Raw genomic sequence first — 54,069 nt, 5'->3', positions numbered from 1 at the left:
TTGCCATCTCGCGGCAGGTCCGACACCGGAAAGGCGGCTTTCAGCATATCGTGCAGCCGCCGGGTGCGGGCAGCGCCCGGATCAAGCGCGCGACAGCAGACGTATTCCTCGACAATCGCGCCCTGCTGTTCATAGGCGTAGCTCAGGAAATCGGGCTTCGCGTCCAGTTCGAACAGGTAGGGATCGTCACTCGCGCCGTGCTCGGCGGCGGCGCGCAGCGGGCTGTACCCGGTCTTGGAACGGTTCTGCCATTGCCAGACATGGGTCAACTCGTGCGCCAGCAACATCGCCGCACTCAGGCTGATGCGTTCGGGGTAGGTGTTCATGTAGTTGTCGGCATACCATGCCTTGTCGAAGAACACCGTGTTGAACAGCGTCACGGCGGCGGGTTTCGCCGTGACAATCGCCTCTGTCGCAGGGGGCAGGATGCGTTCGCGGCAGGTGACGCGCGGACGGGCCTTGCGTCGGAAGGTTACGGCGGCCACGGGTGCGCCATCGACCAGCCGCACCCGTTGCGCCGCCAGTTCGTCACCCAGCATTGACCGGGCAAAGGCCTGTTCGGATTCGGTCAGGGGGCGCCCGCAGGCAAGCAGCAGAACGGGCAGCAATATGACAAGCAAGCGTAAGATCATGGCGCGACGTTATCCCGGGGTCAGCGCGGTGAACAGCGCAGAAATGGCGGCAAATCGGGGGCGCTGCCCCCGCCGCCCGTGCCGGGCGACTCCCCCGGGATATTTACCCCCCAAAGAGGAATAGTGTGTCTTGTTTTCTTTGGGGGACAAATATCCCCGCCGGAGGCACCGCGCGGCACGCGCGGTCAGGTGGCGTAAAAGCTGGCCATCGCGGTGGCGACAGGTTTGCCGTCTTCGCCGTCTGTCATATCGGCCCGCACAAAGACCAGCGCCTTGCCCGCACGGATGATGCGCGCATTGCAGCGGATCACCGGGGCTACGCCGGGGCGCAGGAATTGGGTGTGCAGATCGGTGGTGGCGAACAGGCGCATTTCACCCGCGTTGGCGATCGCGGCAAGGACCATGGCGGTGTCTGCCAGCGCGGCCAGGGCTTGGCCCGAGACAATGCCGCCGACCCGGCGCAGTGCGGGGCCGTTCTGCATGTCGACGACTGTTAGGTCTGGGTTGGCCGAGATGACGCGCATGTCAAGCGCGCGCACCCATTCGGCAAAGTTCTGATCCAGTATGTCTTGCAGCTGCGCAGGTGTCATGTGGCGACCCTAGCGGCAGGTCCGCGCGCTGTCAGCCGCCAATTATGCTGTGTGCGTCAGTCGGTCCCGGCGGAAACAGAGGTGCTGACGGTTTCGGCGTTGGCGGGCAGGCCGCTGGACGGCGCGGCAATCGTCTCGGCATGGGCGGTTTGGCAGGCGACGACCTGCTGAAACGCCTGTCGCGATCCTTGCAGGGTGAATTCGCCCAACGTGGTGTCCGCATAGCTCCATCGCATCTTCATTTCGCTTTGAAATTCTTCGATGAACGTGGCGGACCTGTCCATGGTCGCGTCGATCAGGATGTGCAGACCCGGCGCACCATCCATGTGGACACCGGTCATCTCCAGCACCCAGGGCGCATTGTTGCCGAAGGTCAGCGAGACCGGGTAACTGCTGCCGCTTTCGATAGACTGCCAGCGGCTGTCGAGCAGGGTAATATCAAGCGCAGGGACGTCCTCAAGCGTATCGAAACCGATGAAGATTCCCGTTCCGTCGAAGGTTGCGTAGGCGAGGCAACCCTGTGTTGCCGGGTAGAAGCTGATGTTCCAGGGATCGGACAACGCCCAGCGCTGCGGCTCGGCATGAACAGGTGTGGCCACAAGAGACAGAACGCAGAGGGCTGTGAACACGGACCGTGACATAGAAGAACCTGAACAAACTTTCAAACACGCCATGAAGTATAGGGCGGGGCGATGAATACTTTAGTAATTTCTGCCACTTCTTGGTCGTTTCGCCGGGCTGCTTAACAAGTCTCGTCACTAAATTGCCATGATTTCAACACATTGTTGGCCGTGTTGAACTTGGAGGCGGCGCCCCGGCACAAATTCCGGATTGGCGCTGTGGGCGGCCGCTACAGCGGATTGTTGCCTGTATGGAAACCCGAGCCGATGTGCGCATCAGGAACTCGGGCGGCATTGGCGCGTTGATTGGCTGACGCAACATGAATGGAGTGGACCAATGAACTGGGACCAGATCGAAGGCAAATGGGAACAAGTCAAAGGCAGCGCCCGCGAGCAGTGGGGCAAGCTGACCGACGACGAACTTCAGCAAGCCAAGGGCAACCGCGAGCAGCTGGTCGGCCTAGTGCAGGAGCGTTACGGCAAGGCCCGCGACGTGGCTGAAAAGGAAGTGGCCGAGTGGGAACACCGGCTGTAACCTGACAGCACCTGAATAGAGAACGCGGGGTCTGGTGCCCCGCGTTTTTCGTTACACGTCCAGCTCTTCCACGAAGCGGGCGTTTTCCTGAATGTACTGGAACCGCAGTTCGGGTTTCTTGCCCATCAGCCGCTCCACCAGGTCGCCGGTTTCGCCGGGTTCATCCTCGTCGATCGTCACCCGGATCAGCTTGCGCGATTTGGGATCCATCGTGGTTTCCTTCAGGTCCTTCGCGTCCATCTCGCCCAGGCCCTTGAACCGGCTCACGTCGATCTTGCCCTTGCCGCCCAAGCCCTTTTCCATCCAGCGGTCACGCTCTGCCTCGTCCACGCAATAGACGCGGCGCGCGCCTTGGGTCAGGCGAAACAGGGGGGGGCAGGCGAGGTACAGGTGGCCCGCGTCGATCATCGGGCGCATCTGGGTAAAGAAGAACGTCATCAGCAGCGACGCGATATGCGCGCCATCCACATCTGCGTCGGTCATGATGATGATCTTGTCATAGCGGAGATCGTCGATATTGAACTTGCTGCCCAGCCCAACGCCCAGCGCCTGCGTCAGATCCGAAATCTCGGCGTTCGAGCCGAGTTTCGAACTGGCGGCGCCCAGCACGTTCAGGATTTTGCCGCGCAGGGGCAGCAGCGCCTGGGTCTTGCGGTCGCGCGCCATCTTGGCCGAGCCGCCGGCCGAGTCGCCCTCGACGATGAACAGCTCGGTCCCGTCGCGATTGGTGGCGGAACAATCCACCAGCTTGCCCGGCAGGCGCAGCTTTTTTGTCGCCGACTTGCGCGCGGTTTCTTTTTCCTGCCGGCGGCGCAGCCGTTCTTCGGCCCGCAGCACGAGGAAGTCGAGGATCGCGCCGGCCGATTTCGTATCCGCCGCCAGCCAGTTGTCGAAATGGTCGCGGACCGAGTTTTCGACCATGCGCTGCGCCTCGGTCGTGGCAAGGCGGTCCTTGGTCTGGCCCACGAATTCCGGTTCGCGGATGAAACACGACACCAGCGCGCCCGCGCCAGTGGTCAGATCCTCGCGCGTGATGGTGGCGGCCTTCTTGTTGCTGACCAATTCGCCATAGGCCTTGATGCCTTTCAGGATGGCGGCCCAGAACCCGGCCTCGTGCGTGCCGCCCTCGGGTGTGGGGACGGTGTTGCAGTAGGACTGGATGAACCCGTCGCGCGAAGGGGTCCAGTTGATTGCCCATTCCACCTTGCCTGGCGCATTGAATTTCTCGAACGACACGGTCCCGGCGAAAGGAGAGTCGGCATAGGTAGACGCCTGGCCCAGCGTTTCCGACAGGTAATCCGCCAACCCGCCGGGGAAGTGGAATTTCGCCTCCAACGGCGTGTCGCCATCGGGGATCGCGGATTTCCAGCGGATTTCCACCCCCGAGAACAGGTAGGCCTTGGACCGCGCCATCTTGAACAGGCGGTGCGGTTTCAGTTGCAGCGATCCGAAAATTTCGGGGTCGGGGTGGAAGGTGACGGAAGTGCCGCGCCGGTTGGGGGCCGCGCCGATCTTTTCCAGCTTGGTCTGGGGGACACCGCGCGAAAACTCCATCGCATAGAGTTCGCGGTTCTGGGCCACCTCGACGCGCAGGTGGTCAGACAGGGCGTTCACCACCGAAGAGCCGACACCGTGCAACCCGCCCGAGGTTTCATAACTGTCGCCCGAGAATTTGCCGCCCGCGTTCAGGGTGCAGAAGATGATTTCCAGCGCCGATTTCGTCGGGTCCTTGGGGTGCATCCCGATCGGAATGCCGCGCCCGTTGTCGCGCACCGAGACATGGCCGTTTTCGTGCAGTTCAACCTCGATCCACGTTGCGTGTCCGGCGACGGCTTCGTCCATCGAGTTGTCGATGATCTCGGCCACCATATGGTGCAGGGCGCGATCGTCCTTGCCACCGATATACATGCCGGGGCGCAGGCGGACGTGCTCCATATCCTCGAGCACCTGGATCGAGGACGCATCATATTCTTTCGAAGGCGCCGTGCTGAGGAGATCGTTCATGCCGCTGCTCTGTTTGTTGATTGGAGGCCAGTATGGCAGAGCCCGCCAGCGGGGGGAAGAGCGTGGCGGGCTGCAGGGTTACACAAAGGTCACCGGGGCAGGGGGCTGGTCAGCGATCGGGCAGCCAGTCCAGCACGGCGCGGGCCACCGCGTCGGGCTGCTGGTGGATCAGCCAGTGATCGGCGCCGGGAATGTCGACGCGGGTCAGGTCGGCGGCGAATTCCTCCAGCCCCTCGGTGGTTTCCGGCAACAACGCGGTATCGCCGTCGCCCCAGATCAGCAGGTGCGGACAGCGCACATGCAACTTGTCCAGCGGCAGGGGCGGCAGATCGTCCAGCACCACGCCCGGTTCGCCCACAATCAACGGCGAGGCACGATACCAGTGGATCATGGTCTTCAGCCGCCCGCCGCGCGCCCATTCGTCCTTGTAGGTGCGGGCCAGATCGCCTGCCAGCCATGACAGATCCATCTTGGCCGAAAACAGCGCCATCATCTTGTCAAAGTCGTTCTCGGCCAGGATGTCGTGCGAGTCGGGCCGCCGCAGGAAGCGGATGTATTGCGAGGCTTCGCATTGCGCGCCGCCCTTGGCCAAGGCCCGCTGGAACGGCACCGGATGCACGCCGTTGGCAATGATCAGTCGCTGCACCAGATCGGGGCGGAACATCGCCAGACCATAGGCCACCGCTGCGCCCCAGTCGTGGCCCATCACATGCACCGGGCCGCGGCCAAGGTGGTCGATCAGCGCCGCCATGTCGCCGGTCAGCTGTGCCGCGCCATAGTTTTCCACGTCCTCGGGCGCCCAGCTTTGGCCATAGCCGCGCTGATCCGGCGCGACACAGTGAAACCGGTGCGCCAGTCGCGTGGCCAGATCACCCCAGGCGCCGCCGTATTCGGGAAACCCGTGCAGCATCAGCAGCACGGGCAGGCTGTCATCCCCCCAGCGGCGCAGGTGAAATGGCTGGCCGTTCAGGCGCACCGTTTCCTCGCGCATGGGTTACTGGCCTTTGTCGAGTGTTTCGAACCGCAGACCCTTGGCGCTTCGCGCAGGGAAGCCCGACCATTGCGTATGCTCGGCGGTTTCCTTGCCCGCGTCATCCTGGGCGACGACGCCATCCTCGGCGTTTTCGATCAGGTCAAGATAGTCGGACATTGCGGTTTCGCCCTTCAGGTGCAGCCCCATGAAGGCGGTGGCGAAATGCTGTGCGATGTTGTTCATGCGGTTGGTGTCCCAGACCGCATCGGCGTAATGTTCGAAGGGCGTGAAATCCAGCGAGGGCGAGGGCGCCCAGCTTTCCTCGGGCGCGGGCATCGGCGCGGCGGCGTTGTGGTTCGCTCCGTTGAACGTCAGCAGGTGGCGGCGCGTGTTCTTGGTGCCCGCGAAAATGCCCCGGATCGCATCATATTTCGACACGTCATCCACGCTGCCTGCCATCAGCATCAGTGGCTTTTCAAAGCCAGCCAGCCCTTCGGCATCCCAGAAACCGGTGTTCATGCCCCAGGGCCCGATCGAGATGATCGCCTTGACCCGGTCGTCCACCAGCTCGGCCAGGGTGTCCGAACCGGCAAGGTGACGCTCCAGCAGCCCGTTGGGCGTGCCCCAGGCGTATCCGGTGCTGGCCAGCGTGACACCCGCGCCGCCAAAGATCAGCGCGCCGTAGCCGCCCATCGAATAGCCGATGACGCCGGTGGTGTCGGCGTCGACAATCGCGCCCAGCGGGCCGTCCAGCGCGGCCATCTGGTCGATCACGAAGCGCTGGTCCAGCGGGCGGTTCAGCAGGGTCGACCCAAACGCGCCCTGATCCGAATAGGTGCTGTCGCGGTGATCGACCGACACGGTGACATAGCCCTTCGAGGCGAGGTTCTCGCCCAGGTGCGACATCAGGAACCGGTTGCCCGGATAGCCGTGGCTGATCACGATCAGCGGGAAGGTTTCGCCCGTGGTCGGTTCCGCATCGCGTGCGGCGCGGCCGTGCAAGGTGACTTCTTGCACGCCGTCCCGCAAGAAAGCGGTATATGTGCCGCCTTGCTCGGTGCCCTCGGCCGCCGGATACCAGACCTCGACCGTCAGCTCGCGGTCATAGCGCGGTTCGCTGTCGGCGGTGGTGTTCAGAATGTCGATCTGGTCGGCATGGGTGAACTGCATCGTGCGCACGCCGATGGGCCATGCGCCGTAATGGGCCAACGCAGGCGCATCGGGGCGGATACGGTCGATCCGGTTTTCGGCAAGCGTGGGTTGGGCAGCGGCGGTCAGCCCAAGCCCCAGGGCAAGAGCGGTTGCGGTCGGACGCATGATGCGGGTCTCCTCCTGAATGATAGGGCCACCCTAACCCCGGGGGCGGCGGTTTTGCCAGTTTTGATTAACCGTTGTGCGTTGCGTTAACTTTGCCGCTACGAGCCTTGTATTTCCGCACAACCACCTGCGCGCGCCATTCAGCCCAGCGCCGGTCAAAGCCTCTTGCCCGGAGGCAGGCTTCCTCCTACTGCTCGGAAAATGAGCAGTTTGATGACGCATACGGGCCACGCAAGGGCGATCCTTGTGCTGGGGCTGCCGCTGATTGGCGGGCATCTGGCGCAGTTTGCGATTGGGCTGACGGACACCGTGATGCTGGGCTGGTACGGGGTGGACGCGCTGGCGGGGATCACGCTGGCGCACAGCTATTTCTTCGTGTTTTTCATGCTCGGCTCGGGCTTTGCCATGGCGGTGATGCCGCTGGTGGCGCATGGTCTGGCGCTGGGCGACGACCGCGCGGTGCGGCGCAGCACGCGCATGGGGCTGTGGCTGAGCGTGCTGTACGCGCTGATCATCATGCCGCTGATGTGGTGGTCTGCGCCGATCCTTGGCCTGCTGGGGCAGGTCGAAAGCGTGGCGGATGACGCGGCGCGCTACCTGCGTGTGGCCGGGCTGGGGCTGATCCCGGCGCTGCTGGTGATGGTGCTGAAATCCTACCTCGCCGCGCAGGAGCGCACGCAGGTGGTGCTGTGGATCACGGTGCTGGCCGCGATCACCAACGCGCTGGCAAACTACGCGCTGATCTTCGGCAATTGGGGCGCGCCCGAGCTTGGCTTGCAGGGTGCGGCCATTGCCTCGGTCTGCACCCAGACGGTCGCGCTGGTGGCGGTGGTGATTTATGTGCTGCGGGTGCTGCCCGAACACGACCTGTTCCGCCGCCTCTGGCGCCCCGAGCCCGAGATGATGGCGCGGGTGTTCCGCCTTGGCGTGCCAATCGGGCTGACCACCGTGGCCGAGATCAGCCTGTTCGCCATGTCTGCGATCATGATGGGCTGGCTGGGTACCGTGCCGCTGGCCGCGCATGGCATCGTCATCACCATCGCCAGCGGGACGTTCATGATTCACATGGGGCTGGGCAACGTGGCCACCATCCGCGCGGGCAATGCGTTGGGGCGGGGCGACCGGGCGCATCTGGCGCGCGGGGCGGCGATGGTGTCGCTGTTGTCGCTGGCCTTTGCCGCGCTGACCAGCGTCGCCTTCATCACCGTGCCCGAGCCGCTGATTTCCGTCTTTATGGATGGCGACGACCCGCAGCGCGGCGCGATCCTTGCCATCGGCACCACGCTTCTGGCGCTGGCCGCGTTGTTTCAACTGGTCGATGGCGCGCAGGCGGTGGCGCTGGGTTTGCTGCGCGGGGTGCAGGACACCACCGTGCCGATGTTCGTCGCCGTCGTCGCCTATTGGGCCATCGGGATTCCGGCCTGTTACGTGCTGGGTTTCGTGCTGGGATGGGGCGGAGTGGGCGTCTGGCTGGGGCTGGTCGCGGGGCTGGCCTGCGCGGGCGTCTTCTTGATGCTGCGCTTCTGGCGGCGCAACGTGGTCCGCCCGGTCGCGGTGGCGGCCTAGTCGCGCCCCGTCAGACGGTCCGCTTTCTTGCGCACCAGCACCGTGCGCAGATCGTGCATCGCCATCAGCAGCGTATCGGTCACCGCCTCAAGCTGGTCGTCGCTGGCGCGGGACTGCGCCCATTGCGTCGTCAGGTTCATGTGGTCGATGGCGCGAAAGATATCGTCGATATCGCGCGCGGCCAGCGTGGCGTGGCGCGCCTCCATCCAGGCCTCGATCTCGGCCGTGTCGGCGGCGGTAAGCGCCCGGTCGCCATGCGGCTTCACCTCGCCGTTGCGGATGTTGATCACGGCGATCTGGTCCATCTCGATCCGGCGCTGGCGGTTTTCCGTGTCGATGCGAAACACAACGGCGCCGTTTTCACGGACGCGAAAGTAATACTCGGGAAGGTCTGCTGACATGGAACCTCGCTTTTGCCCGGCGCAGTGGGTTTGGCGCACGGCCAAGACGTACCAGCCCTTTCCGCACGAGACCAGAGGCGCAGCAAGAGCCATCTGGCCGTACCGACACTGCTGAAGGCGCATCGCGGTTTCCTTGACAGGCGATGCATATCCCTTCACCTTTTGAACGATAATACCAAACATTTAAGGGGGAAGAATGAAACTTGGACTTTGTGTATTGGCTGCGGGGCTATTCGCGGCATCAACGGCGTCGGCGGCAACGGTCTATGAGCTCACGGCCACCTCGCAGGTCGCATCGATCGACAATTTTTCATTGACCTACCAGGACAATGACAACAATCAATTGTTCAGTCTCGATGAACTGCTGAGCTTTTCCGGGCCACAACGTACGTTGAGTGGTTACTCCTTGACGGTCTTGACGCGTGTGAAATCGATTGCTGGGCTGACCAGCAGTCCTGACAGCATCTGGATTTTTCAGGATTCGACCCTAGCTGCCGCACGGGCAATCTCCGACGATCAAGACTATACCTATGAGGTGCGCAATCTGTCGGCGCAGGTGCCCTTGCCGGCGTCTGGCCTTTTGCTTCTGGGCGGCGTTGGCGCCCTTGTGGCAGCCAGGCGGAATAAGCGCGGCTGATAAAGCTGGTCCGCTGGCAAAAAGGCCCGCAGCCGGGGTTCGGCGCGGGCCTTTTTCATGTGGTGTCGCTCGCGTTACGCCAGCGCCGCGCAGAATTCGGTGATGCGCTTGCAGGCTTCGGTCAGGTTTTCATCCGACGTGGCATAGCTGACGCGGAAGTTGGGAGAGAGCCCGAACGCCGCGCCGAACACCACGGCGACGCCGGTATCTTCCAGCAGCGCGGTGGCGAAGACCTCGTCATTCTCGATCTTCACGCCCTTGGCCGTCGTCTTGCCGATCAGCCCGGCAATCGAGGGGTAGACATAGAACGCGCCTTCGGGCACCGGGCAGGTGATGCCGTCGATCGCGTTCAGCGCTTTCACCACCAGATCGCGGCGGCGCTTGAAGGTGGCGTTATTGGGCGCCAGAAACTCCTGCGTGCCGTTCAGCGCCTCGACCGCGGCCCACTGGCTGATGGTGCAGGGGTTCGAGGTGGACTGCGATTGCACCTTGCGCATCGCCGCGATCACCTTTTCGGGCCCGGCGGCATAGCCGATGCGCCAGCCGGTCATGGCATAGGCCTTGGACACGCCGTTGCAGGTCAGCGTGCGGTCATACAGCCCCGGTTCCACCTGCGCGGGCGTGCAGAATTCGAACCCGTCGTAGGCCAGGTGTTCATACATATCGTCGGTCATCACCCAGACGTGCGGATGGCGCATCAACACATCGGTCAGCGCCTTCAGTTGATCGCGCGAGTACCCCGCGCCCGTCGGGTTCGACGGCGAGTTGAAAATGAACCACTTGGTTTTGGGCGTGATCGCGGCCTCAAGCTGTTCGGCGGTGATCTTGAAGCTGTTTTCAAGCGTCGCCTCGATCGCCACCGGCGTGCCGCCTGCCAGCAGCACCATGTCGGGATAGCTGACCCAATAGGGCGCGGGGATGATCACCTCGTCGCCCGGGTTCAACGTCGCGACCAGCGCGTTGTACAGGTTCTGCTTGCCACCCGACCCGACGCTGATCTGCTTCGGCGTATAGGTCAGCCCGTTCTCACGCGCGAATTTGTCGCAGATCGCCTGCTTCAGCTCGGGGATGCCATCGGGGGCGGTATATTTCGTCTTGCCCGCGTTGATCGCGGCGATGCCCGCCTGCTTGATGTTCTCGGGGGTGTCAAAATCGGGCTCGCCCGCGCCTAGGCCGATCACATCGCGGCCGGCGGCCTTCAGTTCGGCAGCCATGGTGGTGACGGCAATGGTGGGCGAGGGTTTGACACGTGCCAGCGTGTCGGAAAGGAAACTCATTTTGGCCTCGGTTTGAATGTCAGGCGCGTCTGTCATAGGGTGGCGGCCAACAGCGATCAAGTCGCAACGGATTATGGAGAACGACAGATGACGGACAACTCGACAGACTGGTACGGGCCCGACACAGCAACATTCGGCGACCGTCTGGCAGGGGCCCGCGAAGCTGCCGGTATGACACAGGCGCAAATGGCGCGTCGGCTGGGCGTGAAAACCACCACGTTGACCGGGTGGGAAGACGATCTTTCCGAGCCGCGTGCCAACAAGCTGTCGATGATGGCGGGGCTGCTGAATGTCTCGATCATCTGGCTGCTGACGGGCGAAGGCGAAGGCACGCCGGCCCCGGCCGAGGGCGACGACTCGGGCGATATCGCGGGGATTCTGGCCGAACTGCGCGAGATTCGCGCCGCCATGCGGGCCACCAGCGAACGGGCTGCCCGGCTGGAAAAGCGGCTTCGCACCCTGGTTCAGGCGCAAGAGGCTGCTGAATGACGCCCGAGCCGCGCGATATCCGGCTGAAGCGGTTGCACATGCGGTCGATGCGGCGTGGCATTCGCGAAATGGACCTGATTTTAAGCGCTTTTGCTCAGGAAAACCTTGCCGGGATGAGCGCCGATGACCTTGATGGTTACGAGGCGCTGCTGGATGAGAACGATCAGGATCTCTACCAATGGGTGACAGGGCGAAGTGCCGCACCCGATCACCATGCGGCGCTGATAAACGCCGTTTCCCGGACATTTCAGAAACAGACATAAATTGACTTAACCGATTTTTCGGCTTTTCCGGTCAAAGCTGCGTCCGAGCATTTCGTGACGGAGAAACGGATGAGTATGGAAATGCAGACAAGCCCGGCACCCCCCAAGGGGTTCATGTCGAGCTATCTTGAGGCGCTGGCCCTTGTCGAACGGTTGCACCGGCTGTTGCTGGACGTGATCAAGGACGAATTCGAACGGGTCGGCGTGTTGGAAATCAACGCGGTGCAGGCGCTGTTGCTGTTCAATATCGGCGACAACGAGGTGACGGCAGGCGAACTGAAAAGCCGTGGCTACTATCAGGGCAGCAACGTCAGCTATAACCTCAAGAAACTCGTCGAAATGGGCTACATGCACCACCAGCGCTGTGAAATCGACAGGCGTTCGGTGCGCGTCCGGCTGACCTCACGCGGGCGCGAGATTCGCGATATCGTGACGGGGCTGTTCCAGCGCCACGCAGAAGGGCTGGTGGATCGCGGTGTGATTGGCGTTGAAGGGATCGATGATATCACCCGCGCCCTGCGCCGGGTCGAACGCTATTGGACGGATCAGATACGCTATATCTACTGAACACGGGTCGAGGCTGGGCAGGGGCCTCTGCATTCAACGGCCATGCGCGAGCTTCAGCGTCATCGCCCTAACCCGGGTAACTACGTGCTGCGTTCAGCCAGGCTTGGCGAGGCGTATCGCCATGCGAGAGGGGCAGGGCACCAACGGCGCGCGGCTGCAATTCGCGTTCCAGCTTGCGCCGCATCGCGCGTTCGTAATCCTGAAATCCCTGCGCGATTTCCAGAAAAGCACCGGGCCCGTGCAGTACCTCGGAGCGGTAGAATTCGATCAGGGTAACTTCGGCCTCGAAATCGCCGGCATTCACCACAAGCCCATTCACGGTAACATCGGCGAAGGGAAATTCGGCATAGGCCTGCTCTGGGCGGAAACCTTCATTGTTTTCGCCGTCTCCGGCCATATCGAGCGTTTTGAACAGGCAGGGCGGGGCGCGCTCCAGCAGTCCGGCGCCAAATCCTAGCGCATATCCCATGGCAGTTGGGAATTCGGTGTGGCTGCGGCTGGAACGACCAAGGATCGCGGCGACATCGAGCAGATCGGCGCGTGTTTCGATCAGGCGCCAGTCCAGCAGCATTTCCTGATTGTAGCGTCCGCTCCATTCATAAGCCGCAAGCGCCACGGGCTGATCGCTGGCAAAGATTGCGGCCTCGACTTCGGGCGAGATCAGCGCGGCGGCAAGGCCGCGCCTTTGCAGCGCATCTTCGGTCGCATCGACCGAGGATGACACATCCAAGGCCAGTGCAAGGGCCAGCCGGCACTGCGCCGCCGCTGGTCCTGCCAGCAGCGCACACAGTAGCGCGGCCGCCAAACGCATCACCAGTGTCCGGTATTGCCCATCGAGGCCCAGGGCTCGGCTTTGGGCAGCGAGTCACCGTTCTGCAGCAACTCGACCGAAACATTGTCGGGCGAACGCACAAAGGCCATGCGCCCGTCGCGCGGGGGGCGGTTGATCGTCACGCCGTTGTCCATCAGGAACTGGCAGGTGTCGTAGATATTATCCACGCCATATGCGAGATGCCCGAAATGGCGGCTGTCATCCGGCAGCGCATCGTCACCATCCCAGTTATAGGTCAGCTCGACGGGGCATTCCGGCTGATCCTCGGGCGCCATGAACACCAGCGTGAACCGGCCTTCCTCGCTTTCGTGGCGTCGGGTTTCGCGCAGGCCCAGCAGCTCGTAAAAAGCCATGGATTTCTCAAGGTCCTTCACCCGGACCATAGTGTGCAGATATGTCAGCGGCATGTGTCGTTCTCCTGTGTTTGCGCTGACACTAGCGTGATGCGCGCCCGGGTCCAATCCGCGAGGCGCCGCTTTCAGAACTTCGAACGGATGCCAAGCGAGACGGAAAATTCGCTGGAGGAGAACATCGAGAAATTCGAACTCCTGCGCCCTGCGCTGATGCGTACCGTGGGGGCGAACCCTGCATAGTCGTAGTCTTCGAAAAACAGCGTGACATCGCCGGTCACGGAAGTGTCCGATCGCGCAGTGGCAGGAATGAACAGGCTGGCCCGGTAAGCGTCATATTCTGTCTGCCCGACCTGCAGCGCGGTGCTGATCCGCATCGGCCCGAAAGCACGTCCGAAATCATACCCCGCGCGCAGCGAGGCCGTTTGAAACGTGCCGTTCGGGGCGGTCGCCTCTGTGTCGCGAAGTTGCAGCGACAGGGACAGCGTATCCCCCGTACCCAGTTTGTGACGGTACGTCGCCCCCATTCCAAAGCTGGTCCCATCGTTCGTCAGGGTGCGCGCCGCAAAGCGGGTTTCGGCGAACCCGTTGACGATAAGCTGGCTGCTTTCGCCCACCCGCCAGAACCGGTCTCCGCCCAAGCGGGCCAGCCGGAAATTACGGTCACCGCCGTACCAGCTTTCGCCAAGGCTGAACTGCACGCCGGCCGCGCCGCCGCCGGCCTTGAAACGGTGTTCCAACGATGCCTCGGCATAGGTGGACCCGAAATCGGAATTCGTCAGTTGCGGTACGCGCGCCTGCGAGGCTGACGACAGGCTGACACGCTGGATATACAGCCGTCCCGACAGCGTGGTCTGGCTGGTGTCGGACTGGCGCAGGCGATACCCGGCCACAGCGTCCACGGTGCCAATTTTGCCTGAAAGCGCCTGTGCGGCAGCCGGGAGAAACCCGAAATCGGGTATTCCATCGATAATATTCCGCGCGGAGTCCGCGCCGTTGTTGACGTTGTTCGAGGGCCGTATTTCGCCGCGCAGCGAAAAGCTCCAGGGATTGCGCTGGCGCAGGATGCGATAATCGCGCGCCAGCAAATCCTGTTCGTGCTGCGTCGCCGTATGGATCGCGCTGCGCCGCAGCCAGATCTGGGCAAGCGATGGCCGATCTTCGGCATAGGCCAGTTGCGCGGCCAGTTGCGAACTGCGCAGCTTGTCCTCGCGGGTCTTGGCGTGTCTGTAGGCCCGCGCGGCAGACCGCCGCCCCTCGTGGGGGCGGTTCATGCGGGCATAGGCGGCGGCGCGCAGATAATGCGCGGTCATGTCGTCAGAATTGGCCTGCAAAAGCCCGCCCGTGAGGCGCAGCGCAAGTGGCGCATCGCCCGTATTCAGCGCATGAACGGCCAGCGCCCGCGCCTGTGGCAGGGTCAGCGCCAGATCGTCCTGGGCGCGCGCAGCAGGAGAGGCGGCCAGCGCCAGCGCAAGGGCCGCGCCGGCCAGCCGCTTACGGGTTCGGCTGGTTACACAAAGCATCTTGGCCCGGCGTGCCACAGCGGGGCAGCACGAATATGCCGAATTCTTCTTCGTTCTGGACGTTGTCGATGTGATCCGATGCGAACAGCCCACCAGCCACGGCATCGCTGTCTGCGCCACCGAAGATACCGCCATAGGTCCCCCGGTTCTGCAGGTTGATCGTGACCTCGCCGCTGAAGGTACCAAGCTCGGGGTCGATACTTGTAGGCTTCAGGGCCAGGTCGTTCATAACAAGCCCGGGCGCATCCACGTAGGACCGTTCGAAGACCACGCCATTGACGACATTGTCGGTGAAATCGGCGTTGATCAGCACGCGGCCTGTCACTTCGCCGGCTTCCACCGGCAAGACCGATCCGGGCGTGCCGGGCGACACGGGCAACAGATCGCCGCCATCTCCGGGGCCGTTCAACAGGCCGATGTAGTTGCCGGCATAGCTGACCAGCCCGTTGTTCTGTGTCGGCTGCACCGGCGGCGGATCGAAGGCGCCATTGCGGCCATAAACGGCGCCGCCAAAGTAATGTTCGAACTGCCCGCCGGTTACCACGACGGCGGCGCGGGTGCCGTTGATATCGCGGACATAGGCGGTTGTATGGCGATCAAGCGAACTGTCCTGCGCGGTGTAGGCCTCGTACCCGCCACGATCCATACCGGGGCGGCGGCGATAGGTGGCCTCGAACGGGGTCTCATCCAGAGAGATACCGCGTACCGTCAAGGTTTGTGCCACCGGATCGTAAGAGATTCCTGACAGGTCGCCGGCAATCGCCTCGGGAATCCCGCTTTCGGGTACTTCCGTGTCTGTGTCCGTGGTGAACGGGTTGCCGCCACTGCACGCCGACAAAGCGGCCGTTGCCGCAAGTCCTAGCCAAAACCGCTTCATCTGCCTCAACCTTGTTTTAAATCAGGTCTTTTCCCGATAAAGTCCCTGTTAGGGTGCTAAAAGTCAACGTCAAAGCACGTTGAAGTTGAACCGCGTGGCAAGAGTGTGACCACGATATGGGGGTTCACAGCGCGACTGCCTCAATATATGGTTTCGATCTGATCAGATTCCCACAGAAGGCTATGCCGCATGTCGCTGACACCCGACCAACAGGCAGAAATCGACGCGTTGCGTTCCACTCCATCCCAAACGCTGCGCGTGGTCGCTCCGGGGGCGGAAAAGCATCTTTATTCGGCGGTGCCGGTGCTGGACCATGGCTTTGTTCGGGTCATTGACTACATGGGCGACGATGCGGCGATCTGCCAGGCGGCGCGCGTCAGCTATGGCAAGGGCACAAAAAGCGTGCAGAACGACGAGGGGCTGATCCGCTATCTGATGCGGCACTGGCATTCGACGCCCTTCGAGATGTGCGAGTTGAAACTGCACGTGAAGCTGCCTGTCTTCGTGGCGCGTCAGTGGATTCGCCACCGCACCGCCAACGTAAACGAATATTCCGCGCGCTATTCGATTCTGGATCGCGAATTCTATATCCCGGCACCTGAAAACGTGGCTGCGCAGTCGGTTGTAAACAATCAGGGGCGCGGCGACACGCTGGAAGGAGAGGCTGCGGCCCGAGTGCTTGAGCTGCTGAAGGCGGATTCGACCCGCGCCTACGACCACTATCAAGAGATGATCGACGAGTCGGGGCTTGGCCTTGCGCGCGAACTGGCCCGGATGAACCTGCCCGCGAATATCTATACCCAGTGGTACTGGAAGGTTGATCTGCACAACCTGTTCCATTTCCTGCGGCTGCGGGCAGATGCCCACGCGCAGTACGAAATCCGTGTCTACGCCGAGGCGCTGTGCAAAATCGTTGCCGATTGGGTGCCCTTTGCCTATCGCGCGTTCGAAGACTGCCGTTTGGGCGCCGTTACGATGAGCGCGCAAATGGTTACTTGTCTGCAGCGAATGCTGAAAGGCGAAGCGGTCGACGAAGAAAATAGCGGAATGTCTAAACGCGAGTGGCGCGAATTTCAGGGAATGTTGGGAAATTGAGGAATTGAATGCGCGCGCGTTACATAAGCCTCAATTTATTATACGGTGAATAATTAACGCGCGCTTGAAAATTAAGCGAATGCCTCTTGAAATGGGCATTTGCGCAAGGCGCCAGCGGCTGCCGGATGCAAGAAACCCGATGACGGCGGCCGTCATCGGGTGGGGCAAGGTGAAACTGTGTGAATATGGGATGAGTCTGCCCAACCTCAGGCAGTTCCCGGCAAGAGGCTCTTTGTTCCCATAGCGACCCGGCTGCGGGACCGGGTGCGACGGTGCGGTTATTTAAGCTTGAGATCGGCCGCCATTTGACGACCGTCCCGCCCATCTTGCAGCTCGTACTCTACCTTCTGGTTGTCAGCGAGTCCGGTCAAACCAGACCGCTCAACGGCCGAGATGTGCACGAACACATCCTTGCCGCCTTCTTCGGGCGCAATGAACCCGTAACCCTTTGTCGTATTAAACCATTTCACGGTGCCATTTGGCATGTTCCGTGTCTCCTTATGTCAACGTCCTGACACAAACTGGCGCAGGATCCTTAATAGCGTGACCCGTTTCAATATTCGGCGCAACGCTCCGCCTAGAATTGCATGGGGAAAGAAAAAATCAAGAAAAAGGGTGTGCTTTGCATCAATTTCATTGTTAACCATTAGGCCTAAGCTTGGGGGCGCGAATGCTAGTTTACGGGTTGAAATCCTGCGATACCTGCCGCAAGGCACTGAAATCCTTGCCGGAAGCATCTTTTGTCGATGTGCGCGACAAGGGTGTACCGGCCGAAGTGGTGGGCAGGGCGATCGCCGATTTCGGTCACGAACTCGTGAACAAAAGGTCAACCACTTGGCGCAATCTGTCAGAGGAAGATCGTGCCGCGGATGTGGCCACGCTGATCGCGTCACACCCTACCGTGATGAAACGCCCCCTGATCGTCAACGGCGACCAGATGCACCTGGGCTGGAGCGATGAGGTGCGCGCTGCTCTTGGCGTGGGCTGAGTTGATGCCTATGTGAATGCCGTCGAACACGAGGACTGCATGAGAAACGCGGCGTTGGTATTGGGCGTGATCGCCGGCATTGTCGGAATGATCGTGGGCTTTTTCGGATATGGCTACACTGTGGCCATCAACCAGTTCGGCGAAATCGACGGGTTGGCCGCACAGGTGGATCATATCGACAGGGTGCGCCTGGCCTCTGTGGTGGCGCCGCTGCTGGCGATTGCGGGTGGGGCCATGGCACCGTCGCGTGCCTTGTGGGGCGGGCTCCTGATGCTGGCATCGGCCGGATTGATGTACTACGGCTTTGGCTTCAACGTCTTCACGATGTTCCCGCTGGCCTTCGCGGGGCTGGGTGGGTTGCTGGCCCTGGGGGCCGGTCGCCCGGACGAAGCCCGGGCGCATTTCTAGGCGTCAGTAGATGTTGAACCGACGCATCAGCAGCCGGTCGGCCGAAATTGGCCCCGCGCCGCGGAACACCAGCACCAGCAGCAACACGATCCACAGCGCACGCTGATCCAGAATCACACCGTCGGACGCCATGTCGAACCATGCGCCCAACACCTTGGGATCGTTCAGCGCACCATGGCCGATCAGGTCGGTCAGCGATTGCACCACGACGAAGCCGATCATTCCGGCGGCGGCAAAGCGGGTAAACAGCCCGATCACGATGGCAACGGGCAGCAGGATTTCGGCCCATGTTCCGGCCAGAACCACCGCCTGTTGAAATGGCGTGGCCTGCGTGACGTCATAGCTGACGGCCTCGGCAGCTTTGGGAAACATCTGGGCAAAGGCGTTGAAACTGGGTTTGAACAGCCCCGCGCCGTCTGGGCCGATCTTCGTCAGCGCTGAATTCCAGTAATAAAGGCCCAGAACAGCGGCAAACAGGAACCGCGCGAGCGTCGGCATCAGGATGGGGGCGATGCGGTAGTCCAGGGCGTGGACAAAGCGCAGGTACATGTTGATCAGGGCGGTCATCGGTCGGGTCCGTGGATGTGAGTGATGGCGTCATGCGTCAGCAGCAGCGTCAGCGTGTCGGTCGGTTCAAAGCCGGGGTGCGCGGCCTCGGCCATGTCGCAGGCCACGCCAAAGCTTTGGCCAGTCAGTAGGGTCGTCACAAAGGAAAAGCCCCCGGCGGGCAGTTCCACGGGCAGCGGGTCGTACCCGCGGCGTAAAACCAGCACATCCTGCGGGCCAGCGCCCGGCTTGGGGCCGCCTTGAAGCGTATAGGTCCAGATATCGTGGATCGGATACGCCGATCGAAGGATCCCGATGGCCGGAGCCAGACCAATTTGCGCGGCGACAAGCTGCTCGGTTGGCAGGCTGGCCAACAGCTCTGGCGCGATGGGGCTGGCGTCGGCGGCGTGGTAGGCGCGGCGCAGCGCCAGTTCCAGCCGTGCAACATCGGGCAGATAGGGGTAGGGTGACAGCGCGTCGACCGAGGCAAGAAACTTGGGGAAGCCTTCACCATACTGCGCCAGCACGGGCGAGACCGGCGGGCTGGCGCGCAGGTGCATCCGCGCGAGGCCCTTCATGTTTTCTTCTCCGATCAGGCGAGTGACGGCAGGAAAGCCGGTCGCCAGAGCCTCGGCCAGCGAGGTGGTCACGTTGTTGCGGTACACGTCATAGCGCCGTCCGGCCGCACGGCCCTTGCCATCGCTCAGCCCTTTGGGCGCCGGATGATCGGGGTTCAGCAGGCCACCGGCAAAATCGGCCTGTGCGCTCATGACGCCAGCGCCTCTAGCGCCCTGTCCGCGCGCGTGGCGTCCTGCGCCAGCACGGGCCAGTCGGGCACGTCGGTGTCCCATTCGACCAACACGGGGCGCGGGCCGGTGCGGGCCAACACGTCGTCCAGCAGCGCCCAGACCGGATCGGCCACCGGAGCGGCGTGGCTGTCGATCAGCAGCGGCGCGCCGTGTTCATCGGCTTGCGCGTCATGGCCGCCAATGTGAATTTCACCGACGTGGTGCAGCGGGAAGGCGGCGATGTAATCCTGCGGTGAAAACCCAAGATTGGTGGCCGACACGAACACGTTGTTCACGTCCAGCAGCAGGCCGCAGCCCGCGCGGTGGACAAGTTCGGCCAGAAATTCGGTTTCGCTGAGTATCGAAGCGTCGAACGCCAGATAGCTTGACGGGTTTTCCAACAGCATCTGGCGGCCCAGCGCCTGCTGCACCTGGTCGATATGATCGGCCACGCGGGCCAACGTGGCAGGTGTATAGGGCAGGGGCAGCAGATCATTCAGGAAGGCTGTGTCGTGTGTGGACCAGGCCAGATGTTCGGAAAAGCTGGCCGGGTTCAACCAGTCGCACAGGTGCCGCAGTCGCGCCAGATGGGCGCCATCCAGCGGGCTTTCGCCACCGATCGACAAGCCAACGCCGTGCAGGGAAACGGGCATCACGTTGCGCAGGGCGCGCAGCTGGGCCAAGGGGCGACCACCGTCGCCCATGTAATTCTCGGCGTGGATTTCGACCCATTGTACGGGGCCGGGCGTGGCGATCAGATCATCGAAATGCCCGGCCTTGAACCCCACGCCGGGGGCATTCGGCAGATGGTTGTCGGGTTGCGTCGTGTCACGCATGGCAGCCCCCGTGCATCAGCAAGGCAAAGTCGGCGGGGCGTTACGGCCCCGCCCGTTCACTTACGCGGGCAGATCGCGTTCCAGCGCGGAAAGCGACCCCTTGCGCTCGGTCCCGTCGGCCATGGCGGGCAAGTCGATTTCGGCGCAGGTGCCGACATCAACCAGCGTCCAGGCGTTGCCCTGATAATCCACGGTCGAGGTGCCCGCGCAGGTCGTGCCCGGCCCGGCAGCACAGTCGTTCTGACCGGCTTGCGACACGCCATAGCATTTTTCCTTGGCTTGCGCGGCGGCGGGCGTGGTCTGTGCGGCCAGCGCGGCGGCAACGGCCCCCGCAACGGCGATCAGCTTGGCATTGGTGTTCATGTCGTCCTCCTTCGTGTCCGTTTTGGTAGGTGCATCCCGATCCTACAGGCGACGCGGCCCGGGTGCAGGTCACGAGCCTGTGAGTCACGCGCGCGTCAGGTGCCGTGACGCAGCCTAGCGCCTGCGCCCCGTGTTTCGGGCCATAAAACGCGGAAATGTTTCAATTTGTTTCGGGCGTGCGCTTTTCACGCACGCCCGAAGGCCAGTTTGTTACAGCAGATCCGGCGGTGTCGCTTCGCGTTTCAGCGCGGCTGTAACATCCGCCAGCGCCTGAACGCTGGTCTGTTTCTCACCCAGGCGCCGCACCGAGACGGTGCGCTCTTCCACTTCGCGCGCGCCAACGGCCAGGATCACCGGAACCTTGCCCACCGAATGCTCGCGCACCTTGTAGTTGATCTTTTCGTTGCGCGTATCGGCCTCGGCCCGGATGCCCGCAGCGGTCAGTTGGGCGACAACCTCGTCGGCGTACTCCTCGGCCTCGGAGGTGATCGAGGCGACAACCACCTGACGCGGTGCAAGCCAGAATGGAAGCTTGCCGGCGTGTTCCTCGATCAGGATGCCGATGAAGCGTTCAAAGCTGCCCAGCGTGGCACGGTGCAGCATGAAGGGGCGGGTTTTCTCGCCGTTGGGGGCGATATAGCTGGCGTTCAGCCGCTCGGGCAGGTTCGGGTCCACCTGGAAGGTGCCGCACTGCCAGACCCGGCCAATCGCATCGGTCAGGTAGAAATCGAGCTTGGGCCCATAGAAGGCGCCATCGCCCGGCTCCAGCACATAGTCGCGCCCCACAGCCTTGATCGCGTTTTCCAGCGCGCCCTCGACATAGTCCCAACTTTCTTCCGACCCGACACGCTTTTCGGGGCGCGTGGCAAAGCGGATTTCAAAGTCGGGGAAGCCCAGCTCGCGGTAGATGTCGGCCAGGAAGTCGATGAAACGGGCGCATTCGGCCTGAATCTGATCCTCGGTGCAGAAGATATGCGCATCGTCCTGCGTGAAACCGCGCACCCGCATGATGCCATGCAGCGCGCCCGAGGGTTCGAACCGCGCGCAGGATCCGAATTCGGCCAGCCGCAGCGGCAGATCGCGATAGGATTTCAGGCCCTGGTTGAACACCTGCACATGGCAGGGGCAGTTCATTGGCTTCAGGGCGTTGATCCGGGTTTGGTCGCGGTTCTTGGCCTTGCTGGCGTCGTCGTTTTCGCCATCGCGGGATTCGTCGACCTCGACCAGGAACATGTGGTGCTGGTATTTGTCCCAGTGGCCGCTGGCCTCCCACAGCTTGCGGTCCACCACCTGCGGCGTGTTGATTTCGCGATAGCCGCCGGCGCGCTGCTTGCGGCGCATGTAATCCTGAAGCTGGGTGTAGACCGTCCAGCCGTTCGGGTGCCAGAACACCTGGCCGGGGGCCTCCTCCTGCATGTGGAACAGGTCCATCTCGCGGCCCAGCTTGCGGTGGTCGCGCTTGGCGGCTTCTTCCAGCATGTGCAGGTGGGCCTTCAGCTTTTCCTTGTTGGTGAAGGCCACGCCATAGATGCGTTGCAGCATCTGGCGGCTGCTGTCGCCGCGCCAATAGGCGCCCGCGATCGACATCAGCTTGAAGGAATCGCCGGGCACCTGCCCGGTGTTCTGCAAATGCGGACCACGGCACAGATCCTGCCACTCGCCATGCCAGTACATGCGCAACGGTTCATCGCCGGGAATCGCGTCGATCAGCTCGACCTTGTAGAGCTCGTTGTTGTCGGCATAGTGCTTCACGGCGCGCGCGCGATCCCAGACCTCGGTCCGCACGGCATCACGGGCGTTGATGATCTCTTTCATCTTCTTTTCTATGGCGCCCAGATCTTCGGGGGTGAAGGGCTCGGCGCGGTCGAAATCATAATACCAGCCGTTGTCGATCACAGGGCCGATGGTGACCTTGGTGTCGGGCCAGATCTCCTGCACGGCGCGGGCCATGATATGGGCCAGGTCATGGCGCACCAGCTCGTTCGCCTGCGCCTCGTCCTGCATGGTATGGATGGCAATGGCGGCATCGGACTGGATCGGCCATTGCAGATCCCAGTGTTTGCCATCGACGGTGGCCGAAATGGCCTTTTTCGCCAGGGATTTGGAAATATCGGCGGCAACGTCACCGGGGGTGATACCGGCGTCGTACTGACGCGCGCTGCCATCGGGAAGGGTAAGGGAGATTGTTTGCGACTCTGCGGCCATATCGGCACTCCTCGTCGGTTTGGCGCCCACTGAACGCCCGGTTGCGGGTATATGTGTGCGGGCCTTGTGCGCCCAAGTTTTGGGCCTGTCAAGGCGGGCAGGCTGCCCGTTATGCAGGCATCTCGTGCACTGGCGCCTGATCCGCGCTATCAACGCCCCGATATCCCGGCAGACCGAGTCGCCAATTGGCGCGTCTGCACGGGTCAGGACAAAGGATCACATCATGCCCGTAAAGAACCGATTTGCCGAGTTGCAGGCAGAAATCACCGAATGGCGACGCGACATTCACCAGAACCCCGAAATCCTGTTCGAGACGCACCGCACCAGCGCGCTGGTGGCCGAAAAGCTGGGCGAATTCGGCTGTGACGAAGTGGTGACAGGCATCGGGCGCACCGGCGTGGTGGGGGTGATCAAGGGCAAGGCCAATGGCTCGGGCAAGGTGATCGGGCTGCGGGCCGACATGGACGCGCTGCCGATCAACGAAGCGACGGGGCTGGACTATGCCTCGAAAACGCCGAACGCGATGCACGCCTGCGGCCACGACGGGCACACCGCGATGCTGCTGGGCGCGGCGAAATACCTGGCCGAGACGCGGAATTTCGACGGTACCGTGGTGGTGATCTTTCAGCCCGCAGAAGAAGGCGGCGGCGGCGGCCGCGAGATGTGCGAAGACGGCATGATGGAGCGCTGGGGCATCCAGGAAGTTTACGGGATGCACAACTGGCCGGGCATGCCGGTCGGCAGCTTTGCCATCCGTCCGGGCGCCTTCTTTGCGGCGACCGACCAGTTCGACATCACCTTTGAAGGGCGCGGAGGCCATGCGGCGAAACCGCATGAAACGGTTGATACCACGGTGCTGGCGTCGCAGGCGGTGCTGGCGCTGCAAACCATCGCCAGCCGCAACGCCGATCCGGTGGATCAGGTCGTGGTGTCGGTGACGTCGTTTGAAACGTCCTCAAAGGCCTTCAACGTGATCCCGCAGAAGGTGCAGATCAAGGGCACCGTGCGCACCATGAGCGCCGAGATGCGCGCGCTGGCCGAACAGCGCATCGGTGAAATCTGCAACGGCATCGCCACCACCTTCGGCGGCACCGCCGACATCCGCTATATCCGCGGCTACCCCGTGATGGTAAACACCGAGGCTGAAACCGAATTCGCGGCCAAGGTGGCCGCCAGCGTGTCGGGCAGCTGCGACGAGGCGCCCTTGGTCATGGGCGGCGAGGATTTCGCCTTCATGCTGGAAGAGCGCCCCGGCGCTTATATCCTTGTCGGCAACGGCGATACGGCAATGGTGCACCACCCCGAATACAACTTCGACGACAACGCCATTCCCGCAGGCTGTTCCTGGTGGGCCGAGATCGTCGAACAGCGGATGCCGGCTGCATAAACGTTAAAGGAGGTCGGGGGCTCGGCCCCCGTCCCTGCGGGACTCCCCCGGAGTATTTTCGGAATAATGAAAGAGCGAGACTCCCTCGCTTCTTTGGGCGAAAAATATCCCCGCCGGAGGCATCGCGCGCAGCGCGACATTTTTCCATGGCTTCGGTCAGGCGGCGGACCACAACCTGTCGTAGACCGCGCCGATTCCGTCAGCTTCGGCGCGCGCGCTGAAGGTGGTGCGCGCGATGTCGCGGGCGGCAGTGGCGGCGCTGTTGAAGGTGGCGGAGTCAGACAGCAGCGCCCGGGCGGCGGCTGCTGCGGCGGCCGTGGGGTCGGCGAGGAGCACAACGGTGCCGCAGCGGCCCTGGTCCGAGAAGGCGCGGTAGTATCCGGTATCGGAGGCCACGAAGGGCACGCCGCTGGCCATGCCTTCCAGCGGGGTCATGCCATAGCCTTCGTAGCGGGGCAGTTGCACCACAAGAGAGAGGGCGCGCACCACCTCTGGCAGGCGCTCGGCGGGGATTTCCCCGACAAAGCGGATGCGGTCGATCAGGCCGGCGCGCTGGACCCGGTCTTTCAGGTCAAGGTCGAATTTCTGATGCTCTCGCGCGGCGCGACCGATCACCAGCGCGGTGGCGCCGGGCAGATCCGGTAGCAGGCGGATCATCGCGTCGACAAAGCGGTCGGTGCCTTTTTCGGGGCGCACGCGCCCGATGGTGGCAATGCCAAGCGTGCCTCCATATCCTAGCGCGGCCCAGGCGGCGGCGCGGTTGGGCGCGGGGGTGAACAGGTCGGTATCCACGCCATGGGGCACCACCGCCTGGACGTTCGGGACAAAGCGCGCGGCCTCTTCCGTTGTGGCAATCACCGCGTCCATGCGCGAGATCAGCCAGCGCGGGAAGGCCGAGTGCCGCCGTTGCGCGGCCGAGGTGAACACCAGCCGGATCGGCAGGCGCAGCACGTCGCGCGCCCAGATTCCTGCCCGCATTTCGGTGTTGCGGCGAACATGCCAGATCGCGAAGGGTTTGCCCGGTGGCGGTGTTGCTGAAAAGCGCCGAGCCTGACCAACTGAAATCGGCTCCGGGCAGCCGGGCAGGGGCTGGCCTACCAGCGCCAGATCGTAGCGGTTGGCCTGCTGGCGCACCACATTGGCCGCCGTGGCAGAGACGCCGGTGAAGTTGCGGTTGAAATTGGTGACGAAGACCTCGGGCATCAGCCAAGCTCCAGCGCGGTGCACAGGCGATCCACGATGTCTGAAAGCGCCTCTTGTCGCCTGATGGCGAAGTCGCGCGCGGCCGTGCGTGCTGTGGCAAGGGGGGCGGGGTTGCCAAGCCAGCGCAGCACGGCCGCGGCCAGATCGTCGGCATCGGCCACTTCCACGGCACCGCCCGTGGCAATCAGCGGCGCGAAGGTCTCGGCAAAATTCGTCACATGCGGCCCTGTCAGGATCGCGGCACCCGCGCTGGCGGGTTCAAAGGGGTTGTGGCCGCCGATTTCGCGCAAGGAACCGCCAAGAAACACGATTGGTGCCAGCGCGTACCATGTGCCCAACTCGCCCAGCGTATCTGCGAGGTAGACTTGCGACGTGTCATCCGGCAACTCGCCCGCACTGCGGCGCGCATTTGACATCCCGGCGCGCTCGATCAGCGCTGTAACCTCGGCGCTGCGCTCGGGGTGGCGGGGCGCAAGGATCAGGCAGGCGTCGGGGTGTCGCTCGAGCACGCGGGCGTGGGCGGCCACCACCTGCTCTTCTTCGCCGGGGTGGGTCGATGCGGCGATCCAGAGAGGGCGGTCGCCCAGGGCGGTCTGCATCGCGGCCAAGGTTTCCTCGTCCACCGGCAACGGATCGGACGTGGATTTCAGGTTGCCGCCCGTATGCACGCGGTCCGGGTCGGCCCCCATCGCCAGCAGATCGCGTCGCGCCCTGTCGTTCTGGGTCAGCATCAGCGAGAAGCAGCCCAGGACAAACCGCGCCGTATCTGGAAATCGCCGCCAGCCATCCACCGATTTCATCGACAGGCGTGCGTTGACCAGCGCCAGCCGCGCGCCGCTGTCGCGGGTGCGGGCCAGCATCAGCGGCCACAGCTCGCTTTCGACAAACACCGCCGCGCGCGGGCGCCAGTGCGACAGAAACCGCCCGACCGGGCCGGGGGCATCCAGCGGCGCGAACTGGTGGCGGGTGCGCGGGGGCATCCGGCGCGCGATCAACTGGGCCGAGGTGGCGGTGCCCGAGGTTATCAGGAATTGCGCCTGCGGAAGGCGGTCGCCCATGCGCGCAATCAGTGTCAGCACCGACAGGCTTTCGCCAACGCTGGCGGCGTGGAACCAGATCAGCGGGCCCCCGGGTGCGGGTTCTGTAGCATGGCCCATCCGTTCGGCGATCCGTGCCTCGGGCACGTCATGGGCGCGCAGCTTGCGCGCGACCGAGCGATAGGCCAGCGGTGCCAGCATTGCCGTCGCACGGCAATAGACCCGGAACAGGCCGGGCGCGCGGGCATCGGTGCGGGGCATCAGCCGCCCGTGTGGCTCATGTGGCGCGACATCTGGCCATCAAGGCGCTGGCGCGAATAGTCGAAATCGTGGCCTTTGGGCTTGTGCGAAATTGCATCGCGGATCGCGGCACGCAGGGGGGCGTCATCATCGGGATGGGCGCGCAGCGGCGCGCGCAAGTCAGCCATGTCTTCCTGGCCCAGGCACATGTACAACTCGCCCGTGCAGGTCAGCCGCACGCGGTTGCAGCTTTCGCAGAAATTGTGGCTGAGAGGCGTGATGAACCCAATCTTCTGCCCGGTTTCTTCCAGCCGCACATAGCGCGCCGGGCCGCCCGTGCGCTCGGCCAGGTCGGTGACGGTGTAATGTTCGGCATAGGTTGCCCGCACATCGCGCAGCGACCAGTATTGATCCAGCCGGTCTTCGTTGCCGATATCGCCCATCGGCATGACCTCGATCCATGTCAGGTCCATGTCACGTTCGGCGCACCAGCGGGTGATCGTGGCCAGCTCGGGTTCGTTGAAGCCTTTCAGGGCGACGGCGTTGATCTTCACCCGCAGCCCGGCGCGTTGGGCCGCGTCGATCCCGCGCAGCACCTGCGGCAGGCGCCCCCAGCGGGTGATATCGGCGAATTTCGCCTCGTCCAGCGTGTCGAGCGAGACGTTCACCCGCCGCACCCCGGCGGCGTAGAGATCGTCGGCAAAACGCTCCAGCTGCGAGCCATTCGTCGTCAGCGTCAGCTCCGACAGCGCGCCGCTGTCCAGATGCCGCGACATCGAGTTGAAGAAGGTCATGATGCCCTTGCGCACAAGCGGCTCGCCGCCGGTGATGCGCAGCTTTTTCACGCCCATGCCGACGAATGCCGTGCACATGCGGTCAAGCTCTTCCAGCGTCAGAAGTTCCTTCTTCGGCAGGAAGGTCATGTTCTCGGACATGCAGTAGACACAGCGGAAATCACAGCGGTCTGTCACCGAAACCCGAAGGTAGGTGATCGCGCGGGCGAATGGGTCGATCAGCGGCGTATCCATGATTGCATAGGTAAAGACGCGGCGGGCGCGCGGCAAGGGGGCATCCGTCAGCTAGGGCAGCAGACGGGCGGCGTCCTTGCGGGCAAAGGGTTTCATCGCCTCGCCGTGGGCATCGAGGAAGGCGCGCACGCGGGGGGCATCGCGTTTGGACAGATCGCGCAGCCACCATGAGATGGCCTTCTGGATGAACCAGTCGCGATCGGGCACATAGCTGGCCGCCCAGCCAAGGATACGCTCGCGCCGGGCCAGATCGTCGGCGCCGGGGGTGTTCATCTTGGCCCAAGGCAGGGTCATCACAAGCGCGGCGCGGCGGATCCATTTGTCGGGCGCGGTGGTCCATTGCTCGACCGTGTCCAGCCGCGACGGGTCCGCCAGCAGGCGGCGCTGGCCCGCGTCGCAGGCGTGATCGGCGATGGCCCAGGCGTCGAATTCGGGCACCCAGCCGCGGATCAGCGTCCAGACATCCTCGTCGGGGCGGATGCGGGCCTGCGCGAGCAGCTTGGCGGCGGCGATGCGCGCTTCGTGAATGTCGGTGCGCCACAGCGCGTCGGCCAGCGCCACGCGGCCCGGCACATCCAGCCCGGCGCGCCAGTCGCGCACCAGATCGTTGATTTCGGGGTTCGCCACGCCAAGATAGCGGCGCGGGGCCTTGTGATAGGCGGCGCTTTGCTCGGCCCGTCCCGGGGTGGCGCGCGCGGCGAGGGCGTCGATGTACTCGGCTGTATCCATTGTCATTTCGGCTCCGTTCCCCGTGCGCATGGCTTTTCGTGGTCCATGCTGCCTGCTATGCAGTGATGGGGGCATGGGAGCAAGCGAATGCAGGCACTGAAACCGATCGAACGCGCACTGCGGCGCAGCGTGCCGGCGTCATGGCGCAAGTACTTTCGCGCCTCGGGGTACGAGTTGGTGATGCGCCGTCGCGCGCCGGTCGATCTGGTTGTGCATGTGGGCGCGCATTGGGGCGAGGACGCCGGGTTCTACGAAAGCTGTGGCGCGGACACCGTGCTGTGGGTCGAGGCCGACCCCGATACCTATGTCAAGCTGAGCGAGACGCTTGCGGCCCGCAAGACCACCGCGCGGCACTTGACCGAGAATGCTCTGGTGTCCTCCAATGCGGGCGAAACGCTAAGCTTTCACCGCTTCAAGGGCGACGGCGCCTCGTCTTCGGTGCACCGCGCGACCGAGGCGCTGCACGCGCGGTTCCCCGACGCAGGCGAAAGCGGCGATGTGCTGCAATTGCCGACGCGCAGTCTGGATGAAATCCTGGCCCGGCACGGCGTTGACGTGGCCGCGGCGGTTCAGGCGATGCTGGTGGTCGATGTGCAGGGCCACGAGTTGGAAGTACTGAAAGGGCTGGGCGAGGGGCTCGATACGTTCCGGCTGTGCAAATGCGAAGTCAGCCGTATTCCGCTGTATGCCGGTGGCGCGCAGTTCACCGAGATCGATTCTCACATGCGCGCCCACGGGTTCAGGCTGGTGTCGCACAAATACTTCCGCGTGCCACGTCATGGCGACGTGCTGTATCTGCGCGACTAGCGGCTTATTCCACCGTTTATTCTACCGTCACCGATTTCGCCAGGTTGCGCGGCTGGTCGGCATCCGTGCCCTTGGCCACGGCGGCGTGATACGCCAGCAATTGCGCCGGCACGGCATAGATGATCGGGGCCAGCAGATCGGGGCAGGCGGGCATTGCCACCGATTGCCACAGCCCGTCCGACGCCTCGTCCAGCCCGGCCTGATCGGAGATCAGTACCACCTTGCCCTTGCGCGCCAGCACCTCTTGCATGTTCGATACGGTCTTGTCGAACAGCGCGTCGCGCGGCGCCAGAACCACCACCGGCATGTTCTGGTCGATCAGGGCGATGGGGCCGTGCTTCAGCTCTCCGGACGCATAAGCTTCGGCGTGGATGTAGCTGATTTCCTTCAGTTTCAGCGCGCCTTCCAGCGCCATCGGATACATCTGGCCGCGGCCAAGGAACAGCACGTCGCGTGCCTCGCTCAGGTTCTGGGCGGCACGGCGGATCGTGTCTTCCTGATCCAGCGCGGCGTTCAGCAGGGCGGGCAGGCTGCGCAGGGCCGAGATCTGGTCGGCCAGTGCATCGTCCTCCAGCAAACCCCGGTCGTGCGCGGCGCGCAGGGCCAGCATCAGCAACACGCTCAGCTGGCAGGTGAACGCCTTGGTGGAGGCCACGCCCACCTCGACCCCGGCAAGGATCGGCAGCGCCAGATCGCTTTCGCGCGCGATCGAGCTTTCGGCGACGTTGACCACCGACACGATGCTGTCGGCCTTGCCCTTGCAATAGCGCAGCGCAGCCAGCGTGTCGGCGGTTTCGCCCGACTGGCTGACGAACAGCGCCAGCGTGCCCTCGCTGATGGGCGGTTCGCGATAGCGGAATTCCGAGGCGATATCGACTTCGACGGGCAGGCGGGCGACCTGCTCGAACCAGTATTTCGCGGTGAGACAGGCGTAATATGCGGTGCCGCAGGCCACCATTGTCAGCCGGTTCACGGCTGAAAAATCGACGCCCGCGCCGGGCAGGGTGATGGTGTCGCCGCCTTCGCCCAAGTAATGCGCCAGCGCCTGCGCGATCACGGCGGGCTGTTCGGCGATTTCCTTGGCCATGAAATGCTTGTGTCCGCCCTTGTCCATGCGGGTGGAATCGATGCGGATGCGGCGGGTTTCGCGCGTCACCGGGTTGCCCTGTTCGTCGCGAATCTCGGCGCCCGCACGGGTAACGATGGCGCGGTCGCCTTCTTCCAGATAGGTGATGCGGTCGGTCAGCGGGGCCAGCGCAATGGCGTCCGAGCCGATGTACATCTCGCCCTCGCCATGGCCGATCGCCAGCGGAGATCCCTTGCGCGCCGCCACGATCAGGTCGTCCTGGCCCTCGAACAGGAAGGCCAGTGCATAGGCGCCCTTCAACCGCTCGAGCGTGGCAAAGACGGCATCCACCGGCGCCATCCCGTCATTCAGGAAGCTTTCGCACAGCAGCGCCACGGTTTCCGTATCGGTCTGGGTGCTGAACGACACGCCCGCCTCGGCCAATTGGGCGCGCAGCTCGCGGAAATTCTCGATGATACCGTTATGCACGACGGCCACGCGCCCGGCGCGGTGGGGGTGGGCATTGGTGACGCTGGGCGCGCCGTGTGTGGCCCAGCGGGTGTGGCCGATGCCCGATTTCCCCGACAGCGGGTCATGCACAAGGTGGTCCGACAGGTTCACCAGCTTGCCCACGGCGCGGCGCCGGTCCAGCCGCCCGGCATCGACCGTGGCAATGCCCGCGCTGTCATAACCGCGATATTCTAGGCGCTTCAGCGCCTCGACAAGGATAGGGGCCGCTTCGTGGTGGCCCAGAACGCCGACGATTCCGCACATGGGTTAACCCTCGCTCTTGCGCGCCTTGGCGGCGCGTAGCTTATCGAACAGCCGCGTGGCAAAGCCCGGCTTGTTTTCCTGCCGCGCGCGGGCCACGGCCATGGCGCCCGGTTCCACGTCACGGGTGACAACGGTGCCGGTGGCTGTCATGGCGCCATCGCCAACGGTGACGGGGGCAACCAGCATCGTGTCGGACCCGATAAACACATCCGTGCCGATGGTGGTGCGATGCTTCATCACGCCGTCATAGTTGCAGGTGATTGTGCCCGCACCCACGTTGGTGCGCGCACCCAAATCGGCATCGCCGATATAGGACAGGTGGTTGATTTTCGCGCCTTCGCCGATGATCGCATTCTTGATCTCGACGAAGTTGCCGACATGGGCGTTTTCCGAAAGTTCGGCCCCCGGACGCAGCCGGGCAAAGGGGCCCACGGTTGCCCCTCGGCTGACATGGCAGCCTTCGAGGTGGGTGAAGGCACGGATCGTCGCGCCGCTTTCGACCGTCACATCCGGGCCGAAGACCACGTTGGGTTCAATCGTGCAATCGCGCCCGATCACCGTATCAAAGGCGAAATACACAGTCTCGGGCGCGGCCATCGTCACGCCATTGTCCAGCGCCTCGGCGCGGGCGTTGGCCTGAAACACCGCCGAGGCGGCGGCCAGATCGGCGCGCGAGTTCACGCCCAGCGTCTCGGATTCGTCGCAGGCAATCGCCGTCACCGACAGCCCGCGCGCATTGGCCAGTTCGACCACATCCGTCAGGTAATACTCGCCCGAGGCGTTTTCGTTGCCGACCTCGGCGATCAGATCGAATAGAACCGTCGCGTCACAGGCCAGCAGGCCCGAGTTGCACAGCGTCAGCGCGCGTTCGTCCTCGCTTGCGTCCTTGTATTCCACGATCCGTTGCAGGCGCGCGCCCTCCATGACCAAGCGGCCGTAGCGCGCGGTGGTGTCGGCGGTGTCGAACCCCAGCACCACCATGTCGTGGCTTTGCCGCGCGGCGATCATCCGTTCCAGCGTTTCGGGCCGCACGAAGGGCGTGTCGCCATACAGAACCACGATGTCGCCCTCGAACCCGGCCAGCGTCTCGCGCGCCATGTCGACGGCATGGGCGGTGCCCAGCTGCTCGCTTTGCAGCGCGACCTCGGCCATCTCGTCGATCTCGGCCAGGGCGGCCTGCAACTGATCGGCGCCATGCCCGGCCACCACCACGGTGCGCGCAGGCTCCAGCGCGGCCCCCGCACGCAGCGCATGGGCCAACATCGGCGCGTGGGCGATGGGGTGAAGCACCTTGGGCAGGTCCGAATTCATCCGTGTGCCTTTGCCGGCCGCAAGGATGACTAGCGCGATGGTCATACTGCTCTCGTTTCTTTTGCTCGTTCGGGCCGTTTTATAGGCTGGCGGCATATGCGCAAGCTGGCTGGCGATCAAAGATGGTTGCATCCTGCAACAGCATCGGGCGAAAACATGCCACAACAACAAGGGCAGGCCCATATGCGCACGGTGATCTTCGATCTTGACGGAACCCTGGCCGATACCTCCGGCGATCTGATCGCGGCGGCGAACCACTGCTTTCGCCACATGGGGCTGGGCGATCTGCTGGATCCGGGGCTGGATGCCGGGGTCGCGCTGCGCGGCGGGCGCAGCATGTTGACCCACGGGCTGACCAAGGTCGCGCTGTTCGATGCGGCGACGGTGGATGTGTATTATCCGATGCTGCTGGATGCCTATTCCGGGGCCATCGACGTGCACACGGTGATGTATCCCGGTGCGCTGGAGGCAGTCGAGGCGCTGAAAACGGCAGGCTATGGCGTGGGTATCTGCACCAACAAGCCCGAGGCGCTGGCGGAAATGCTGTTGGCGCGCATGGGCGTGCGCGATCACTTTGCCTCGCTGGTCGGGGCCGATACGCTGAAGGTGCGCAAGCCCGACCCGGAACCCCTGCGCGAGGCGGCGCGGCGCGCGGGCGGCGATCCGGCGCAGTGCCTGCTGGTGGGCGACTCGGATACCGACCGCAACACCGCGCGCGCCGCCGGCGTGCCCAGCGTTCTGGTGACATTCGGCCCTTCGGGCGAGGATATGGCCGCCTTGCACCCAGAGGCGCTGATCGGCAGCTTTGACGAGCTTCCGGAAACGGTCGAGCGGCTGATCGGGCGGGCTTGACCGCGCCGCCGGGCAGGCTCACAACAGGCCATGCAAGAGATCTTCACTGGCAATTTCACCCAGCAGGACCCGATCCCCGAAGAGGCCATCGCCGCCGCCGTCGCGGTGATGCAGGGCGGGCGGCTGCACCGCTATAACACCGCCGACGGAGAGATCGCGGAAACCGCGCTGCTGGAACAGGAATTCGCCGCCTTCACCGGCGCGCGGTACTGCATCGCGGTCGCCTCGGGCGGCTATGCCATTGCCACGGCCCTGCGCGCGGCGGGGGTACAGCCGGGCGACCGGGTGCTGACCAATGCCTTTACGCTTGCTCCGGTGCCCGGATCCATCGCCGCGCTGGGCGCGGTGCCGGTGTTCGTGGGCACGACGCCCGATCTGACCATCGATATGGAGGATCTGGCCGCCAAGGCCGGGCAGGGCAACATTCTGCTGCTCAGCCACATGCGCGGGCATATCTGCGACATGGAGGCGCTGATGGCGCTGTGCGATGCGCGGAGGATCACGGTGATCGAAGATTGCGCGCACACGATGGGCGCCGCGTGGAACGGCACGCCCTCGGGGCGGCACGGGCTGGCGGCGGCCTATTCCAGCCAGACCTACAAGCATATGAACTCGGGCGAGGGCGGGTTTTTCACGACCGACGACGCAGACCTGGCGGCGCGGGCGGTGATGCTGTCGGGGTCCTACATGCTGTACGACCGCCACATCGCCGCGCCCCCGCCTGAGGCCTTCGAGACTGTGAAATACGAAACCCCCAACATCTCGGGGCGGATGGACAACCTGCGCGCCGCGATCCTGCGCCCGCAGTTGCGCACCCTAGCCGAGAGGGTGGACCGCTGGGCGGCGCGGTACAGCGTGCTGGAACAGGGGTTGGCGGACGTGCCCGGGCTGACGCTGATCGCACGGCCTGCCGCCGAGACCTTCGTGGGCTCATCCTTTCAGTTCCGGCTGGATGGCTGGGCTGCGGACACGGTCCGCGAGGTGGTCGCGGGATGCGCGGCGCGGGGGGTCGAGCTGAAGTGGTTCGGCGCGGCGGAACCGGCGGGTTTCACCTCGCGCTATGACTCGTGGCGTTACGTCGATGCGCCCGCCATGCCGCAGACCGACGCCGTTCTGGCGGGCCTGCTGGACATGCGCGTGCCGCTGACCTTCAGCCTGGACGACTGCGCCCTGATCGCCCGTATCATCGAGGGCGAGGTGCGGCGCGCCTATGGCAACGGGTTCGCCTAGTCCGACCCGTACAGCGGCACCGTGGAAATCGACAGCTTGGCCGACCCGTCCGTCAGTTCGGCGGCGTGTGCCAGATAAATCAACGTCTGGTTCGTCTCGTCGAAAATACGCTTGACCCGCAACGATTTCAGGATGATCGAGCGCGAGGTGCGGAACACGTCTTCGCCATCCTCGCCCCGGTCGATGTCACCTATGGTGATCGGCCCGGTCTGGCGGCATGCGATCGAGGCGTTCGAGGGATCCTCGAACCAGTTGCCCTTGGACAGCCGGTCAATCAGCCCGCGTTCGAAATAGGCGATATGGCAGGTCACGCCCTTCACCTTCGGGTCCTGCACCGCTTCGATAATGATGTCGTTGCCAACCCAGTCGACCCCGACTTCGCCCACCTGCTCGGCCGAGGCAGACGTGAACAGGCAGGCGGCCGAAATGGCCGCGCTGCCCAGTGTCGCAAGTGCTTTGCGATGCATCAGAATGTGATCCGTCCGTGTTCGCCCATGTCGGGCTTTTCATCGGTCATATGCGCCTTGGTGATCTCATACAAGAACCCGGCAGCGCCATCCGTGGCCCAAACCTCGGCATCCGAAGGTGTCATCCGCACCAGCCGCACATCCTTGTCATCGCGGCCGTCTTCGAACCAAGCGCCCGCAACCACGTTCCACAGTTCGTCCAGCTTTTCGGGGTTGTCGACCAACCGCACGGCGCCGTTCACGTTGGCATAGATATTGGCCGACGGATCGGACACGCAAAGGTTCGCCACCTCGCTGCCCTGCGCGGCCTTTTCAAGGTCGGTGCCCTGCGCGGTGATGAACCAGATCGCGTTTTCGTCGCGGTCGGCATAGGGCGACATCGGCACCGGGCGGCTGTCTTTCGTGGCCAGCATCCCGGCCTGCACCTTGGAAATCCGGCTCCAGAATTCGGCTTTCAGATCCTTGGTCATCTCACTCTCCTCATGGGTATTTCGGTTGGCACCTCAACGCGGGCGACGCGGGGCTTGTTCCGTGCCATGATGCAAACTTGACAATGCGGCGATACCTGTCGTACGCAGTAAATGAACAAGTGTTCAATAAATCCGGAGAGGAGGCCGGTCGCCATGTTCAATGCCGTGATGCAATTCGATCTGGGCGAGGATGTGAATAGCCTGCGCGACATGGTGCACCGCTGGGCGCAGGAGCGGCTGAAGCCGATGGCGGCGCAAATCGATTCCAGCAACGCCTTCCCGCCCGAGCTGTGGCGCGAAATGGGCGACCTTGGCATTCTGGGCGTGACCGTCCCCGAGGAATACGGCGGCGCGGGAATGAGTTACCTTGCCCATGTCGTCGCGGTAGAGGAAGTGGCGCGCGCCTCGGCCAGTGTCTCGCTGTCCTACGGGGCGCATTCCAACCTTTGTGTGAACCAGATCAAGCTGAACGGCACCGACGCGCAGCGCGCGAAATACCTGCCGGGGCTGGTGTCGGGCGAACACGTTGGCGCGCTGGCGATGAGCGAGGCAGGCGCAGGCAGCGATGTGGTCTCGATGAAGCTGCGAGCCGAAAAGCGCAACGATCATTTCCGCCTGAACGGCAACAAGTACTGGATCACCAATGGCCCCGATGCCGACACGCTGGTGGTTTATGCCAAGACAGACCCCGAGGCCGGATCAAAAGGCATCACCGCCTTTCTGATCGAGAAGTCGATGAAAGGCTTCTCGACGTCGCCGCATTTCGACAAGCTGGGGATGCGCGGGTCGAACACGGCCGAGCTGATCTTTGAAGATGTCGAAGTGCCGTTTGAAAATGTCCTTGGCGAAGAAGGCAAGGGCGTGCGCGTGCTGATGTCGGGACTGGATTACGAACGTGTCGTGCTGGCTGGCATCGGGCTTGGCATCATGGCCGCCTGTCTGGACGAGGTGATGCCCTATATGGCCAGCCGCAAGCAATTCGGCCAGCCGATCGGGAATTTCCAGCTGATGCAGGGCAAGATCGCCGACATGTACACGGCGATGAATTCCGCCCGCGCCTATGTTTACGAGGTCGCCAAGGCCTGCGACCGGGGCGATGTGACGCGTCAGGATGCGGCGGCCTGCTGCCTGTACGCCAGCGAACAGGCGATGGTGCAGGCGCATCAGGCGGTGCAGGCGATGGGCGGCGCGGGCTTCCTGAACGACGCGCCCGTCGCGCGGATTTTCCGCGATGCCAAGCTGATGGAGATCGGCGCCGGCACCAGCGAAATCCGCCGGATGCTTGTGGGCCGCGAGCTGATGGGGGCCATGGCGTGAGCCGCCGGGCCACATCGGGGCACATGGGATGACCACGGGCCTGCCGTTTCTGGCGCCGGATGGCAGCTGGGATTTCCCCGATCGGCTGAACATGGCCGAGCAGTGCCTTGATCAGCTCTCCAGCCGCACGGCGATCATCGATCTGACCGGGCCGGACCGGCGCGATGTGACGTTTGGCGAACTGAACCGCATGGTCGACCGGGTTGCGACCCGGCTGCTGGCTGCGGTCGGCCCGGGTGACCGGGTCGGCGTTCTGCTGGGGCAGGGGATGTGGTGCGCGGCGGCGCATCTGGCGATCTGGAAGATCGGCGCGATTTCCGTCCCGTTGTTCAAGCTGTTCAAGCACGACGCCCTGGCTTCGCGCGTCCGCGACGCGGGGTGCGAATTGGTGCTGACCGACCCTGAAGGCGCCGATCTGCTGGGCGATCTGGCGCGCGCCTGGATGGTAGACGGCGGCAACGACCCGACCGGCCCGCTGGAATTTTTCGCCACCGGACCCGAGGATCCGGCGGTGCTGATCTATACCTCGGGCACGACCGGCACGCCCAAGGGTGCGCTGCATGGGCACCGTGTGCTGTCGGGGCATCTGCCCGGCGTGGTCGCCAGCCATGACGTGCTGGGCGAGGATGGTGACTGCCTGTGGACCCCGGCCGATTGGGCGTGGATCGGCGGGCTGTTCGACGTGCTGATGCCGGGGCTGTGCCTTGGTATCCCTGTGGTCGCCGCCCGCATGGCGCGCTTCACCCCCGAAGGCGCGGCCGAGATCATCCGCCGGGGCGCTGTGCGCAACGTGTTCTTTCCGCCCACCGCGCTGCGGATGCTGAAGGCCGCAGACATGGCGATTCCGGGCCTGCGCTCGATCGCCTCGGGCGGCGAGCCGCTGGGCGCCGAGATGCTGGCCTGGGGGCGGAAGGCTTTTGGGCTGGAAATCAACGAATTCTACGGCCAGACGGAATGCAACATGGTCGTTTCCTCTTGCGCGCGGCGCTTTCCGGCGCAGCCCGGTTGCATCGGAAAGCCGGTGATCGGGCACACCGTGGCGGTGATAGGCGAGTCCGGCCAACCCACCACCGACGAGGGCGACATCGCCGTACGGCGCGGGTCGGGGTCGATGATGCTGGGCTATTGGAACCGGCCCGAGGAAACCGCGCAGAAATACCGGGGCGACTGGATGCTCACCGGCGACCGGGGACAACACGAAGGCGACTACCTGCGCTTTGTCGGGCGCGAGGATGACGTGATCACCTCGGCCGGGTATCGCATCGGCCCCTCGGAGATCGAGGACTGCCTGCTGACGCATCCCGCCGTCGCAACTGTGGGCGTGGTCGGCAAACCCGACGACCTGCGGACGGAAATCGTCAAGGCCTATGTGGTGCTGAAACCGGGCGCGACGGCCACGGGGCCCGAGTTGCAGGACTGGGTGCGCGCCCGGCTGGCGATCTATTCCTACCCCCGCGAAATCGACTTTCTGGACGAGCTGCCGATGACCGTCACCGGCAAGGTCGTCCGCAAGGAACTGAAACGCCGCGCCGCGGCGGAAAGGGATCAGCTGCAATGAAACTGCAATCCAAGGCTCTGCCATCTTCGGATGCCTTCAAATCGAACATCGACGCGCATCTGGCCGCGCTGTCCGAAATCCGCGAAGCGGCGCAGGCCGCGGCTGCCGGTGGTGGAGAGCGCGCCCGCGACCGTCACCTGTCGCGGGGGAAGATGCTGCCGCGCGAAAGGGTTGCGAACCTGCTTGATCCCGGCTCGCCCTTTCTGGAAATCGGCGCCACGGCGGCGCATGGCATGTACGATGGCGCCGCGCCCGGTGCCGGGGTCATCGCGGGCATTGGCCGCGTCCATGGGCAAGAGGTGATGGTCGTCTGCAACGACGCCACCGTGAAGGGCGGCACCTACTACCCGGTCACGGTGAAGAAGCACCTGCGCGCGCAGGAAATCGCGATGCAGAACCATCTGCCCTGCGTCTACCTTGTCGATTCGGGCGGCGCGAACCTGCCCAACCAGGACGAGGTGTTCCCTGACCGCGACCATTTCGGGCGCATCTTCTACAACCAGGCGAATATGTCGGCCATGGGCATCCCGCAGATTGCCGTGGTGATGGGGTCCTGCACCGCCGGGGGTGCCTATGTGCCCGCGATGTCGGACGTAACAATCATCGTCAAGGAACAGGGCACCATCTTCCTGGCCGGTCCGCCGCTGGTGAAGGCCGCCATCGGAGAGGTGGTCTCCGCCGAAGATCTGGGTGGCGGCGATGTGCACACGCGCCTGTCGGGCGTGGCCGATTACCTGGCCGAGGACGACACCCACGCGCTGGCCCTGGCGCGGCGCGCGGTGGCGGGTCTGAACCGCACCCGGCCCGCAACGGTGCAGTGGCAGGCGGACGAGGAACCCGCCTATGACCCCGACGAGATCCTGGGCGTGGTGCCGCCCGACCTGAAAACCCCCTATGACATCCGCGAGGTCATCGCCCGCGTCGTCGACGGCAGCCGGTTTGACGAATTCAAGGCGCGGTTCGGCGAAACGCTCGTCTGTGGCTTTGCCCATGTGCGCGGCTGCCCGGTGGGGATCATCGCCAACAACGGCGTGCTGTTTTCCGAATCCGCGCAGAAGGGCGCGCATTTCGTGGAACTGTGCAGCCAGCGCAACATCCCGCTGGTGTTTCTGCAAAACATCACCGGCTTCATGGTGGGCCGCAAGTACGAGGCCGAAGGCATCGCGCGCCACGGGGCCAAGCTGGTGACGGCGGTCGCCACGACGAAGGTGCCGAAAATCACGCTGCTGGTCGGCGGATCCTATGGCGCGGGCAACTACGGCATGTGCGGACGCGCCTATTCTCCCCGTTTCCTGTGGACATGGCCCAACAGCCGCATTTCGGTCATGGGGGGCGAACAGGCGGCGGGCGTGCTGGCGACCGTCAAACGCGACGGGATCGAACGGCAGGGCGGCAGCTGGTCGGCCGAGGAAGAGGCCGCCTTCAAGCAGCCGACGCTGGATATGTTCGCGGAACAATCCCACCCGCTCTATGCCTCGGCCCGGTTGTGGGACGATGGCGTGATCGACCCGCGCAAGACACGCGACATCCTTGCGCTGTCGCTCTCGGCCTCGTTGAACGCGCCCATCGCGCCGACACGCTTTGGCGTGTTCCGGATGTGATGGCCCGGGCCTTTCATACATCAGAATTTCACGCGCGGCTGGCCCCTTGCGCCCCGCGCCGCGAAGGACATACCCATGTTTGATACGATCCTGATTGCCAACCGTGGCGAAATCGCCTGCCGCGTGATCCGCACCGCACAGGCGATGGGCCTGCGCTGCGTAGCCGTTTATTCCGATGCCGATGCGGGCGCGATGCACGTCCAGATGGCGGATGATGCTGTGCATATCGGCGGCCCGGCCCCGGCCGACAGCTACCTGAAGGGCGATGCGATCATCGCCGCTGCCAAGGACGCCGGCGCGCAGGCCATCCACCCCGGCTATGGCTTCCTGTCGGAAAACCCGGCCTTCGTCGAGGCGGTCGAAGCCGCCGGTCTGGTGTTCATCGGCCCCTCGGCCAAGGCCATCCGCGCGATGGGGCTGAAGGATGCCGCCAAGGCGCTGATGGAAGAGGCGGGCGTGCCCGTGGTGCCGGGCTATCACGGCGCCAATCAGGACGATGCGTTCCTGGCGGAACAGGCCGATGGCATCGGCTATCCCGTGCTGATCAAAGCGGTTGCGGGTGGTGGCGGCAAGGGGATGCGCCTTGTCGAAACACCGGCCGCATTCGCCGATGCCCTTGCCAGCGCCCGCAGCGAGGCGAAAACCGCCTTTGGCAACGCCGATGTGCTGGTGGAAAAATACGTCACCAAACCCCGCCATATCGAAGTGCAGGTGTTCGGCGACGGCAAAAACGCGGTGCATCTGTTCGAACGCGACTGTTCCTTGCAGCGCCGCCACCAGAAGGTGATCGAGGAAGCCCCCGCGCCGGGCATGACGCCTGAAATGCGCGCCGCCATGGGCGCCGCCGCCGTGCGCGCGGCCGAGGCGATCGGGTACAGCGGGGCAGGGACGATTGAATTCATTGTCGACGGCTCGGGCGGGCTGAACCCCGACCAGTTCTGGTTCATGGAGATGAACACCCGCCTTCAGGTCGAACACCCGGTGACCGAGGCGATCACCGGCGTCGATCTGGTGGAATGGCAGCTGCGCGTGGCCGCCGGTGAACCGCTGCCCATGGCGCAAGGCGATCTGACGATCAGCGGTCAAGCGTTCGAGGCGCGGCTGTATGCCGAAGACGTGCCAAAGGGCTTTCTGCCTGCGACCGGCACGCTGACCCATCTGCAATTTCCGGGTGATGCGCGGTCTGACACTGGCGTTCGGGCCGGAGACACGATCAGCCCCTGGTACGATCCGATGATCGCCAAGGTCATCGTGCATGGCCCCACGCGCGAAGTGGCGCTGCGCCGTCTGGCTCGCGCACTGGAACAGACCGAGGTGGGCGGCACGGTGACCAACCTTGCTTTCCTTGGCGCGCTGGCAACTCATGACGGCTTTGCCAAGGGCGACGTGGATACCGGGCTGATCGCGCGCGACATCGACGCTCTGGTGGTGCCGCCGAAGGCCGAACCGCGCCATGTGGCCGCCGCCGCGATGGCCGCGCTGAGGCTGACGGGCGCACCAGACTGGGCGCAGGGGTTGGTGCTTTGGGCGCCGCTCGATCGCTCGGTCGCGCTGGAATTTGGCGAAGAGGCTGTGACAGCCCGGCTGCGGATCCTCGCGCCCGACCATCACCAGTGGAGCATCGGTGACGACACGGTCGATGCCCACTGGCGCGATGGCGCGTGGCGCATTGGTGGGCGTGCGCTGCCGCCGCTGGCGGTCTCGGCCGGCACGGTCACCGTGTTCGACGGCTATGGCCTGCGGTTCGAGGTGATCGACCCGCTGGCGCGGGATGGCGGCAAATCGGGCGATGGTAACCTGATCATGGCGCCGATGCCGGGGCTGGTGAAGGCGGTCTTTGCAACCGTGGGGCAAGCCGTGTCCGAAGGCGACCGGCTGGCCGTGCTGGAGGCGATGAAGATGGAACATTCCCTGCTGGCCGAACGCGATGGTGTGGTGGCCGAGGTTCTGGCGTCCGAGGGCACGCAGGTCGAAGCCGGGGCTGCGTTGGTGCGTCTGGAAGAAGCAGAGGCGTAAACGATCCCCGTTGCCTTTGCGCGGCGAAGGCGAAAGACTGAAGCCAACCGTATCAGGGAGAAAGCGCATGGCGGGACGGGCAGAGATTTTCGAGGTGGGTCCGCGCGACGGGCTTCAGAATGAAAAGCGCAATATTCCGGTGGCGGAAAAGATCGCGCTGGTCGATTGCCTCAGCCGGGCGGGGTTTTCGCGCATCGAATGCGCCAGCTTCGTCAGCCCGAAGTGGGTGCCCCAGATGGCCGGCAGCGCCGAGGTGCTGGACGGCATCCAGCGGGCCGAGGGCGTGCGCTATGCCGCGCTCACGCCCAACATGCGCGGCTATGACGATGCGCTGGCGGCCAAGGCGGACGAAATCGCGGTTTTTGCCTCGGCGAGCGAGGGGTTCAGCCGCGCCAACATCAATGCCTCGATCGAGGAATCGCTGGAACGCTTTGCTCCGATGCTGGAGGCCGCGCGCCATATCGATCTGCCAGTGCGTGGCTACATCAGCTGCGTCACAGATTGCCCCTATGATGGCGATGTGGCGCCTGCGCAGGTCGCCGCCGTGGCCGACCGTCTGTTCGCGATGGGCTGCTATGAAATCTCGCTCGGCGACACGCTGGGCCGGGCCTCGCCCGACAAGGTGGCGCGGATGCTGCTGGCGGTACGCGACGTGGTGCCAGTGGGCCGTCTTGCAGGGCATTTCCACGACACCGGCGGCAAGGCGATTGCCAATATCGACGCGGCGCTGTCGCTGGGGGTGCGTGTTTTCGACGCCGCCGCCGGGGGGCTGGGCGGGTGCCCCTATGCGCCCGGCGCGGCGGGCAATGTCGCAACCGAAGCCGTGGCCGAGCACTTGGAGCGTCTTGGATACGACACCGGGCTTGACCTGGCCGTGATCCGCGAAGCCGCCGAAATGGCCCGTTCGATGCGCGCCGAATAACACGACAACAAGGAAATTCATATGTTCGAGACGATCCGGCTGACAACCGACGCGCGCGGCGTGGCCCGGCTGACCCTGGCCCGCGCCGAAAAGCACAACGCCATGTCGGCGCAGATGATCGCCGAACTGACCGAGGTGGCCGGCCAGATCGCCGTCGACAGCGCCATCCGCGTCGTCGTGCTGGATGCCGAGGGCAAGAGTTTCTGCGCCGGGGGCGACCTGCGCTGGATGCAGGCCCAGATGGAGGCCGACCGCGACACCCGCTTTCGCGAGGCGCGCAAGCTAGCCGAGATGCTGTTTGCGCTGAACACGCTGCCGCAGCCGCTGATCGGGGCGGTGCAGGGCAATGCCTTTGGCGGCGGCATGGGGCTGATCAGCGTCTGCGACGTGGCGATTGCCGCTGAGGGCGCGAAATTCGGCTTTACCGAAACGCGGCTGGGGCTGATCCCGGCCACCATCAGCCCCTATTGTCTGGCCCGCATGGGCGAGGCGATGGCACGGCGCGTCTTCATGTCGGCGCGCCTCTTCGACGGGGCCGAGGCAATGCTGCTGGGCCTGCTGTCGCAGGTGGTTGCCCACGATGCGCTGGAGCAGGCGGTCGAAGCCGAGGTGGTGCCTTACCTGTCTTGCGCGCCCACGGCGGTCGCGGCCTCGAAACGGCTGGCGCGGCGGCTGGGGCCGGTGATCGACGACGCGGTGATCGACGACACCATCCGCGCCCTGGCCGAACAATGGGAAACCGAAGAGGCCCGCGCCGGGGTCGCCGCCTTCTTTGCCCGCGAAAAGGCGCCCTGGATCACCGCTTGAAATGTCTTGGCAGATCAAATGAACGGCGGCTAGGATGCCGCCGTTTTTGATGTATTGCACAGGGCGGAATTTCGATGGGGGCAGGGCTTAAGACCAGCGGCGGCGAAACCAACAGCGGCGTCGTGGTGTCGCGCAACTTTCAGGAAGACGTATTCACAGCGCCGGTGGTGTTGAAAAACGGCGATACGGTCGTGACGTGGCTGGACCCGAACACCGGCGACCTGTTTCAGCGGCGGCTCCCTGCGGATGGCAGCGCCCCGGGCTCCGTGGCCGAGCTCACCGATGCCGCCAGCGGCTTTGCCGTCAGTTCCGGGGCCGAGCCGCTGAAAGGCGGGGGCTATGCGGTGTTCTGGATGGAAAGCGGCAGCGACGGCGGGGTGGCCAGAGTTGCCCTGTTCAACGATGACGGCAGCCTGCGCAGCCCGGCCGCCACCATCAGCGGCGCGGGGGAAATCATCGGCGGCGCGATTGCCGGCACCACGCTGAACAACGGCAACCTGCTGGTTACATGGACCGAATTCGTCGCCGGCGAGGGGTTCAAGACCCACGGGCGCATCGTCAAACAGGATGGCAGCTTTGCCGGAGGGGAAAAATCTCTGGATCAGGGCGTAAGCTTTGAGCAGGCCGCGCAGGATGTCGCGGGGCTGGGCACCGGGCAATTTGTGCAGGTCTGGCAGGAATACAGCGGCGATCTGACCAACAAGGCCGATGTGAAGATGCAGGTGTTTACCAAGACCGGCGCGCCGGTGGGGGCGGCGGTGACGGTGAACACCCTGACCACGGGCGACCAGTTCGCGCCCAAGGTCGCGGCGTTGAAGGACGGCGGCTTCGTCGTGACATGGTGGGGCAGCCTGAACGCCGACGGGTCGTCCTGGGGCGTCTTCGCTCAGCGGTTCGACGATGGCGGCACAAAGCTGGGCGGCGAATTTCAGGTCAACACCACCACCTACAGCCAGCAGTGGACGCCCGAGGTGATCGGCCTTGCCGATGGCGGCTTCCTGGTGGCCTGGCAAAGTTTCGATCAGGACGGCAGCGGAGAGGCTATCGTCGGCCAGCGGTTCGCCGCCAACGGCAGCATGGTGGGCGATGAATTCATCATCAACAGCTCGACATCGGCGGCTCAGTGGAATGCGGGGATCGCGGGGAATGCCAGCGGCGATGTGGTTGTCACCTGGCAATCGCATCACCTTGGCGGCACGCAATGGCAAGTGATGAGCCAGGGCTTTGACACCGGAGTCGTCGGCACCGATGCCGCCGAAACCCTGCGCGATACCAACGGCCTGAACCTGCTCGAGGGTTTCGGCGGGCGCGACCGCATCTTTGGCCTGAACGGAAACGACTCGATCTTCGGCGGCAATGGCAATGACAAGCTCGATGGCGGGAACGGGCGCGATCTGCTGGTTGGCGGTCGCGGACGCGACACGCTGATCGGTGGCGCACATAACGACATACTGAAGGGCAACGGCGGCGCTGATACCTTTGTCTTTGACGGGCTGGCCGACGAAGGACGAGACCGTATCATTGGGTTTCAGGACGGGATCGACCACATTCGCGTCACCGGAAGCAGCTTTGCGAACACGCAGATCGACTCGTTCGGAGCGAATGGCGCGCTGGTGACTTTGGAAGGCGGCACCGAAATCGTGTTGAAAGGTATCACCCCGGGTCAGTTGACCCATGCGGATTTCGATTTTTTGTGACGGCGGGGCGGCGCACCGATAAAGTATGCCGCGCTGCAGTATTTTTGTGGCGTGGCAGGGGCGGGGCCTCTTGCGACACCTCTTGCGCCCACAAGCGGTCAGTCGTTAACGATTTATGAAGACTTGTGAAACCCAATGCCCCGGTGCGTCAAATCGCATGCAACCAATGCGGTTCGGGCCGTTGACCCTCCTGACCGGCGGGGCTAGAGAGGGGCAGGGTCAACACGCCACTTGACGGCCCGGGCCACGGCTCGGCGCAGCAAAAGGAGCCACTCGTGGAAGAGATGTTGCGGGAATATCTTCCCATTCTGGTGTTTTTGGCAGTCGCAATCGGGTTCGGGCTGGTCCTGATCCTTGCGGCGGTCGTGATCGCGGTGCGCAACCCCGATCCCGAAAAGGTCAGCGCCTACGAATGCGGCTTCAACGCTTTTGACGATGCGCGCATGAAATTCGATGTCCGGTTCTACCTGGTGTCGATCCTGTTCATCATCTTCGATCTTGAAATCGCCTTCCTGTTCCCTTGGGCCGTGGCCTTCAAGGACATCAGCATGGCAGGCTTCTGGTCGATGATGGTTTTCCTTGGCGTCCTGACCATCGGATTCGCCTATGAATGGAAGAAAGGGGCACTGGAATGGCAGTGACCAATGAAACACCGCTGGTGACCGACGTGCAGGGCAGCGGCCAGCAGGCCGACCGCGTGAAATCGGGCCCGTCGTCGCTGGCGCCCTATGCCGCCGGGGCCGACCGCGAGGTGGCGACCAGCGCGCTGAACGCCGAGTTGCAGGACAAGGGCTTCCTGCTCACCTCGTCCGAAGACCTTATCAACTGGGCACGCACCGGCTCGCTGCACTGGATGACCTTCGGCCTTGCCTGCTGCGCGGTCGAGATGATGCACACCTCGATGCCGCGCTACGACGCCGAACGCTTCGGCATCGCGCCGCGCGCCTCTCCGCGCCAGTCCGACGTGATGATCGTGGCCGGCACGCTGACCAACAAGATGGCCCCGGCGCTGCGCAAGGTCTACGACCAGATGCCGGAACCGCGCTATGTGATCTCGATGGGGTCCTGCGCCAACGGCGGCGGCTACTACCACTACTCCTACTCGGTGGTGCGTGGCTGTGACCGGATCGTTCCGGTCGACATCTATGTGCCGGGCTGCCCGCCCACGGCCGAGGCGCTGCTGTATGGCCTGCTGCAACTGCAACGCAAGATTCGCCGCACGGGGACGATTGTAAGATGAGCGATGCGCTGAACGAACTGGGCGCCCATATTGAAGCCAAGCGGCCTGATTGCGTGCTGGCATGGGATGTCACCCACGGCGAGTTGAACATCGACGTGACGCCGGGCAACATTCCCGGCTTCATCGAGTTCCTGAAGGCCGACAGCGCCTGCCGCTTCTCCTCGCTGGTCGATATCACGGCGGTGGATTACCCCGAGCGGGTGAAACGGTTCGACGTGGTCTATCACCTGCTGTCGATGTACCAGAACCAGCGCATCCGCCTGCGCGCCTCGGTCCGCGAAGAAGACATGGTGCCCTCGATCGTCGCCATCCACCCCTCGGCCAACTGGTTCGAGCGCGAAGTCTACGACATGTTCGGCATCCTGTTCTCGGGCCACCCCGACCTGCGCCGCATCCTGACCGACTACGGCTTCCGCGGCTTCCCGCTGCGCAAGGATTTCCCGACCACCGGCTATACCGAGGTCCGCTATGACGAGGCGCAGAAGCGCGTCGTCTACGAACCCGTCTCGCTGGTGCAGGAATACCGCCAGTTCGATTTCATGAGCCCGTGGGAGGGTGCCGAATACATCCTCCCGGGTGACGAAAAGAAAGAAGGGGCAAAGTGATGGACGGCTCCAAAGGTTTCGAAGACGCCCTGACGGGCGAACAGAAGATCCGCAACTTCAACATCAACTTCGGCCCGCAACACCCTGCGGCGCACGGGGTTCTGCGGCTTGTGCTGGAACTTGACGGCGAAATCGTCGAACGCTGCGACCCGCATATCGGCCTGCTGCACCGTGGCACCGAAAAGCTGATGGAATCGCGGACCTACCTGCAGAACCTGCCCTATTTCGACCGGCTCGATTATGTGGCCCCGATGAACCAGGAACATGCCTGGTGCCTGGCCATCGAAAAGCTGACCGGTGTGCAGGTGCCGCGCCGCGCCTCGCTGATCCGGGTGCTTTACTCCGAAATCGGCCGCGTGCTGAACCACCTGCTGAACGTCACCACGCAGGCGATGGACGTGGGCGCGCTGACCCCGCCGCTCTGGGGCTTCGAGGAACGCGAAGACCTGATGATCTTCTACGAACGGGCCTGCGGCGCACGTTTGCACGCAGCCTATTTCCGCCCCGGTGGCGTGCATCAGGATCTGCCCGCCGGTCTGCTCGACGATATCGAGGCCTGGGCCAAACGGTTCCCGAACCGGCTGGATGACATCGACGAGCTGCTGACAGAAAACCGCATCTTCAAGCAGCGCAACGTCGATATCGGCGTGGTGAGCGAGGAAGACATCCAGCTTTACGGTTTCTCGGGCGTGATGGTGCGCGGATCGGGCCTGGCATGGGATCTGCGGCGCGCGCAGCCCTATGAATGCTACGACGAATTCGAATTCCAGGTGCCCGTCGGCAAGAACGGCGACTGCTACGATCGCTACCTCTGCCGGATGGAGGAAATGCGCCAGTCGACGCATATCATCCTGCAATGTATTGAAAAACTCCGCGCGCCCGAAGGGCAGGGCGATGTTCTGGCCCGGGGCAAGATCACCCCGCCGTCTCGTGGTGACATGAAAACCTCGATGGAAAGCCTGATCCACCACTTCAAGCTCTACACCGAAGGGTTCCACGTGCCCGCCGGCGAAGTCTATGCCGCCGTCGAGGCTCCCAAGGGCGAATTCGGCGTCTACCTTGTGGCCGATGGCACCAACAAACCCTACCGCGCCAAGCTGCGCGCGCCGGGCTACCTGCACCTGCAGGCGATGGACCATGTCGCAGGCGGTCACCAGCTGGCCGACGTGGCCGCGATCATCGGCACGATGGACATCGTGTTCGGCGAGGTCGACCGCTGATGCGTGCCCGGCTTCTTTTCGGTCAAACTACTCTCGCCGGAGGCTCCGCCGCCGGCGACCCGCACAGGAATGTAATCTAGATGCTCCGCCGTTTGCACCCCGTCCAGCCCGACAGCTTTGCCTTCACGCCCGACAACCTTGCCTGGGCCGAAGCGCAGATGACGAAATATCCCGAAGGCCGTCAGGCCAGCGCGATCATTCCGCTGCTCTGGCGCGCACAGGAACAGGAAGGCTGGCTGACCCGCGCCGCCATCGAAGGCGTGGCCGACATGCTGGGCATGGCGCGTATTCGCGCGCTGGAAGTGGCCTCGTTCTACTTCATGTTTCAGCTGCAACCGGTTGGGTCGGTGGCGAACATCCAGATTTGTGGCACCACCTCCTGCATGATCTGCGGCGCCGAGGATCTGGTGTCGGTCTGCAAGGAAAAGATCGCCGAGAAGCCGCACCAGCTGAGCGAAGATGGTAAATTCTCGTGGGAAGAGGTTGAATGCCTCGGCTCCTGCGCGAACGCGCCCATGGCCCAGATCGGCAAGGACTACTATGAAGACCTGACCGCCAAGCGATTGGGCGAAATCATCGACGAACTGGCCGCTGGCAAGGTGCCGGTTCCGGGCCCTCAGAACGGGCGCTATGCGTCGGAACCGCTGTCCGGCCTGACCAGCCTGACCGAATACGACAGCGGCCGCACACAGTATAACGCCAGCGTGCAGCTGGCGACCGACATTGGCGATACGGTCAAGCGCATCGACGGGACCGAGGTGCCGCTGCTGACGCCCTGGCAGAAAGCCGATGAAAACACCGAGACGAAGGCGAAACCGGCCGATGAACCGCGTCCGTCCAAGGGCAAGCCCGCCGACAAGACCGGCGTGACCGAACAGGAAGCGCAGGAACAGGAAAAGGCGCGCCCAAAGCCCGCTTCGGGCGGAACGCCGCAGGCTGAAGCGGCCGAGGCCGGCGAAAAGCCCGCAACTCTGGACGCAGCCCGCGACGGGGGCCCGGACGATCTGAAACTGATCAAGGGCGTCGGGCCAAAGCTCGAAGGCATGTTGCATTCGATGGGCTTCTACCATTTCGACCAGATCGCCGCATGGACCCCGCAAGAGGTCGCCTGGGCCGATCAGAACCTTGTTGGCTTCAAGGGCCGCGTCAGCCGTGATAACTGGGTCGATCAGGCGCGCCACCTGTCCGAAGGCGGCGAGACGGAATTTTCCAAGCGGGCAAAGAAAGACGGGATGTACGACGAATAGGGCACGGACGCAGGGACTAGGGGAATTCGATGACGCAGACCAACGAACAGGGCGAATGCCAGAAGCGATGCTGGTATTACGGCGGGCTTGCAGGCGCGGCCGTTTTCCTTTTGGCGCGTCTGTTCACGGACATCGCGTTCTTCCCCGCGCTGGTGGCTGCGGTGATCGTATTCACCGGTGTCGGCTTTGTTCTGGTGACCAGCTGGTGCAGCGACAAGGACTCCAAGGCGAAACCGGTCAGCCCCAAGGCAACGGTGGCGACAACGCCGGCCCCGCTTCCGGCCAGCGCGCCAGCCGAGCCTCAAGCCGAGCCAAAATCCGACCCCAAGCCCGCTCCGCAGGCCCCGTCAGAACCGACGCGATCGATGGTTCAGCCATCGACACCCCTGGCCGGGCAGGCCGAACTGGCGTCACGCAAAGGCACATGGCGTTATGAGAGCGCGGCGGAAGACGCGGCCCTTGCAGGCGCACCAACGGGATTGACGGTGCCCCGCGACAGTGGTGCTGACGATCTGAAGAAAATCAAGGGCATCGGCCCCAAGGTTGAAACCATGCTGAACGATCTTGGCATCTATCACTACGACCAGATCGCCGCGTTCTCGGATGCGGAACTGGCATGGGTGGATGACAATCTGAAAGGCTTCCGTGGCCGCGCCAGCCGCGACAACTGGGTCGCACAGGCGAAGGATTTGCGCGCATGACGGGCCCGACGCCACAGAAACGCGCTGGCCAGCGCACGGCGTTGCTGATCGCGGGCATCGGAGTTCTGTGGATCGGGGCCAATGCGGCGGGAGCCTACTTCGGGTGGTCGAACCGCACGCGGGCGCTGTTTGATCTGGCGGCACTGGCAGGCTTTGGCTTTGCGCTGTTGCAAACATTCATTCTCTGGCGCAAACGCCAGCACGACGACAAGGGTTAGGCAGATGCTGAAAGACCAGGACCGTATCTTTACCAATCTCTACGGGATGCACGACCGTACCCTGAAGGGCGCGCAATCGCGTGGCCATTGGGATGGAACCGCCGGCATCATCGAAAAGGGCCGCGACTGGATCATCCAGCAGATGAAGGACAGCGGGCTGCGCGGGCGCGGCGGCGCGGGCTTTCCCACCGGTCTGAAATGGTCGTTCATGCCCAAGGGCAGCGATGGGCGTCCGCATTACCTTGTGGTCAACGCCGACGAATCCGAACCGGCGACCTGCAAGGACCGTGAAATCATGCGCCACGATCCGCACACGCTGATCGAGGGCTGCCTGATCGCGTCTTTCGCGATGGGTGCACATGCGGCTTATATCTATATCCGGGGCGAATACATCCGCGAGAAAGAGGCGCTGCAAGCCGCGATCGACGAGTGTTACGACGCCGGTCTGCTGGGCCGGAACGCCGCCAAGTCCGGCTGGGATTTCGACCTGTACCTGCATCACGGCGCGGGCGCCTATATCTGCGGCGAGGAAACCGCGCTGCTGGAAAGCCTCGAAGGCAAGAAGGGCATGCCCCGGATGAAGCCGCCGTTCCCGGCAGGCGCAGGGCTGTACGGCTGCCCGACCACGGTGAACAACGTTGAATCCATCGCCGTGGCGCCCACCATCCTGCGCCGGGGGCCGGAATGGTTTTCGTCCTTTGGCCGCCCCAACAACGTGGGTACCAAGCTGTTCGCGCTGACCGGCCACGTCAACAACCCCTGCGTATTCGAGGAACAGATGTCGCTGCCCGTGCGCGAGCTGATCGAAAAGCACGGCGGCGGGGTGCGCGGCGGCTGGGACAACCTCAAGGCGATCATCCCGGGCGGAGCCTCTTGCCCCATCCTGCCGAAAGACGCGCTGGAAGACGCGATCATGGATTTCGACTGGATGCGCGAAAACAAATCGTCCTTCGGCACCGGCTGCATGATCGTGATGGACCAGAACACCGACGTGATCAAAGCGGTCTGGCGGCTGTCAAAGTTCTTCAAGCATGAAAGCTGCGGCCAGTGCACGCCCTGCCGCGAAGGCACCGGCTGGATGATGCGGGTGATGGACCGTCTTGTGACCGGCGATGCCGAGGTCGAGGAAATCGACATGCTGCTGGATGTAACGAAGCAGGTCGAAGGCCACACCATCTGTGCCCTTGGCGATGCGGCCGCCTGGCCGATCCAGGGCCTGATCCGCCATTTCCGCAACGAAATCGAAGACCGGATCAAACACAAACGCACCGGCCGCGTCAGCGCGGTTGCGGCGGAGTAAGCGATGATGGGGCGCGGCGTTCTTACGGCCATTGTGGTGCTGGCAGGGCTTGCCGGTTGCGCGAATGAGGCGCAGCTGACCGATCCGCGCGCGCTTGCTCTGGTGCGGATGCCCGGGCCCCAGCATTACGCCGAACGCGCCGTCGCGCGCGAGTTGGTGGGCCGTTGCGTCGCCTTCACCTATGACCAGCAACTGGCCGAAACCATGAGCCGCATTCGCGTGAAATCGGGGCTTGAGACCGAAATCCAGGTGCGCGGCGCGGCCGAGCTGGAAAGCGATGTCAAACGGCGCTCGCTGGCCGCGAAATACGGTGGCAGCTGGGGCGGCCTGGATGCCTGCGCGGTGCTGCGGGGCGAAACGGCCTCGGGCACGCCGCTGTCGTCAATTGTCAGGCAAAGGGGGTAGGGCGATGCATGTTATGAAACTGGCACTTGCCACGGGTGTACTGGCGCTGGCGCTTGCAGGCTGCACTTCGAAGGACGACCGCGTGACGTTTGATGGTCTGTATTTCAAGGCGAAATCCAACAAGATCGACGACGATCTGTCGCGCTTTACGGTCGAGGTGGACCGCGTGTCGCAATCTCTGGACGCCGCGCGCGAGGCGGGCGGCTATGAAGGCACGCGCTATTGCATCGCCAATTTCGGCACCTCGCGGATCGACTGGGTTGTTGGTCCCGAAACACCTCCGCAGGCGTTGCAGGTGGTCAAGGACACGCTGATCTTTCAGGGTGAATGCAATCCATGAGCCGGGATTTGCCGCATATCCCTGCCAGAAGGCCGCTGTTATTGAATAGCGGTGCGGAACGTGGTGCCCATGCGCTTTCCATGAAAGGGAAGAGTATGATGACACATATTGCAAAACCTGCGGTGGCTGCGGCCTTGATCCTCGGGCTGTCGGCCGCCTCTCCTGTGCTGTCGAAACCGTCGCTGCGCGATGTGCCCGAAATCGAGAATTCGCTGTTTTCCATCGCCATCGCCGACGAGGTGCGCGACCAGTGCGACGGGATCAGCGCGCGGCTGCTGAAGGCAATCGGCCAGTTGCGCGCGCTCAAGGCGCGGGCGAATGACCTTGGTTACAGCGACGATGAAATACGGGCCTATGTCGAATCCGATGGCGAAAAGGCCAGAATGCGCGCCAAGGGCGAGGCATTCCTGAAACAGAACGGTGTGCGTCTTGACGCCCCGGAAACCTTCTGCGCCTTCGGGCATGCGGAAATTGCGAAGAACAGCGCGATCGGTGCGCTACTGAGGGCCAGATAGATATGTCCGATCTCAAAAAGATCATCATCGACGGAAACGAGCTCGAAGTGGACGGGGCAATGACGCTTATCCAGGCCTGTGAACAGGCCGGCGTCGAGGTTCCGCGGTTCTGCTATCACGAACGGCTGTCGATTGCGGGCAACTGCCGGATGTGCCTTGTCGAGGTCGTTGGTGGCCCGCCGAAACCGGCGGCCAGCTGCGCCATGCAGGTGCGCGATCTGCGCCCCGGCCCCGAAGGCCAGCCCCCGGTGGTGAAGACCAACAGCCCGATGGTCAAGAAGGCCCGCGAGGGCGTGATGGAATTCTTGCTGATCAACCACCCGCTGGACTGCCCGATCTGCGATCAGGGCGGCGAGTGTGACCTTCAGGATCAGGCGATGGCCTATGGCGTCGATTTCAGCCGCTTCCGCGAGGCAAAGCGCGCCAGCGAAGACCTGAACCTTGGCCCGCTTGTCGAAACCCACATGACGCGCTGCATTTCCTGCACCCGTTGCGTGCGCTTCACCACCGAAGTCGCCGGGATCACCCAGATGGGCCAGACCGGTCGCGGTGAAGATGCCGAGATCACCAGCTATCTGGGCGAAACGCTGGATTCGAACATGCAGGGCAACATCATCGACCTGTGCCCCGTGGGCGCTCTGGTGTCGAAGCCCTATGCCTTTACCGCCCGCCCGTGGGAACTGACCAAGACCGAAACCATCGACGTGATGGATGCGCTTGGCTCGAACATCCGGGTCGATACCAAGGGCCGCGAAGTGATGCGGATTCTGCCGCGCAACCATGACGGTGTGAACGAGGAATGGATTTCCGACAAGACGCGCTTTGTTTGGGACGGTCTTCGCCGTCAGCGTCTGGACACGCCCTATATCCGCGAAAACGGCAAGCTGCGCAAAGCGGGCTGGGGCGAGGCGCTGACCGCCGCCGCCGCCGCGATGAAGGGCAAGACAGTCGCCGGGATCGTGGGCGATCTGGCCCCGGTCGAGGCCGCGTTCGCGCTGAAACAGCTGATCGAGGGGCAGGGCGGCGTTGTCGAATGCCGCACCGATGGCGCCAAGCTGCCGGCAGGCAACCGTTCGG

At 63.9% G+C, this 54,069-nt stretch carries 58 protein-coding genes (2 of these 58 cut by a window edge); 32 read left to right on the top strand and 26 right to left on the bottom strand.

The window, feature by feature from the left end; translation table 11 throughout:
* From FGK64_RS02460 to FGK64_RS02450, 3 genes are all read right to left on the bottom strand, one after another.
* On the bottom strand, positions 1–632 hold the 5' portion of the coding sequence (locus tag FGK64_RS02460) for an eCIS core domain-containing protein (RefSeq protein WP_138862213.1). Its footprint begins 61 nt before the window's first position; 632 of the gene's 693 nt are visible here — the first part of the coding sequence; its start codon is at positions 630–632; its stop codon lies off the left edge, out of view.
* 185 nt (positions 633–817) lie between these two features.
* Positions 818–1,222: a PaaI family thioesterase gene (locus tag FGK64_RS02455; RefSeq protein ID WP_138862212.1), complete on the bottom strand. Its 405-nt coding sequence runs from the start codon at positions 1,220–1,222 to the stop codon at positions 818–820.
* 56 nt (positions 1,223–1,278) lie between these two features.
* Positions 1,279–1,863, bottom strand: a complete 585-nt coding sequence (locus FGK64_RS02450; RefSeq protein ID WP_171053953.1) for a hypothetical protein — start codon at positions 1,861–1,863, stop codon at positions 1,279–1,281.
* Between the two features lie 316 nt (positions 1,864–2,179).
* Between FGK64_RS02450 and FGK64_RS02445 the strand changes: the two genes are divergently transcribed.
* Complete coding sequence (locus FGK64_RS02445; protein WP_138862210.1) at positions 2,180–2,377, top strand: CsbD family protein; 198 nt, start codon at positions 2,180–2,182, stop codon at positions 2,375–2,377.
* A gap of 51 nt (positions 2,378–2,428) precedes the next feature.
* Here FGK64_RS02445 and parE read toward each other — a convergent pair whose 3' ends face one another.
* The 3 genes from parE to FGK64_RS02430 all read right to left on the bottom strand — a co-directional run bounded on the left by parE (position 2,429) and on the right by FGK64_RS02430 (position 6,671).
* Positions 2,429–4,381 (bottom strand): DNA topoisomerase IV subunit B, encoded by a 1,953-nt coding sequence (gene parE, locus FGK64_RS02440; protein ID WP_138862209.1) that lies wholly within the window; start codon positions 4,379–4,381, stop codon positions 2,429–2,431.
* Between the two features lie 109 nt (positions 4,382–4,490).
* Positions 4,491–5,372 carry an alpha/beta fold hydrolase gene (locus FGK64_RS02435; RefSeq protein WP_138862208.1) on the bottom strand — a complete coding sequence of 294 codons (882 nt, stop codon included), beginning with the start codon at positions 5,370–5,372 and terminating at the stop codon, positions 4,491–4,493.
* Between the two features lie 3 nt (positions 5,373–5,375).
* Complete coding sequence (locus FGK64_RS02430) at positions 5,376–6,671, bottom strand: alpha/beta hydrolase family protein (RefSeq protein WP_138862207.1); 1,296 nt, start codon at positions 6,669–6,671, stop codon at positions 5,376–5,378.
* A 213-nt stretch (positions 6,672–6,884) separates the two neighbouring features.
* On the opposite strand from FGK64_RS02430, the gene FGK64_RS02425 reads away from it, so the two are divergent.
* The gene (locus FGK64_RS02425) at positions 6,885–8,237 is read left to right on the top strand and encodes an MATE family efflux transporter (protein WP_246057651.1); all 1,353 of its coding nucleotides are present in this window, start codon (positions 6,885–6,887) and stop codon (positions 8,235–8,237) included.
* Here FGK64_RS02425 and FGK64_RS02420 read toward each other — a convergent pair.
* Entirely contained in the window at positions 8,234–8,638 is a 405-nt protein-coding gene (locus FGK64_RS02420; protein ID WP_138862205.1) for a hypothetical protein, read from the bottom strand. The two genes, FGK64_RS02425 and FGK64_RS02420, sit on opposite strands and share 4 nt — an antisense overlap.
* Positions 8,639–8,834: 196 nt before the next feature.
* On the opposite strand from FGK64_RS02420, the gene FGK64_RS02415 reads away from it, so the two are divergent.
* Positions 8,835–9,275, top strand: coding sequence for a VPLPA-CTERM sorting domain-containing protein (locus tag FGK64_RS02415; RefSeq protein ID WP_138862204.1), 441 nt, complete (start codon positions 8,835–8,837; stop codon positions 9,273–9,275).
* Positions 9,276–9,349: 74 nt separating this feature from the next.
* Here FGK64_RS02415 and FGK64_RS02410 read toward each other — a convergent pair whose 3' ends face one another.
* Positions 9,350–10,552 carry a pyridoxal phosphate-dependent aminotransferase gene (locus tag FGK64_RS02410; RefSeq protein ID WP_138862203.1) on the bottom strand — a complete coding sequence of 401 codons (1,203 nt, stop codon included), beginning with the start codon at positions 10,550–10,552 and terminating at the stop codon, positions 9,350–9,352.
* Positions 10,553–10,639: 87 nt separating this feature from the next.
* On the opposite strand from FGK64_RS02410, the gene FGK64_RS02405 reads away from it, so the two are divergent.
* The 3 genes from FGK64_RS02405 (at position 10,640) to FGK64_RS02395 (ending at position 11,871) form a co-directional block, all read left to right on the top strand.
* Complete coding sequence (locus FGK64_RS02405; RefSeq protein ID WP_138862202.1) at positions 10,640–11,041, top strand: helix-turn-helix domain-containing protein; 402 nt, start codon at positions 10,640–10,642, stop codon at positions 11,039–11,041.
* Positions 11,038–11,304: a succinate dehydrogenase assembly factor 2 gene (locus FGK64_RS02400; protein WP_138862201.1), complete on the top strand. Its 267-nt coding sequence runs from the start codon at positions 11,038–11,040 to the stop codon at positions 11,302–11,304. Before FGK64_RS02405 ends, FGK64_RS02400 begins: the two co-directional genes overlap by 4 nt.
* Positions 11,305–11,373: 69 nt before the next feature.
* Complete coding sequence (locus FGK64_RS02395; protein ID WP_425456592.1) at positions 11,374–11,871, top strand: MarR family winged helix-turn-helix transcriptional regulator; 498 nt, start codon at positions 11,374–11,376, stop codon at positions 11,869–11,871.
* A 67-nt stretch (positions 11,872–11,938) separates the two neighbouring features.
* On the opposite strand, the gene FGK64_RS02390 is transcribed toward FGK64_RS02395, so the two are convergent.
* The 4 genes from FGK64_RS02390 to FGK64_RS02375 all read right to left on the bottom strand — a co-directional run bounded on the left by FGK64_RS02390 (position 11,939) and on the right by FGK64_RS02375 (position 15,453).
* On the bottom strand, positions 11,939–12,682 hold the full coding sequence (locus FGK64_RS02390; RefSeq protein WP_138862200.1) for a DUF1194 domain-containing protein: 744 nt from the start codon (positions 12,680–12,682) through the stop codon (positions 11,939–11,941).
* Positions 12,682–13,110 carry a VOC family protein gene (locus FGK64_RS02385; RefSeq protein WP_138862199.1) on the bottom strand — a complete coding sequence of 143 codons (429 nt, stop codon included), beginning with the start codon at positions 13,108–13,110 and terminating at the stop codon, positions 12,682–12,684. The genes FGK64_RS02390 and FGK64_RS02385 overlap by 1 nt, the downstream gene beginning before the upstream one ends.
* Positions 13,111–13,181: 71 nt before the next feature.
* The gene (locus tag FGK64_RS02380) at positions 13,182–14,576 is read right to left on the bottom strand and encodes a ShlB/FhaC/HecB family protein (protein WP_138862198.1); all 1,395 of its coding nucleotides are present in this window, start codon (positions 14,574–14,576) and stop codon (positions 13,182–13,184) included.
* Positions 14,548–15,453, bottom strand: a complete 906-nt coding sequence (locus tag FGK64_RS02375) for a thymidylate synthase (RefSeq protein ID WP_138862197.1) — start codon at positions 15,451–15,453, stop codon at positions 14,548–14,550. Before FGK64_RS02375 ends, FGK64_RS02380 begins: the two co-directional genes overlap by 29 nt.
* A 189-nt stretch (positions 15,454–15,642) precedes the next feature.
* Here FGK64_RS02375 and thyX point away from each other — a divergent pair, with 189 nt between their 5' ends.
* Positions 15,643–16,548, top strand: a complete 906-nt coding sequence (gene thyX / locus FGK64_RS02370; protein WP_138862196.1) for an FAD-dependent thymidylate synthase — start codon at positions 15,643–15,645, stop codon at positions 16,546–16,548.
* Positions 16,549–16,826: 278 nt separating this feature from the next.
* Here the strand turns inward: thyX and FGK64_RS02365 are convergent, their stop codons facing one another.
* The gene (locus FGK64_RS02365; protein WP_138862195.1) at positions 16,827–17,033 is read right to left on the bottom strand and encodes a cold-shock protein; all 207 of its coding nucleotides are present in this window, start codon (positions 17,031–17,033) and stop codon (positions 16,827–16,829) included.
* Positions 17,034–17,218: 185 nt separating this feature from the next.
* On the opposite strand from FGK64_RS02365, the gene FGK64_RS02360 reads away from it, so the two are divergent.
* Positions 17,219–17,536, top strand: coding sequence for an arsenate reductase family protein (locus FGK64_RS02360; RefSeq protein WP_138862194.1), 318 nt, complete (start codon positions 17,219–17,221; stop codon positions 17,534–17,536).
* Between the two features lie 39 nt (positions 17,537–17,575).
* Complete coding sequence (locus tag FGK64_RS02355; RefSeq protein ID WP_138862193.1) at positions 17,576–17,944, top strand: hypothetical protein; 369 nt, start codon at positions 17,576–17,578, stop codon at positions 17,942–17,944.
* Between the two features lie 3 nt (positions 17,945–17,947).
* Here FGK64_RS02355 and FGK64_RS02350 read toward each other — a convergent pair whose 3' ends face one another.
* The 5 genes from FGK64_RS02350 to thrS all read right to left on the bottom strand — a co-directional run bounded on the left by FGK64_RS02350 (position 17,948) and on the right by thrS (position 22,682).
* Positions 17,948–18,511, bottom strand: coding sequence for a DoxX family protein (locus tag FGK64_RS02350; protein WP_138862192.1), 564 nt, complete (start codon positions 18,509–18,511; stop codon positions 17,948–17,950).
* Positions 18,508–19,260, bottom strand: a complete 753-nt coding sequence (locus FGK64_RS02345) for an HvfC/BufC N-terminal domain-containing protein (RefSeq protein ID WP_138862191.1) — start codon at positions 19,258–19,260, stop codon at positions 18,508–18,510. Before FGK64_RS02345 ends, FGK64_RS02350 begins: the two co-directional genes overlap by 4 nt.
* Positions 19,257–20,114: an MNIO family bufferin maturase gene (gene bufB / locus FGK64_RS02340; protein WP_138862190.1), complete on the bottom strand. Its 858-nt coding sequence runs from the start codon at positions 20,112–20,114 to the stop codon at positions 19,257–19,259. Before bufB ends, FGK64_RS02345 begins: the two co-directional genes overlap by 4 nt.
* Before the next feature lie 60 nt (positions 20,115–20,174).
* Positions 20,175–20,477, bottom strand: a complete 303-nt coding sequence (locus FGK64_RS02335; protein WP_138862189.1) for a BufA1 family periplasmic bufferin-type metallophore — start codon at positions 20,475–20,477, stop codon at positions 20,175–20,177.
* A 210-nt stretch (positions 20,478–20,687) separates the two neighbouring features.
* Positions 20,688–22,682 carry a threonine--tRNA ligase gene (thrS, locus tag FGK64_RS02330; protein ID WP_138862188.1) on the bottom strand — a complete coding sequence of 665 codons (1,995 nt, stop codon included), beginning with the start codon at positions 22,680–22,682 and terminating at the stop codon, positions 20,688–20,690.
* Between the two features lie 223 nt (positions 22,683–22,905).
* On the opposite strand from thrS, the gene FGK64_RS02325 reads away from it, so the two are divergent.
* Positions 22,906–24,069 (top strand): M20 aminoacylase family protein, encoded by a 1,164-nt coding sequence (locus FGK64_RS02325; protein WP_138862187.1) that lies wholly within the window; start codon positions 22,906–22,908, stop codon positions 24,067–24,069.
* Positions 24,070–24,225: 156 nt separating this feature from the next.
* Here FGK64_RS02325 and FGK64_RS02320 read toward each other — a convergent pair whose 3' ends face one another.
* Genes FGK64_RS02320 through FGK64_RS02305 form a run of 4 tightly spaced genes read right to left on the bottom strand, consistent with a single transcriptional unit; the run spans position 24,226 to position 28,312 of the window.
* Positions 24,226–25,272 carry a glycosyltransferase family 4 protein gene (locus FGK64_RS02320; RefSeq protein ID WP_138862186.1) on the bottom strand — a complete coding sequence of 349 codons (1,047 nt, stop codon included), beginning with the start codon at positions 25,270–25,272 and terminating at the stop codon, positions 24,226–24,228.
* Entirely contained in the window at positions 25,272–26,570 is a 1,299-nt protein-coding gene (locus FGK64_RS02315) for a 3-deoxy-D-manno-octulosonic acid transferase (RefSeq protein ID WP_138862185.1), read from the bottom strand. The genes FGK64_RS02320 and FGK64_RS02315 overlap by 1 nt, the downstream gene beginning before the upstream one ends.
* The gene (moaA, locus tag FGK64_RS02310; protein ID WP_138863034.1) at positions 26,570–27,577 is read right to left on the bottom strand and encodes a GTP 3',8-cyclase MoaA; all 1,008 of its coding nucleotides are present in this window, start codon (positions 27,575–27,577) and stop codon (positions 26,570–26,572) included. Before moaA ends, FGK64_RS02315 begins: the two co-directional genes overlap by 1 nt.
* A gap of 51 nt (positions 27,578–27,628) precedes the next feature.
* Positions 27,629–28,312 carry a DNA alkylation repair protein gene (locus FGK64_RS02305; RefSeq protein WP_138862184.1) on the bottom strand — a complete coding sequence of 228 codons (684 nt, stop codon included), beginning with the start codon at positions 28,310–28,312 and terminating at the stop codon, positions 27,629–27,631.
* Between the two features lie 81 nt (positions 28,313–28,393).
* On the opposite strand from FGK64_RS02305, the gene FGK64_RS02300 reads away from it, so the two are divergent.
* Positions 28,394–29,113, top strand: coding sequence for an FkbM family methyltransferase (locus FGK64_RS02300; protein ID WP_138862183.1), 720 nt, complete (start codon positions 28,394–28,396; stop codon positions 29,111–29,113).
* A 16-nt stretch (positions 29,114–29,129) separates the two neighbouring features.
* Here the strand turns inward: FGK64_RS02300 and glmS are convergent, their stop codons facing one another.
* Positions 29,130–30,953 carry a glutamine--fructose-6-phosphate transaminase (isomerizing) gene (gene glmS, locus FGK64_RS02295; RefSeq protein WP_138862182.1) on the bottom strand — a complete coding sequence of 608 codons (1,824 nt, stop codon included), beginning with the start codon at positions 30,951–30,953 and terminating at the stop codon, positions 29,130–29,132.
* Positions 30,954–30,956: 3 nt separating this feature from the next.
* On the bottom strand, positions 30,957–32,309 hold the full coding sequence (gene glmU / locus FGK64_RS02290) for a bifunctional UDP-N-acetylglucosamine diphosphorylase/glucosamine-1-phosphate N-acetyltransferase GlmU (protein ID WP_138862181.1): 1,353 nt from the start codon (positions 32,307–32,309) through the stop codon (positions 30,957–30,959).
* A 138-nt stretch (positions 32,310–32,447) separates the two neighbouring features.
* Here glmU and FGK64_RS02285 point away from each other — a divergent pair, with 138 nt between their 5' ends.
* Both FGK64_RS02285 and FGK64_RS02280 read left to right on the top strand, forming a co-directional pair.
* A complete protein-coding gene (locus FGK64_RS02285; protein WP_138863033.1) occupies positions 32,448–33,116 on the top strand; it encodes an HAD-IA family hydrolase in 669 nt (222 codons plus the stop codon).
* Positions 33,117–33,146: 30 nt separating this feature from the next.
* Positions 33,147–34,346: a DegT/DnrJ/EryC1/StrS family aminotransferase gene (locus tag FGK64_RS02280; RefSeq protein WP_138862180.1), complete on the top strand. Its 1,200-nt coding sequence runs from the start codon at positions 33,147–33,149 to the stop codon at positions 34,344–34,346.
* Here the strand turns inward: FGK64_RS02280 and FGK64_RS02275 are convergent.
* Positions 34,343–34,813, bottom strand: a complete 471-nt coding sequence (locus FGK64_RS02275; RefSeq protein ID WP_138862179.1) for a CreA family protein — start codon at positions 34,811–34,813, stop codon at positions 34,343–34,345. The two genes, FGK64_RS02280 and FGK64_RS02275, sit on opposite strands and share 4 nt — an antisense overlap.
* Positions 34,813–35,283, bottom strand: coding sequence for a pyridoxamine 5'-phosphate oxidase family protein (locus tag FGK64_RS02270; protein ID WP_138862178.1), 471 nt, complete (start codon positions 35,281–35,283; stop codon positions 34,813–34,815). The genes FGK64_RS02275 and FGK64_RS02270 overlap by 1 nt, the downstream gene beginning before the upstream one ends.
* Before the next feature lie 153 nt (positions 35,284–35,436).
* Between FGK64_RS02270 and FGK64_RS02265 the strand changes: the two genes are divergently transcribed.
* The 19 genes from FGK64_RS02265 to nuoG form a co-directional block, all read left to right on the top strand.
* A complete protein-coding gene (locus FGK64_RS02265; RefSeq protein WP_138862177.1) occupies positions 35,437–36,600 on the top strand; it encodes an isovaleryl-CoA dehydrogenase in 1,164 nt (387 codons plus the stop codon).
* Positions 36,601–36,628: 28 nt separating this feature from the next.
* Complete coding sequence (locus FGK64_RS02260) at positions 36,629–38,158, top strand: AMP-binding protein (protein WP_138862176.1); 1,530 nt, start codon at positions 36,629–36,631, stop codon at positions 38,156–38,158.
* Positions 38,155–39,759 carry a carboxyl transferase domain-containing protein gene (locus FGK64_RS02255; RefSeq protein WP_138862175.1) on the top strand — a complete coding sequence of 535 codons (1,605 nt, stop codon included), beginning with the start codon at positions 38,155–38,157 and terminating at the stop codon, positions 39,757–39,759. Before FGK64_RS02260 ends, FGK64_RS02255 begins: the two co-directional genes overlap by 4 nt.
* Positions 39,760–39,834: 75 nt before the next feature.
* A complete protein-coding gene (locus tag FGK64_RS02250) occupies positions 39,835–41,775 on the top strand; it encodes an acetyl/propionyl/methylcrotonyl-CoA carboxylase subunit alpha (RefSeq protein ID WP_138862174.1) in 1,941 nt (646 codons plus the stop codon).
* 67 nt (positions 41,776–41,842) lie between these two features.
* Complete coding sequence (locus FGK64_RS02245; RefSeq protein WP_138862173.1) at positions 41,843–42,697, top strand: hydroxymethylglutaryl-CoA lyase; 855 nt, start codon at positions 41,843–41,845, stop codon at positions 42,695–42,697.
* Between the two features lie 21 nt (positions 42,698–42,718).
* Positions 42,719–43,504 carry a crotonase/enoyl-CoA hydratase family protein gene (locus FGK64_RS02240; RefSeq protein ID WP_138862172.1) on the top strand — a complete coding sequence of 262 codons (786 nt, stop codon included), beginning with the start codon at positions 42,719–42,721 and terminating at the stop codon, positions 43,502–43,504.
* 74 nt (positions 43,505–43,578) lie between these two features.
* Positions 43,579–45,201, top strand: coding sequence for a calcium-binding protein (locus FGK64_RS22690; protein ID WP_138862171.1), 1,623 nt, complete (start codon positions 43,579–43,581; stop codon positions 45,199–45,201).
* A gap of 275 nt (positions 45,202–45,476) precedes the next feature.
* The gene (locus FGK64_RS02230) at positions 45,477–45,842 is read left to right on the top strand and encodes an NADH-quinone oxidoreductase subunit A (RefSeq protein ID WP_138862170.1); all 366 of its coding nucleotides are present in this window, start codon (positions 45,477–45,479) and stop codon (positions 45,840–45,842) included.
* Positions 45,833–46,441 (top strand): NuoB/complex I 20 kDa subunit family protein, encoded by a 609-nt coding sequence (locus tag FGK64_RS02225; RefSeq protein WP_138862169.1) that lies wholly within the window; start codon positions 45,833–45,835, stop codon positions 46,439–46,441. Before FGK64_RS02230 ends, FGK64_RS02225 begins: the two co-directional genes overlap by 10 nt.
* Positions 46,438–47,046 (top strand): NADH-quinone oxidoreductase subunit C, encoded by a 609-nt coding sequence (locus FGK64_RS02220; RefSeq protein ID WP_138862168.1) that lies wholly within the window; start codon positions 46,438–46,440, stop codon positions 47,044–47,046. The genes FGK64_RS02225 and FGK64_RS02220 overlap by 4 nt, the downstream gene beginning before the upstream one ends.
* Complete coding sequence (locus FGK64_RS02215; RefSeq protein WP_138862167.1) at positions 47,046–48,266, top strand: NADH-quinone oxidoreductase subunit D; 1,221 nt, start codon at positions 47,046–47,048, stop codon at positions 48,264–48,266. Before FGK64_RS02220 ends, FGK64_RS02215 begins: the two co-directional genes overlap by 1 nt.
* Before the next feature lie 80 nt (positions 48,267–48,346).
* Positions 48,347–49,513, top strand: coding sequence for an NADH-quinone oxidoreductase subunit E (locus FGK64_RS02210; RefSeq protein WP_138862166.1), 1,167 nt, complete (start codon positions 48,347–48,349; stop codon positions 49,511–49,513).
* A 29-nt stretch (positions 49,514–49,542) separates the two neighbouring features.
* On the top strand, positions 49,543–50,214 hold the full coding sequence (locus FGK64_RS02205; protein WP_138862165.1) for an endonuclease: 672 nt from the start codon (positions 49,543–49,545) through the stop codon (positions 50,212–50,214).
* The gene (locus FGK64_RS02200) at positions 50,211–50,432 is read left to right on the top strand and encodes a DUF5337 domain-containing protein (protein WP_138862164.1); all 222 of its coding nucleotides are present in this window, start codon (positions 50,211–50,213) and stop codon (positions 50,430–50,432) included. The genes FGK64_RS02205 and FGK64_RS02200 overlap by 4 nt, the downstream gene beginning before the upstream one ends.
* A 4-nt stretch (positions 50,433–50,436) precedes the next feature.
* Positions 50,437–51,732, top strand: coding sequence for an NADH-quinone oxidoreductase subunit NuoF (gene nuoF / locus FGK64_RS02195; RefSeq protein ID WP_138862163.1), 1,296 nt, complete (start codon positions 50,437–50,439; stop codon positions 51,730–51,732).
* 3 nt (positions 51,733–51,735) lie between these two features.
* Positions 51,736–52,137, top strand: coding sequence for a hypothetical protein (locus tag FGK64_RS02190; RefSeq protein WP_138862162.1), 402 nt, complete (start codon positions 51,736–51,738; stop codon positions 52,135–52,137).
* A 4-nt stretch (positions 52,138–52,141) separates the two neighbouring features.
* The gene (locus FGK64_RS02185) at positions 52,142–52,477 is read left to right on the top strand and encodes a hypothetical protein (RefSeq protein WP_246057650.1); all 336 of its coding nucleotides are present in this window, start codon (positions 52,142–52,144) and stop codon (positions 52,475–52,477) included.
* Between the two features lie 95 nt (positions 52,478–52,572).
* On the top strand, positions 52,573–52,992 hold the full coding sequence (locus tag FGK64_RS02180) for a DUF5333 domain-containing protein (protein ID WP_425456591.1): 420 nt from the start codon (positions 52,573–52,575) through the stop codon (positions 52,990–52,992).
* 2 nt (positions 52,993–52,994) lie between these two features.
* Positions 52,995–54,069 carry the 5' portion of an NADH-quinone oxidoreductase subunit NuoG gene (gene nuoG, locus FGK64_RS02175; RefSeq protein WP_138862160.1) on the top strand. It continues 947 nt past the right edge of the window, so the window shows 1,075 of its 2,022 coding nt (coding positions 1–1,075); the start codon lies at positions 52,995–52,997; its stop codon lies beyond the right edge, outside the window.

The organism is Arenibacterium halophilum (genome assembly GCF_005938225.1).
Lineage (GTDB): Bacteria > Pseudomonadota > Alphaproteobacteria > Rhodobacterales > Rhodobacteraceae > Arenibacterium > Arenibacterium halophilum.
This window is presented reverse-complemented; position numbering and strand designations above follow the sequence as displayed.

What these genes read in the sequence shown, in the direction of transcription:
- FGK64_RS02245 (WP_138862173.1), top strand. Translation starts at nt 41,843, where the DNA reads ATGGCGGGACGGGCAGAGATTTTCGAGGTGGGTCCGCGCGACGGGCTT.
- FGK64_RS02355 (WP_138862193.1), top strand. Translation starts at nt 17,576, where the DNA reads ATGAGAAACGCGGCGTTGGTATTGGGCGTGATCGCCGGCATTGTCGGA.
- FGK64_RS02410 (WP_138862203.1), bottom strand. Translation starts at nt 10,552, where the DNA reads ATGAGTTTCCTTTCCGACACGCTGGCACGTGTCAAACCCTCGCCCACC.
- FGK64_RS02400 (WP_138862201.1), top strand. Translation starts at nt 11,038, where the DNA reads ATGACGCCCGAGCCGCGCGATATCCGGCTGAAGCGGTTGCACATGCGG.
- FGK64_RS02390 (WP_138862200.1), bottom strand. Translation starts at nt 12,682, where the DNA reads ATGCGTTTGGCGGCCGCGCTACTGTGTGCGCTGCTGGCAGGACCAGCG.
- FGK64_RS02375 (WP_138862197.1), bottom strand. Translation starts at nt 15,453, where the DNA reads ATGAAGCGGTTTTGGCTAGGACTTGCGGCAACGGCCGCTTTGTCGGCG.
- FGK64_RS02215 (WP_138862167.1), top strand. Translation starts at nt 47,046, where the DNA reads ATGGACGGCTCCAAAGGTTTCGAAGACGCCCTGACGGGCGAACAGAAG.
- FGK64_RS02380 (WP_138862198.1), bottom strand. Translation starts at nt 14,576, where the DNA reads ATGCTTTGTGTAACCAGCCGAACCCGTAAGCGGCTGGCCGGCGCGGCC.
- FGK64_RS02275 (WP_138862179.1), bottom strand. Translation starts at nt 34,813, where the DNA reads ATGCATCGCAAAGCACTTGCGACACTGGGCAGCGCGGCCATTTCGGCC.
- FGK64_RS02365 (WP_138862195.1), bottom strand. Translation starts at nt 17,033, where the DNA reads ATGCCAAATGGCACCGTGAAATGGTTTAATACGACAAAGGGTTACGGG.
- FGK64_RS02225 (WP_138862169.1), top strand. Translation starts at nt 45,833, where the DNA reads ATGGCAGTGACCAATGAAACACCGCTGGTGACCGACGTGCAGGGCAGC.
- glmS (WP_138862182.1), bottom strand. Translation starts at nt 30,953, where the DNA reads ATGTGCGGAATCGTCGGCGTTCTGGGCCACCACGAAGCGGCCCCTATC.
- FGK64_RS02185 (WP_246057650.1), top strand. Translation starts at nt 52,142, where the DNA reads ATGCATGTTATGAAACTGGCACTTGCCACGGGTGTACTGGCGCTGGCG.
- FGK64_RS02200 (WP_138862164.1), top strand. Translation starts at nt 50,211, where the DNA reads ATGACGGGCCCGACGCCACAGAAACGCGCTGGCCAGCGCACGGCGTTG.
- FGK64_RS02430 (WP_138862207.1), bottom strand. Translation starts at nt 6,671, where the DNA reads ATGCGTCCGACCGCAACCGCTCTTGCCCTGGGGCTTGGGCTGACCGCC.
- FGK64_RS02445 (WP_138862210.1), top strand. Translation starts at nt 2,180, where the DNA reads ATGAACTGGGACCAGATCGAAGGCAAATGGGAACAAGTCAAAGGCAGC.
- FGK64_RS02350 (WP_138862192.1), bottom strand. Translation starts at nt 18,511, where the DNA reads ATGACCGCCCTGATCAACATGTACCTGCGCTTTGTCCACGCCCTGGAC.
- FGK64_RS02405 (WP_138862202.1), top strand. Translation starts at nt 10,640, where the DNA reads ATGACGGACAACTCGACAGACTGGTACGGGCCCGACACAGCAACATTC.
- FGK64_RS02300 (WP_138862183.1), top strand. Translation starts at nt 28,394, where the DNA reads ATGCAGGCACTGAAACCGATCGAACGCGCACTGCGGCGCAGCGTGCCG.
- FGK64_RS02190 (WP_138862162.1), top strand. Translation starts at nt 51,736, where the DNA reads ATGATGGGGCGCGGCGTTCTTACGGCCATTGTGGTGCTGGCAGGGCTT.
- FGK64_RS02315 (WP_138862185.1), bottom strand. Translation starts at nt 26,570, where the DNA reads ATGCCCCGCACCGATGCCCGCGCGCCCGGCCTGTTCCGGGTCTATTGC.
- bufB (WP_138862190.1), bottom strand. Translation starts at nt 20,114, where the DNA reads ATGCGTGACACGACGCAACCCGACAACCATCTGCCGAATGCCCCCGGC.
- glmU (WP_138862181.1), bottom strand. Translation starts at nt 32,309, where the DNA reads ATGACCATCGCGCTAGTCATCCTTGCGGCCGGCAAAGGCACACGGATG.
- FGK64_RS02395 (WP_425456592.1), top strand. Translation starts at nt 11,374, where the DNA reads ATGAGTATGGAAATGCAGACAAGCCCGGCACCCCCCAAGGGGTTCATG.
- parE (WP_138862209.1), bottom strand. Translation starts at nt 4,381, where the DNA reads ATGAACGATCTCCTCAGCACGGCGCCTTCGAAAGAATATGATGCGTCC.
- FGK64_RS02455 (WP_138862212.1), bottom strand. Translation starts at nt 1,222, where the DNA reads ATGACACCTGCGCAGCTGCAAGACATACTGGATCAGAACTTTGCCGAA.
- FGK64_RS02435 (WP_138862208.1), bottom strand. Translation starts at nt 5,372, where the DNA reads ATGCGCGAGGAAACGGTGCGCCTGAACGGCCAGCCATTTCACCTGCGC.
- FGK64_RS02180 (WP_425456591.1), top strand. Translation starts at nt 52,573, where the DNA reads ATGATGACACATATTGCAAAACCTGCGGTGGCTGCGGCCTTGATCCTC.
- FGK64_RS02255 (WP_138862175.1), top strand. Translation starts at nt 38,155, where the DNA reads ATGAAACTGCAATCCAAGGCTCTGCCATCTTCGGATGCCTTCAAATCG.
- FGK64_RS02335 (WP_138862189.1), bottom strand. Translation starts at nt 20,477, where the DNA reads ATGAACACCAATGCCAAGCTGATCGCCGTTGCGGGGGCCGTTGCCGCC.
- FGK64_RS02385 (WP_138862199.1), bottom strand. Translation starts at nt 13,110, where the DNA reads ATGCCGCTGACATATCTGCACACTATGGTCCGGGTGAAGGACCTTGAG.
- FGK64_RS02420 (WP_138862205.1), bottom strand. Translation starts at nt 8,638, where the DNA reads ATGTCAGCAGACCTTCCCGAGTATTACTTTCGCGTCCGTGAAAACGGC.
- FGK64_RS02280 (WP_138862180.1), top strand. Translation starts at nt 33,147, where the DNA reads ATGCAAGAGATCTTCACTGGCAATTTCACCCAGCAGGACCCGATCCCC.
- FGK64_RS02260 (WP_138862176.1), top strand. Translation starts at nt 36,629, where the DNA reads ATGACCACGGGCCTGCCGTTTCTGGCGCCGGATGGCAGCTGGGATTTC.
- FGK64_RS02265 (WP_138862177.1), top strand. Translation starts at nt 35,437, where the DNA reads ATGTTCAATGCCGTGATGCAATTCGATCTGGGCGAGGATGTGAATAGC.
- FGK64_RS02220 (WP_138862168.1), top strand. Translation starts at nt 46,438, where the DNA reads ATGAGCGATGCGCTGAACGAACTGGGCGCCCATATTGAAGCCAAGCGG.
- nuoF (WP_138862163.1), top strand. Translation starts at nt 50,437, where the DNA reads ATGCTGAAAGACCAGGACCGTATCTTTACCAATCTCTACGGGATGCAC.
- FGK64_RS02320 (WP_138862186.1), bottom strand. Translation starts at nt 25,272, where the DNA reads ATGCCCGAGGTCTTCGTCACCAATTTCAACCGCAACTTCACCGGCGTC.
- FGK64_RS02210 (WP_138862166.1), top strand. Translation starts at nt 48,347, where the DNA reads ATGCTCCGCCGTTTGCACCCCGTCCAGCCCGACAGCTTTGCCTTCACG.
- FGK64_RS02325 (WP_138862187.1), top strand. Translation starts at nt 22,906, where the DNA reads ATGCCCGTAAAGAACCGATTTGCCGAGTTGCAGGCAGAAATCACCGAA.
- FGK64_RS02205 (WP_138862165.1), top strand. Translation starts at nt 49,543, where the DNA reads ATGACGCAGACCAACGAACAGGGCGAATGCCAGAAGCGATGCTGGTAT.
- moaA (WP_138863034.1), bottom strand. Translation starts at nt 27,577, where the DNA reads ATGGATACGCCGCTGATCGACCCATTCGCCCGCGCGATCACCTACCTT.
- FGK64_RS02345 (WP_138862191.1), bottom strand. Translation starts at nt 19,260, where the DNA reads ATGAGCGCACAGGCCGATTTTGCCGGTGGCCTGCTGAACCCCGATCAT.
- thrS (WP_138862188.1), bottom strand. Translation starts at nt 22,682, where the DNA reads ATGGCCGCAGAGTCGCAAACAATCTCCCTTACCCTTCCCGATGGCAGC.
- FGK64_RS02285 (WP_138863033.1), top strand. Translation starts at nt 32,448, where the DNA reads ATGCGCACGGTGATCTTCGATCTTGACGGAACCCTGGCCGATACCTCC.
- FGK64_RS02360 (WP_138862194.1), top strand. Translation starts at nt 17,219, where the DNA reads ATGCTAGTTTACGGGTTGAAATCCTGCGATACCTGCCGCAAGGCACTG.
- FGK64_RS02240 (WP_138862172.1), top strand. Translation starts at nt 42,719, where the DNA reads ATGTTCGAGACGATCCGGCTGACAACCGACGCGCGCGGCGTGGCCCGG.
- FGK64_RS22690 (WP_138862171.1), top strand. Translation starts at nt 43,579, where the DNA reads ATGGGGGCAGGGCTTAAGACCAGCGGCGGCGAAACCAACAGCGGCGTC.
- FGK64_RS02450 (WP_171053953.1), bottom strand. Translation starts at nt 1,863, where the DNA reads ATGTCACGGTCCGTGTTCACAGCCCTCTGCGTTCTGTCTCTTGTGGCC.
- FGK64_RS02425 (WP_246057651.1), top strand. Translation starts at nt 6,885, where the DNA reads ATGACGCATACGGGCCACGCAAGGGCGATCCTTGTGCTGGGGCTGCCG.
- thyX (WP_138862196.1), top strand. Translation starts at nt 15,643, where the DNA reads ATGTCGCTGACACCCGACCAACAGGCAGAAATCGACGCGTTGCGTTCC.
- FGK64_RS02250 (WP_138862174.1), top strand. Translation starts at nt 39,835, where the DNA reads ATGTTTGATACGATCCTGATTGCCAACCGTGGCGAAATCGCCTGCCGC.
- FGK64_RS02270 (WP_138862178.1), bottom strand. Translation starts at nt 35,283, where the DNA reads ATGACCAAGGATCTGAAAGCCGAATTCTGGAGCCGGATTTCCAAGGTG.
- FGK64_RS02305 (WP_138862184.1), bottom strand. Translation starts at nt 28,312, where the DNA reads ATGACAATGGATACAGCCGAGTACATCGACGCCCTCGCCGCGCGCGCC.
- FGK64_RS02415 (WP_138862204.1), top strand. Translation starts at nt 8,835, where the DNA reads ATGAAACTTGGACTTTGTGTATTGGCTGCGGGGCTATTCGCGGCATCA.